Source organism: Archangium sp. (assembly GCF_045802675.1).
GTDB lineage: Bacteria > Myxococcota > Myxococcia > Myxococcales > Myxococcaceae > Archangium.
Window position 1 is genome coordinate 1 of sequence record NZ_JBJMQO010000023.1, and the last position, 57,144, is coordinate 57,144.

Here is a 57,144-nt window from a genome sequence, read left to right on the forward strand (position 1 = left end):
AGGGGCGATGACCCCTGAGCAGAGTAGCATCCGGCTGACCCCCAAGCAGCGGCTGGTACTACAGAGGGCCATGCGGCAGAGAGGCCAGGGGGGAGTGGCACTGCGGGCCAGCGTCGTCCTGCTGAGTGCGCAGGGGCAGAGTGCAGCCAGCATTGCAGCAACCCTGGGGCTGAGCGCGCGCACGGTGTACGAGTGTCGGCGACGGTGGCGGCAGCAGGGTCTGCGGGGGCTCTTCAGGGCCTCGGCGGCCCCGGTTCTCTTCGGCGGGTGGCACGTTCAGCACGGCTCTTTGACTCTAGAGGCTCGCCGCGCCCGCCGCACCGCCCCCCGCCCTCCCTCCTGGTCATTCCCCGACACCGCGTCCCCTCTCCCATCAGCCGGGCTTACGCTCCCCTCAGGACACCGCCCGCAGCCGCGGCCTCGGCGTCTCCGGCAGCTCCTCCCCACAGCTCCAACACAGCTCGAAGTTCCCCGGGTTCTCCTCCCGGCACCCCGGACACTCCACCGCCCTCTCCGCCTTCTCCCCGTCCGCTTCCAGCTCCGCCTGTAGCTCCCTCGCCCTCTCCACCTCCTCCTCCGGCAGCCACAGCTCCACCCACGTCTCCGTGATCGGTAGCTCCCCACTCAACGGCGCCAGGGCCTCTCCTCTCACCTCCACCGACAGCCCCGAGCCCATCAACAGCCCCGCCTGGAGCCTCGCCTCTCCCACCGTCCGGTGCACCGAGAACCGCACTCGCTTCATCCTCCCTCTGTAAACCTACCCCCTCCCGGCCCGCAACCCGGCCCCGGCCCCCTCCTCGCGCCGCTCCCTCCCTGGTTCGGCGCTCGACCCTGTGGCTAGAGTGTCCAGGTTCAGGGGGGTGGAGTGCTCGGTTTCGAACTCACACGGGAAGGGGATTCCTCGTCCCCCGTTCCATCGCGGCGGTCCTCCGTCTATCCGTGGCCGGAGCTCCTCTCCCCACTGTCTCCAGGTCCAGGGTCCCCCGTGACCTTCCTCCCCAGCACCTCCGGTCCGTACCGCACGCCCCCCTGGGCCCGCTACGGACTCGCCCTGCTGGCCACCGCCCTGGCCTTCTCCCTCCAGTGGCTCCTCTGGCGCTGGCTCGCCCCCTCTCCCTACTTCCTCTTCCTCGCCGCCATCATCCTCTCCGCCTGGCTGGGCGGACACGGCCCCGGGGCGCTCTCCATCACCGCCTCCCTCGTCCTCACCCGCTTCTTCTTCCGCGAGGACTTCCCCGCCGCCTCCGCCGACGCCCACCACTCCGTCACCCAGGCCCTCTTCACCGGCATCGCCGCCTTGATGATCCTCGTGGCCGCCCGCGTCCGCACCACCCTCCACGAGGCCGAGCTCGCCCGCGCCTCCGCCCAGGCCAATGGCCACGTGCTCGCCATCACCCTGCGCAGCATCGGCGACGCCGTCCTCACCACCGACGCCCACGGCCTCGTGCGCTTCATCAACCCCGTCGCCTCCTACTTCACCGGCTGGCGCGAAGCCGACGCCATCGGCCAGCCCCTCGAGCGCGTCCTGCGCCTCGTCGATCCCTCCACCCGCGAGCCCCTCGCTCCCAGCGTCCCCGCTCCCGACACCGAGCGGCCCGTCCAGCTCGGCCACCCGGCCCTCCTGCTCTCCAGGAACGGCACCGAGCTGCCCATCGAGCACACCGCCGCGCCCCTCTCCGATCCCCACGGCCAACGGCTCGGCTCCGTCATCGTCTTCCGCGACATCTCCGCCCGCTTCCGCGAGGACCACGAGCGCGCCCAGCTCCTCGCCCGCGAGCACGACGCCCACCTCGAGGCCGAGGCCCAGCGCGAACGGCTCGAGACCCTCTTCATGCAGGCCCCCGTCGCCATCTGCCTCACCCGCGGGCCCGACCACGTCGTCGAGCTCGTCAACCCGCTCGGGCATACCCTCGTCGGCGAGCGCCTCGCCCTCGGCCGCTCCGTCCGGGAGACGTTCTCCGGCTTGGACCCCAACCTCCTGCACCTGCTCGACGAGGTCTACCGCAAGGGCACCCCCATCGCCGGCCATGAGGTGCCTTTGCATGCCGACTTCTCCGGCACCGGCCAGGAAGAGGTGAAGTACTTCGACCTCACCTGGCAGCCCTGGCGCGGCGTCGATGGCGAGATTCTCGGCACCATGGGCCTGTGCGCCGAAGTGACTGAACAGGTGCTCGCCCGCCGTGAGGTGGAGGCGCTCGCCGCCGATCTGCAGAAGGCCCTGCAAATCCGCGACGACTTCCTCTCCGTCGCCTCCCACGAGCTCAAGACGCCCCTCACCTCGCTGCAACTGCAATTGCAGATTCTCTGGCGCTCGCTCCCCGCCACCGACGCCGACGGCCAGCCGCACCCGGCTCGCAAGCGCATCGAGGCCACCCGCCGCCCCGCCGAGCGCCTCCACCAGCTCGTCAACAACCTGCTCGATGTGTCGCGCATCCGCGCCGGCCGCCTCGCCCTCGAGCACGAGAGCGTCGACTTCGCCGCCCTCCTCCAGGACGTCGTCGCCCGCGCCGAGGCCGATGCCGCCGGCGCCGGCTGCACGCTCGTCCTCGAGGCGGGAGCGCCCGTCATCGGCCGGTGGGATCGGCTGCGGCTCGAGCAGGTCGTCACCAACCTGCTCTCCAACGCCATCAAGTACGGCGCCTCCCACCCCGTCGAGCTCTCCGTCGCCCAGGACGGCGACCTCGCCCGCCTCACCGTGCGCGACCACGGCATCGGCATCGCCCCCGAACACCAGGCCCGCATCTTCCAGCGCTTCGAGCGCGCCGTCTCCGAACGCCACTACGGCGGCTTCGGCCTCGGCTTGTGGATCTGCCGGCAGATCGTCGAGTCGCTCGGCGGCGACATCCGCGTCGAGAGCCTGCCCGGCCGGGGCGCCACCTTCACCGTGGCCCTTCCCCTCGAGCCTCCTCCCAGCGGCCGCTCCGACTCCGGCTCCGCACAGATGGTTGGCTGAGACGCTCGCGCGGCTCTTGGGCTCGCGCGGCTCCCGGGCTACTCCTCCTGACGCAGCTCGTGCGGCAACACCGCGTGCGCGTGTCTCGGCGCCCGCTCGTGCAACTCCTCCGTCAGCAGCTCGTCCAGCTCCTTCAACAGCTCGTCGTACGGCGTCCCGTCTCCGACGGCCGCCTGGCCCGCGTGCGCCGCGAGCCGCACCCGCGGCGTCTCCTCATCCTCGAACGCCAGGCTCACCGCCATCCCCCTCGGGCCCCCCGCCGCCGGCTCCAACGCCGCCGGCGCCGGCCGCCGCTCCGCTTCCTCCACCAGCGGCCCCAGGCGCTCGATTTCCTCCTCCGTCAGCTCCCGCTCCACCACCGTCTCGCCCTGCTCCAGCACCCGCAGGCGCCTCATCCCCTCCACCCGCACCGCCTGCGCCCCCGTGTTCGTTCTCCCGCTGCGCTCGTACATCACCGTCTTCACGCGCTACCTCCCGGTCCGGGCTCTCGTGGAGGTATGCATGCCCCCGCTTTCCCGCAGCACTCCCGGCTTCTTCCCGACACTGCCCCCTCCCCGCGGCCTCGCTGTCCCCCCAAGCGGCCCTCCCTACCTTCCTCCTCCCCGGGCATCCCGCCCGGTTGCTTCTCCTCCGGAGGTAGTTCCATGCCCACCAACCCCAACGACCAGCGCTCCGACGTCAAGAACCCCAACAACGACTCCTTCAAGCAGGACCGCGACAACCGCTCCAATCAGAAGAACCCCAACAACAGCGCCAACCCCTCTCGCCAGGCCGACAGTGGCTCCGGCTCGTCGTCCGGGGGCTCCATGCCCGGTTCTTCCCCCGGCCAGACCAAGAAGTAGCTGAGGTGTTCCCCGGGGTCCTCGAAGGGGTGGGGGCCTCGGGTGGGGACTCGAGTGTTCGGTGTGCTCCAACGGCCCGGGTCTCCACCGTCCCCCGCTTGACGCGCCGCGTTCGGTTCCTGCTGCCGTCCTCGTCACCCCCCATTACACTCCCCCCCGTGCGTCCTGAATCCGCCGCCCCTTCCGCCCCCGCTCCCGCCCGCCGCGGTGGCTCCGGCGCTGTCGCCCTGTTGCCTCCCTCTCCTCCCCAGCCTCCCGCCCTCCGCTCCGAGCGTCTGCTCGCTCTCTCCTCCCAGGAGTTCGACGTCCTCGTCATCGGCGGCGGCGTCACGGGCTCCGGCGTCGCCCGCGATGCCGCCCTCCGCGGCCTGCGCGTCGCCCTCATCGAGCGCGAGGACTTCGCCTCCGGCACCTCCAGCCGCTCCTCCCGCCTCATCCACGGCGGCGTGCGCTACCTCGAGCACGGCCACCTCGGCCTCGTCTTCGAGTCCAGCATCGAGCGCGCCCGTCTCCTCCGGCTCGCGCCCCACCTCGTGCGGCCCCTCTCCTTCGTCTGGCCCGTCTACCAGGGCGCCCGCATCCCCCGCTGGAAGCTCGCCGCCGGCCTCAAGCTCTATGACGCCCTCGCGCTCTTCCGGAATGTGAAGAGCTCGCGCGGCCTCAACGTCCGTGACGTTTCCCAGGCCGTCCCTGGCATCCGCACCGAGGGCCTCACCGGCGGCGCCCGCTACTACGACGCCGCCACCGACGACGCCCGCCTCACCCTCGCCAACGCCATTGGCGCCTCCGAGGCCGGTGCCGTCGTCCTCAACCACGCCTCCGTCCGGGGCCTCGTGCTCGAGGAGGGAAGGGCCCGCGGCGCCACCGTCGTCGACTCGCTCACCGGCCAGCGGCTCACCGTGCGCGCCCGCGTGCTCGTCAACGCCACCGGGCCCTGGAGCGATGAAATCCGCAAGCTCGACGCCAACGGCAACGTCCCCGCCGTGCGCGGCTCCAAGGGCGTCCACCTCTCCGTGCCCCGCGAGCGCCTGGCCACCGACACCGCCCTCACCCTCCTGTCCTCCGTCGACGGCCGGGTGATGTTCATCCTCCCCGCGGGCACCCACACCATCATCGGCACCACCGAGACGGCCACCCACGCCCACCCCACCGAGGTGCGCGCCAGCCTCTCCGACGTGGACTACCTGCTCGCCTCCGCCAACGCCTTCTTCCCCCAGGCCCAGCTCGTCCGCGAGGACGTCGTCAGCGCCTGGGCCGGCATCCGCCCCCTCGTCGCCAGCGGCTACGGCCACGGCGATGCCAACAGCGCCAGCCGCGAGCACGCCATCCACACCAGCCCCACCGGCGTGCTCACCATCTCCGGCGGCAAGCTCACCACCTTCCGCATCATGGCCCGCGACACCGTGGACGCCGTGGAGAAGGCGCTCGGCATCCCCCACCGCAAGTCGCCCACCGACGCGCTGCCCCTGCCCGGCGGGGACATTCCCTCCTTCGACGCCGAGCTCGCCGCCGCCCGCGCCGAGGTGGGCCGCGAGGACACCGCCGTCCACCTCGTGCGCGCCCAGGGCTCGCGCTGGCGCCGGGTGTGGGGCCTCACCCGTGAGCGCCCCGAGCTCGCCGAGCCGCTCGTCCCCGGCCTGCCCTACCTGCGCGCCGAGGCCGTCCACGGCGTCACCCACGAGCTCGTCCTCACCTTGTCCGACCTGCTCGTGCGCCGCCTCAAGGTGGCCTTCGAGACGCGCGACCTCGGCCGGGCCGCCGCCCGGGTGGCCGCCTCCGACATGGCCCCCTTGCTGGGTTGGAATTCCGACACCGTGGAGCGCCAGCTCGCCGACTACTCGCGCGACGTGGAGCGGCTCTTCGGCATCGACCCCGCCGAGCGTTGACCTTCCCCCGCATCCGTCCGCTGGACGTCCGCTGAGAACACGGTTGGCGGGAACACGCTCGCCCTCCCTACCGTCGAGCAAGCGGACGACCTACCGTGGTTCAATGGGAATGGGCCCTCCGGCCAGTCGTTGGCCCGGGTTCCTGTTCCGCCCCCCGGTACGTCACCGGCGGTGCATCCCCCACGGCTGTGGTGTGCAAGGAGACGTTCACATGAGGCGATTGGTGCTGTTGGGCCTGTTGGGGCTGGGCGCGACCGCGTGCAACATGGACCCGGTTCCGATCGACCCCGAGCCGCAGGAGCAGCCGCCCTGTCCGGAGCTCGTCGTCCAGGACCTCAGCCGCACCGGTGAGCGCACGCCCCAGGCCCTGGGCACGGCCTCCCCGGCGCTGAGCACCCCCCTTCCCACCACCGCCTCCTCCGACGGCGGCGAGCGGGTGCTGGTGCGCTTCCGCAAGCAGAGCGGCGTGCACTCCGCGGCCCTGTCGCGCTCGCGCGAGGACAAGGTGCGCAAGCTGGGCGCGCAGCTGAAGTACCACTGGCCCGCGCTCGACACCCTGGCCCTCACCGTCACCCCCGAGGAGAAGGCCCGCCTCGCGAAGGATCCCGAGGTGCTCTCCATCTCCGAGGACCGCAAGGTGCACGCGCTCGGCCTGACGCCGGGGAGCCTGGTGCCCGCGCTGCTCGCCGCGCCCGCCATCTCCGGCAGCACCACGGAGTACACCTGGGGCGTGCGCGCCACGCAGGCCAACCTGGTCTGGGACGCCAACAACGACGGCGTGCTCGACACCGGAGCGCCCACGGGCGAGGGCATCACCGTGTGCGTCATCGACAGCGGCATCGACCCGCAGCACCCCGAGCTCAAGCCGGCGTACGCCGGGGGCAAGGACTTCGTCGACGGCGACGACATCCCCGAGGACAAGGACGCCACGGGCGCGTGGGGCGGCGGCCATGGCACCCACGTGGCGGGCACCATCGCGGCGCAGCTGGGCCTGGCCGGCCAGGTCAACCCCAATGACTCCTCGCTGAGCCCCTACGGCGTGGTGGGCGTGGCCCCCGGCGTCAAGCTGCTCGCGGCGCGCGTGCTCGACGAGAACGGCGATGGGCGCACCTCGGACGTCATCGCGGCGCTCAACTGGTGCGTGACGCAGAAGGCGAACATCGCCTCGCTCTCGCTGGGCTCGCCCTCGCGCGACGACGCGGAGGAGGCGGCGTTCCAGGCGGCCTATGACGCGGGCATGCTCACCTTCGCGGCCAGCGGCAACAGCGGGGATATCGCCACCCCCGAGTCCAGAATCTACCCGGCCGCCTACCCGAGCGTCGTCGCGGTGGGCGCCACGGACGCAGACAACAAGCACCCCAAGTTCTCCCAGGGCGGCCCGCACCTGAGCCTCGTGGCCCCCGGCGTGAACGTGTACTCGTCCTTCCCCCGGGGCCGCTCGCCCTACGCGGACCTGAGGGCCGGTAGCTCCTTCTTCGTCTCGGCCGCCCTGGACTTCGTGCCCTACGAGGAGTTCGAGGGACAGCTCGTCGACTGCGGCCTGGGCGACAGCATGCACTCGTGCTCGACCTCGAGCTGCACGGATGGCTTCGTGGCGTACGTGGACCGCGGCACCATCAAGTTCGGCGACAAGGTGCGCAACGTGCGCGCCCAGGGCGCTCGCGCCGTCATCATCGGCAACAACGACCCCGAGGATGACAAGGCGCTGGGCTTCACGCTGGGCAGCGCCGCCACCTGGCCGCCCGTGACGGCCATCCCCACCACCAGCGTGGGGGACATCAAGGCGCAGCTGGGCAAGCCGGTGAAGGTGGGCATCCACGGCAGCGACTACGCCTACAGCTCCGGCACCTCCATGGCCACGCCCCACGCCTCCGCCGTGGCCGCGCTGGTGTGGAGCGCCAACCGCAAGCTCACCAACGCGCAGGTGCGCGAGATTCTGGAGACCACCGCGATGGACCTGCAGGACGGCGACTTCCCGGACTCCGGCCCGGGCTATGACATCGTCTTCGGCCACGGCCTGGTGCAGGCCAAGGCGGCCGTGGACAAGGCGCGCAGCTCCGCCTATCCGCAGCCGTAAGCGGCCCCGGCCACCGCGAGCGCTCCCGTCCCGCACGGGAGCGCTCCGGGTCGAGCGCCTTCCGGATTTCCCGAAGCATTTCTCAGCGCAGCGGCCGCGCGGGCGACGCCAGCAGGCACGCGCCGAAGCTCGCCTCGACCCGCGCCACCTCCTCGACGCTCGGGTCCATGCACGCGGGCACCGTCGCCACCGACACGAGCCCGTCCGCCCACGGATCCTCGGAGGAGAGCGACTCGAGGGACGTGGGGCCCACCCGCGGCACCAGGCTCAGCACCACGAAGGCCACCGCGACCGCCGCCCCCAGGGCCATCCGCCCCGCATGCTCCCAGTGGGCCCTCCGGGGCACGGACGCCGGACGCAGCCGGGCCTCCAGCGCTCCGAAGCTCAGCGCCGGACGCGACGGCGTGCGACGGGCCCGCTGCGCCATCCACCCGCGCTCCAGCCGCAGCCACGCCAGCGTCTTCGCGCACGTGCCACACGCGGCGGCATGGGCGCCCACCCGCGCGGCCTCCTCCGCGGAGAGCTCTCCGGCCAGCAGCGCGTCCAACTCCGATTCGCGGCAGGGGGTGCTCATCGAGTGCCTCCGTTTCCGACGTGCCCGGCGAGCCGCTCGCGCAACTGCAGCCGCGCCCGGTGGATTTCGTTCTTCACCTTGGGAAGGGACCAGCCCATCACCTGGGCGATGTCCTCGTACGCCAGCCCATGGTCGATGCGCAGCAGCAGCGCCGCCCGCCGCTCCTCGCGCAGCTCCCCGAGCGCCTCCGCCAACAGCCCCTCCAGCTCCCGGTCCAACAACAGGTCCTCCGGCGTGGGCGAGGGCAGCGCCGACTCCAGCAGGGCCTCGTTCTCCTCGGAGGCGAGGTCCAGGTGCGTGCCACGCGTGCGGCGCGACTCGAGCCAGACGTGGCGGGCAATCCCCAGCAGCCACGAGGCCAGACGCGCCTCGTCGCGCAGCGCCCCGAGCCGCCCATGCGCCCGCACGAAGGTCTCCTGGGTGGCCTCGTCCGCGGCGGCCTCGTCCCGGAAGAGGTCGCGCAGGAAGCGCCACACGGCGGGCGAGTGCTGCTCGAAGAGCGAGCGGAAGGCGGCGGGGTCTCCCTTGCGGGCGCGTGCCAGCAGCCGGCGCTCGGCGTCCCGTTCCGGGGACGCGTCGCCGACGAGGGTCATTCTGACCGCGAAGAGGTGGGCCACGCGCCGTGGTGACATGGAGCCGCCGGGAGTTTCACCGCTTGTTCTCTTTCATGCTGGCAGGGCGCGTCAAATCCGGGCCGCCCGCCCGGAGGGCCGCCGAGGAGGTAGGGGGCGCCCGGGGCCGGGTGTGTCCCTTCACGAACAATTCCCACCTTTGCGCCACGGGAGTGCACGACAGGAGGACTGCAATGCGGAGAGCCATCTGGATGGCGCTGGCCTTCATGGGGACTGCCCCGCTGGTGGCCCTGGCGCAGCAGAACGCGGGGGGCCAGCAAACCGGGACGGGCCTCGCGCCGCCCGCGGCGAGCCCCTCGGGGACGGCGAGCGTGCAGCGGGGGCAGGACACGGCGGGGACGGACGTGCCAGGGGCCCCGGGCCAGCAATCGGCGGGGAGCCTCGGCACGGCCACGGGCGAGCCCGCCACGGGCGGCTCGGGCACCGCGGGCACGGGGACGCAGGGCGGTACGGCGACCCAGAGCACGGGCAACCCGGTGGGCCTGGACAGCGTGCCCCTGCAGCGCACCGGGCCCCAGGGAGAGCAGGGGCTGACCGGGAGCGGAACCGGCACGGGCGGCGGCGGTGTGGCGGGCTCGGGGCCCACGTATCAGGGAACCAGCCAGGAGGAGCCGCCCTCGGCGACGCCTCCGTTGGACGTGGGGACCCGGGTCGGACCCGAGCCGGATGAGCGCGCGGGAACGGCGGGCACGGGCACGGCGGCACAGGCTCCGATGCCCAAGGGTCCCGAGGCGATGCGGCGCGAAGTGCTCAACCTGCGCCAGCGCGTGAGCCGTCTGGAGAACGAGCTGGAGGCGCTGCGCGGAACGGGCGGCGGCGGCACGGCCGGGACGGGGGACACGGGCACCACGGGCACTACCGGCACGTCGAATGTGCAGGTCCAGGGCCCCGTCACGCTGGCCATCACCACGTTCGACGGCCGGGTGGTCGACGTCAAGAGCCGGCACATCGACATCGTGGACACGTCGGATGGGAGCTTCTACCGGCTCTCGCTCAATGACCAGACGAAGGCCTTCGTGGGGCCACGGCTCAACCGCATCCCCGTGCAGCGGCTCTCCGAGGGAATGCCGGTGCGCACCTCGTTCGCGTTCACCTCCACGGGCGAGCAGCGGGCGCTCAACATCGTCGCGCAGCCCCAGCGGCCGCGGCAGGGGCAGCCGAGCCAGGAGCGGACGGGGCCAGGGCAACAGGGAGCGGTGCCGGTGCCACCTGGCCCCTCGCGGTGAGCTTCAGTCGAGCTCGACGAGCTCCAGCGGACTGTGGAGAAGGGGCTGTGGCATCCCCCCGGGAGGGCGGAGAGCCCGGAGCCTCCTTGGTGGCCCGGAGAGCGGACGGAGAGCCGCCCTGTATGTCCCCACGTCCCCGGCGCCCGTGCCGGTTGCTCGTGGGCGTTCGCCGCCCAACGTTGTACCGGAAGAAGGGAGCGCGGCCCAATGCGGAAGCCGAACTGGCTGGATCTCGGAATCGCGGTGCTCGGCCTGTTCCTCGTGTGCGGTGCCGCGCAAGGAATGGCGCAGACGGCGCAGTACGGGGGCACCTCCGGGGGCACGGGGACGCCAGCTCCCTCCCCGGAGGACTCCTCGGTGGGCGACGTCACGCAGGACTCCCGCATCACGGGGACGTCGGATGGGATGGGCTCGAGCTCGGGGCTGGTGACCGACGACACGCCGCAGGAGACGGGCACGGGCGGCGCGGGGACGGCGGGGCAGGCGGCCGGCGGGCCGGAAACGGCGGGGGAGACGGAGCAGGGGCCGGACACGGAGACGGACTCGCAGCCGGCGTCGGTGGACGGGGCCCAGCAGCGGTTGCAGGTGGCCCGGTTGCGTACGGAGGTCGCGCGGCTGGAGCAGCAACTCGCGCAGATGCGGGCGCAGCTCTCCGCGGCGGAGTCCGGCGTGGGCGGCAGTGGCGTGGGCGGAAGCGGCTCCGCGGGCCTGGGTGACGCCAACGCCGAGGCTCCCCCCGGAGCGGCCAGGGGTATCGGGGACACGTCGGCCGAGGGCGTGGGAGGTGGCGGCGGCACGGGCACGAGTTCGGGCAGGGGCACGAGCTCGGGCAGCACCGCGAGCCGGGCCCCGGACAACCGGCCGGACACGAGCAACCAGGGTTATGCCGAGGCGGTCGTCATCTACACGGGCCGCATCCGCTCGGTGACCGCGCAGCGGCTGGTGCTCGAGGACAGCGGCCTCCTCAACACGATGCCGGTGGCGTCCAACGTGCGCGTCCTCAATGGCGGCAAGCAGGTGTCGCTGCAGAGCCTGCGCGACGGCACGTCCGTGCGTGTCTCCGCGGACATGTACGCCAAGGGCAACCCGGTGACGGAAATCCAGGTGCTGCCGCCCACCGCGCGCTGAGCGGGCCCCGATAAAGACAGACGCCCAAGACAGACGCCCAAGACAAACGCCCCCTCCCGGGAATCAGGAGGGGGCGGAGTGCTTCACCGCTTGGAGCGTGCGTCAGCGCTCACGGGCAGAGGAAGCGCACCTGGTAGTCGAGGCAGGAGCCATCGGACTGCTGCGAGTTGATGCAGACGCCGCCCGTGGGGAGCGAGCAGCTGTAGACCTCGCCCGAGCTGCTGGAGCTCACGCCGCTGGTGGTCTGGCACTCGATGGCGACGGGGTTGGCGCAGACCGGGTAGCCCTCGTTGAGGAAGTCGGAGAGCGTCTCGTAGTCCCCCACGCCGCCCGGCGCGTCGCGGTTGAGCCACGACGTCCAGGTGGGGACGGTGACGTTGACGGTGCGCGACTGGGTGGCGTTGAGCTGGCGGCCGTGCGAGTCGCTCAGCGCGGTGAGCGACACCGTCTTCGGGCCCGTGGTGCTCCAGCTCTTGCTCTTGGGCGTGAGGGTGGCGGGGAGGGCGCTGAAGCCGGTGGAGGTGCTGTCACCCCAGGCGAGCTGGTAGCTCATGGTGTCGCCGTAGGGCCAGCAGGTGCGCATCCGCGAGTTGTAGGTGGCCGGGTAGTTCACCGCGGCGCTGCCGGGGCCCGTCAGCATGGGGCTCAGGGCGCTCGAGCGGGCCAGGTCCCAGAACTTGATGTGCTTGCGCGAGGTGCTCCACAGGTTGTTCCACTGGGTGGGGCTGCCACCGAAGGCCGCCGCCTGCGCGGTGATGAAGAGCTGCCAGTCGAGGTCGAACGTCAGCGCGCCCACCGTCTCGTTGATGCCGTTGCCGTCCGCGTCACCGCAGGTGTTGCCGTAGTAGCCCCACAGGTCCCCGTACAGGTACGGCCGCACGCCCACCTGCGCGTAGGCGAGCCACTCGCTGTAGAGGTAGGCGCGCACCGCGACCTGCGCCCACACCGTCGGGTAGATGCGGCCCGAGATGCTGCTCGTCACCGGCTGCGGCGAGTTGAAGCCGCTCAGGTTGTAGCTGGACCAGCCGCTGCAACTGCTGAGCGTGCAGGTGTAGTCGAAGGCGCCCGTGGCATCCTGGGTGCCATTGTACTGGACCGTGCCGGTGACGGTCGCGTTCAAGCCCAGGCCCAGGTTGATGGGCAGGTTGAAGCCGATGTGCACCGGAATGGGGCCGATGAAGAAGTTCAGCGAGCCCAGGTACGGCTTGGCGAGCTGGGTGCTCCAGTTGAAGGCGTAGCTGACGGAGCCGTTCACCGTGGCGCCGTAGCCCACCGTCGCGTTGCCCCAGGCGCGCGCGTGGCCGAACTTCACCGAGTAGGGAATGCACACCCAGAAAATCTTGTGGCGCTTGAGCCGCAGCTCCACCTCACCGGTGGCGCTGCCCGTGATGTTGCCCGTCGTGCTCAGCGAGCCCGAGAAGCCCGCGCCGAAGTTGGTGGACGACGAGATGGGCGCGTTGAGGTTGAAGCCCTTGCTCTTGCTGATGACATGGTCCGAGCACGAGCCGAACGGGCCCGCCTTCTGCATTCCCGTCTCCTCGTCGAGCGGCTCGGCGATGGCCTTCAGCGCCTCGGTGAGCTCGCCCTTCTCCTCGGAGATGCGGATTTCGTCGGCGATGAACCTGTCGATGATGAAGACCGAGTCGCCCTCGGTGGCGGCGGCGTCCGCGGCCAGCTCCTCCTGGAGGCTGGGCACCACCGGCAGCTTGTAGGCCGAGTCCTTGCCGCCCTTCAGGGTGTAGACGTCCTGGGAGTAGTAATCCCCCTTGTCGTCCAGCGCGTAGCCGCTGATGTTCTTGAGCTGCCAGCCCTCGCCCTCCTCGAGCACCTTCTCCGCGTAGACCTTCTCCTCGGGAATGGGCTCCTCGTCCTGCGCGAGCGCGCTGCCTCCCGCGAGGAGCGTCAGGCCCACCAGACACCGGGCAAAAGTCTTCCATCCACGGCTCGCGGCCGTGGCTCCAGAGAATCGTCGCATCATGGGTTTCTCCCCTCGGAACAGACAGGCGCCCCCGTCCCCCTGGACGGAAGAGTCACGGACCGCGGGTGGCCGCGTCCGGCGAGCGCGAGGAATGATGTCTCACAAATTTCTGTCTGCTTCAAGAGTTCCGGAGAATTCCTGAATTGTTGCTTCCGAGGCAACAGGTGTATCCCGGTGACGGTTGTCTCGGGAGCAACGTTGCCTCTCGGGCTACAGGGGAGAGGGGGAGTTTCTCGGGAGGAGAGAATCCCTCTCGTGTCTGGGATTGGAGCGCTTTCTCAATCCGGCAGCTTGATGCCCGAGAGCCGCTGGTACAGCTCCACCGCGAAGCCGTCCGTCATCCCCGACACGTAGTCCGTCACGCACAACAGCCGCTCGTAGGGCCTCAGCCGGAGGATGGCCTCGTCCCGGTCCTCCAGGTAGGGCCCTGGCCTCTGGAAGAACTCCAGCGGCAGCAGCTGCCGCAGCTTCTTCTGCTCGCGGTTGGGTGTGTCCGCCAGCACCGCCGGCGCGAACATGTCCAACAGTCCGCCCAGCGTCCGGAAGCCCGCGGCCTCGATTTGCAGCACCCGCTCGCTCTCGTAGCCCTTCTTGCGCGTGAGCTCGGTGATGTTTTTCACCTTCCGGTGCGCGTCCGGCCGCACCGACACCAGCGGTGCCTCGAAGCGGCCCTCCTCCATGTCCGCCACGTGCTCCTCGAACGCCGCCACGCACTCCTGGATGAGTGCGAAGACGGCTCCCGCGCGCGCGCGCCCCAGCCGCGACTCCCAATCCACCTTGTCCTTCAAGGGCTGGAAGCCGCGCTGCAGCGCGGCCACGTCCTCCAGCAGCGTGCAGGCCTCCTCCATCGGGATGAGGCCCAGCTTCGCCGAGTCCTCCAGGTCGATCAGCGCGTAGCAGATGTCATCCGCCGCCTCGACGAGGAAGGCCAGCGGGTGACGGCTGAACACGTCCGGCTCGCGCTGCTTCAACCCCAGCGTGCGGAACACCTCGCGCGCCAGCTGGGCGTCCTCCTGGAAGAACCCGAACTTCTTCTCCGAGACAGGCCCTCCCTTCTTGCGCTCGCGCCGGTTCGGCAGCACCGCGGGGCACGGGTACTTGCTCATCGCCCCCACGGTCGCCACGGTGTAGCGCAACCCGCCGTCCCGGTTGCGCGCCTGCAGCCGCGTGAGGATGCGGAAGCCCTGGGCGTTGCCCTCGAAGCCCGCCAGGTCCCTCCACTCCGCTTCCGTGGCGAACGGGTGGCGCGCACTCGTCTCCTCCACCGGCTCGAAGCCCGGGAAGTGCTTCTCCACCCAGTGCTGGATGGCGGCCTCTCCCGAATGCCCGAAGGGCGGGTTGCCGATGTCGTGCGCCAGGCACGCCGCCGCCACGATGGTGCCCAGGTGCGGCGGTTCCACCCTCACGTCCTGCGCCCTCAGGCTCCGCCCCGCGAGCTGACCCAGCGAGCGCCCCACGCTCGAGGCCTCGATGCTGTGCGTGAGCCGCGTGCGCGTGTAGTCGCTCGTCGACAGCGGGAAGACCTGCGTCTTGTCGTGCAGGCTGCGGAAGGCGCTCGAGAAGACGATGCGGTCGTAGTCGATGTCGTACGCCGTCCGCTCGTCCCGCGTCTGCGGCAGGGGCGGCCGGTCCTTCTTGTCTCCCACGCGGTGCGGGGAGAGAAGCTGATGCCACCGTTCGGTTCGTTGGGTGCTCACGGATGCCTCGCGTGCTGGGCGGTGGAGGGACACGCCATGGTGCGGCCGGAGCACCCCGGGGCAAGTTTCCCGGCGGCCCGGTGGCGGCCCTCGCGAGGGGACAGAATGCCTCACGCCTCCCACGCCACACGGGCGGTGACGCCCCAGCACGCGCAGTGGCCCCCGGACCCCCTGACTCGCGAATCGAGCACGCCTTCGTGCCGCTTCCGTGAAACCGTACGGTTTGTTTGAGTGTTTATTGAAATCCGAGAAAGTAGGTGCTTCCCTGGCTGCTCCCCCCCCATGCCGAGGAGGCATCCATGAAGTCCCTGTTCCGTTCCCTCCTGTTCGCCCTGCCCGCGCTCGGGCTGATGGCGCCCGTCCAGGCGTATGCCCAGTCGAAGGTGCTCTTCGAGGCCATGCACGCGCAGACCGCGGGCAACGCGGACTGGGTGTTGGACGAGGACTCGTGCGGCACCGCGCAGCGCTTCCCCACGCCCGCGCAGAGCGGCATCACCGCCTCCACCCCCGAGACGTACTGGGGCGGCGCCTTCTCCTCCTTCGGCGTGGCCCTGGTGAAGAAGGGCTTCTCGGTGGAGAGCCTGCCCACCGGCAGCCGCATCACCTACGGTGACACCACCAACGCGCAGGACCTGAAGAACTACAAGGTCTTCATCATCGCCGAGCCCAACACCCGCTTCACCACCGCCGAGCGCACGGCCATCCAGGGCTTCGTGAAGGGCGGCGGCGGCCTGTTCCTCATCTCCGACCACTGGAACTCGGACCGCAACAACGACACCTGGGACTCGCCCGAAATCATGAACGACCTGATGGTGGGCGTCTCCTGGGGCGTCCACTACCAGGTGAGCCCCGAGGCGGACAACTGGTTCGACGACGCCCCGGACTCGAAGTTCACCACGGACACCACCTCGCCCATCGTCTACACGGGCCCCTATGGCACGCCCACGGCGGGCAAGGGCCTGGGCCTGTTCGGCGCCACGTCGCTGACGCTCAACCCCACGGCCAACCCCAACGCGAAGGGCCACGTGTGGATGACCACCGGCACCGTGGGTGCCAACACCCGGGTGACGTTCGCCACCTCCACCGATGGCACGGGGCGCATCGCCTTCATCGGTGACTCCTCGCCCGCCGAGGACGCCACCAACGGCTGCGGCCACACCACCTACAACGGCTGGAACGAGACGCTGTACGACAACGCGCTCATCCACCTCAACGCCGTGGCGTGGCTGGCGGGCGCGGGCGGCGGCACCTCCGATACCACCGCCCCCACCGCTCCGAGCAGCCTGAGCGCCAGCGCGGCCTCGAGCAGTCAAATCAACCTGTCGTGGACGGCCTCCACCGACAACGTGGGCGTGGCCAGCTACAACGTGTACCGCAGCACCGACAACGCCACCTTCGGCGCCGTGGCGAGCATCAGCGGCACCAGCCACTCGGACACGGGCCTCGCGGCGAGCACCACGTACTACTACCGCGTGACGGCCGATGACGCGGCCAACAACGAGTCCGCCAACAGCAACACCGCCTCGGCCACCACGTCGGCCGGCGGCACCCCGGCCAACGTCATCATCAACGAGATTCTCGCCAACGAGCCCGGCTCGGACACCACCAAGGAGTTCGTCGAGCTGGTGAACGTGGGCGGCACCTCGATGGATCTCAGTGGCTGGAGCCTGTGGGACTCGGCGGCCAAGGTGCACACGTTCGCCACGGGCACCACGCTGGCGGCGGGCAAGGCCATCGTCGTGTTCGGCTCGTCGGCGGGCATCCCCGCGGGGCTCACCAACGCGGTGGGCTCCTCCACGGGCGCGCTCAACCTGGGCAACAGCGGCGACACCGTCACCGTGAAGAACGCGGGCAGCACCACGGTGAACACGTACACCTATACGAGCACCCTGTCCGGCACCGACGGCGTGTCCATGAACCGCAGCCCGGACACGAGCGCCACCGGCTCCTTCGTGCTGCACACGTCCGTCTCGACGCTGGGCTCGTCGCCGGGCACGCGCGCCAGCGGCTCGGCGTTCTGAGCCCTTCCGCGCACGGGAGCTCCTGAAGTGGATGAACGGGCCGCGCTTCCCCCGAGGAGGCGCGGCCTTTTCCTTTCACGCGGTGGCCCCGTGCCGCGCCGCTCGCGCGCTCGTGTTCCGGGGCGGCGGGCTGGCGCGAGCCCCCAGGCCTTCGTTCCTATCTTTGCCAATGGGGGGCGGCTCGGGAGGGGGCTGGCCCCGAGGAGGAATGCCATGGCCAACCTCAAGCATGCAGCCCGGCTCATCATCGAGGAGGTCTACGGCCAGGGGAGGGTGGAGGTGCTCGATGCGCTGTGCCATCCCGCCTACGTGAGCCATGATCCGCTGGTGGGCGACGCGGACCTCGCGGGCGTGAAGGCATACGTGCGGCTGCTGCGCGCCTGCTTCCCCAACCTGGAGCCGCGAATCCTCGGTCTCTACGTCGATGGGGACACGGCCATCGCCTGGTGGCGCTTGCAGGGGAATCTCTTGCGGCGGCTGCTGGACGTGGAGCCGCACGGCCAGCACATCACCCTGGAGGGAATGACCCTCTTCCAGTTCGAGGACGGGAAGCTCATCGAGGACTCGAGCCACTGGGACACGTTCGGCTACCTGCGGCAGCTCGGCGTGGTCCGGCCCCTGGAGGAGCCCACGGCCCGCGGCTCCGGCGCGAGCGATATGCCCGAGACCTCCCAGTCCTGAGTGGCGTCGGCAGCAACCTTCGAATGGGGCGCTGCCTCGCTGCCCTTATGGTCCAACGCGTCACTCCAAGTTACTGAAATTGTTCGCGGTGCCCAGCCGTTCGCTGTTCTAGAGTTGACTCACCATGGCCCTTATCCGCCCACGCCTGACCGACGCCCACGGCATTTCCGCTGCTCAGGCGGAACTCGACTTCGCCATCCCGTTTTTAGAGGAGGACATCCCGCTCTATGTGGACCCGTTTCTCCTTTGGCGGTCGCCATCGCAGCAAGACCAATCGCTGCACACCGCGATGGTGAACTCGTTCAATCGTCAGAACTGGCTCATGCGGAAAGGTAAGGAGGACGAGGCCCTGAATAACTTGATCCTCGCCTCCGAGTGCGACGAGGTTGGCCTCGGTGTGTCGGCCAACCGCAAAGGCAAGCGGATTGGCGAGGGTACGGCTCGCGAGATCCTTGACCTGTTCCGTCGTGTTCCCGATTACGGGCAATTCGGCTTCACGCACTTCGAGGAGATTCAGCTCTATGTTGAGGGCATCTCGAAGGACCGCGTTAGCGATATTGCCTGTAATTTTTTGAAGTCCTTCTTGATCGACTACACAATCGATCAGTGCAATTCGAACGGCATCCCGCTGACGAAGGTTCGATTGAAATCGCTATATGATTATAAGGAACAGCGTTTTCTTCCTGACGTCGATGTGAATCTACCTGTCAATCCTGGAAACGGTGCCCCGCTTCTACTCGTGCCGAAGCGCTGGTTGCGGCACGTTCCCTGGATCAATTTCGATGACTACTTTGTGACGTCCTGCCCGAAAGACGATGTTGTCAACAAGCAGGGCTCGGATGAGCACGTCAAGGTCCTCGTGTACAACCGCGATAACTACGGCATGGTCGCGGAGTATGTGAAGCTGAAGGAGCGCACTGCCGCCAATTGTCAGAACGATCCACTGTTCAAGCAGATTCCGGTGCTCTCCGCCCGGCGTAAGCTCGCTGAAATCAAAGCGCTTCCAACTGGGATCGGTGATATGGCGGACAAGAAGTACGAGGACGCCGCAGCGCAACTTCTCGCTTCTCTGCTCTACCCGCACCTTGACTTCGCCGCCACGCAGAGCCGATCGGAAGGGGGCTCTACAATCCGCGATCTAGTCTTCTACAACAACCGCTCAGTCGATTTTCTGCAAGAAGTTCTTGAGGACTATCGCAGTCGTCAGCTTGTCATGGAGTTGAAGAACGTGCGTGCGATCGAACGCGATCACATCAACCAGCTTAATCGCTATCTGACTAATGAATTTGGTGCCTTCGGAGTGCTCGTGACACGCAATCCAATTCCGAAGGCAATGTTCAAGAACACCATTGAACTCTGGTCGGGGCAGCGGCGTTGTATCATTGCCCTGACTGATGCCGACCTTGAGTTGATGGTAGAGGTATTCGACAGCAAGCAGCGGTTGCCTATAGAAGTGTTGAAGAAAAAGTACCTTGAGTTCCGAAGGGCCTGCCCATCGTAGGGTGATTCATGACACGTGCCGACGTAGATAAATTCGAGAAGCTGAAGGCGCAGCTTGATGGCCTGTACCAAGAAATGTCACTGCTTGCGAGAAAGTCTCCAAACGACGCGGTGAATGAATTTAAAATTAAGCTCGTGAATGCGACGCTTGTTGGGTGTAATGCCTTGTTCGGTTCCCAGTACCGTCCGTACCCTGAGTTCGAGGCTTTCTCGACGGACGACATGCCCTCGAACAGTGATGTGACGGTCATCTTGTCGCAATACATTGAATGTGCGGAGAAGTTCAGGGCAGACAGCATTGATGACAGCTTCGATGTTTGGTACTGGCGAGTAGACGGTGAGGAGGAGTCAGTGCGGACTGCGCCTCCCAAGAAACTGACTAATAAATAGGATATTATATGCCACGAGATAGTGATAGAAGTACTGACTATACAACCATTGAGAAGGGCGTGAAGCACGACGAATTGATGCCTTTGCTCAGTGCAATGTTTCGCGATTTCCAGGAGTTGGCGAAGAAGAAGCCCGAGGGTGCCCTGAACAAGAGGAAGGTCGAGATTGTCAATCGGCTGCTTCGTGACGTCTATCATATTATTGAAGGCGAGACTGCCCACGCCTATCTGGATCTACTGGATGAGGACGACCTCCCGCAGAACAGCGATGTGGTCTTGATCCTTGGTCAAGCTGTCGCCGCGATGGAGGCATTCAAAGATAAATACCATGGCTGGATTGATTCCGACGCCGGCCAAGGCTGGGCTACAGCGGAAAGCTTGGGTATCAAGGCGCGCTGAAGAACATCTCGGAGATGGCGGTTGGTACCTTTGTGAGTGCTTGATTGCGCCTTGATGAATTCGACCCGGACTCCCGCCGAGGTTTTGATGTTGCCGGTGAATGAGGAATGCTGCCTGCTACCTACGCAGGAACTGGCGCAAGAGGAGCCTGAGATCGAAAATTACGGTGGTGCGGCCCCTGGAGGAGCCCGCGGCTCCGGCGCGAGCGATATGCCCGAGACCTCCCAGTCCTGATCGGCCAGCCGCGTCGTGACATCACAATCTTTCCCTGCTGAACTCCCCCCGTCGTCGAAACTCACGGGGGGAGAACATGCGGAATATCGGAGTCATTGGCTCGGGAATCATCGGACTGCTGGCCGCGCACGGCCTGCGCAAGGCGGGCCACCAGGTCACGCTCTACTCGGACAAGACGCCCGAGCAGTGGCTCCAGGGCCGGCCCACCGGCACGGCGGCCCGCTTCGACCTGTCCCTGCAGCTCGAGCGCGAGCTCGGCCTCAACCACTGGGATGACCAGGTGCCCTGGTGCGAGGGCGCCCACTTCACCGTCTGCCCCGAGCCGCGCAACCGCCTGCTCACGCTCACCGGACGCCTGCGCCGCCCCGGCCAGGCCATCGACGTGCGCCTGCAGAGCCACCGCTGGATGAACGATCTGGTGGCGCGCGGCGGGCGCGTCGAAATCGAGTCCGTGACGCTGGAGCGCCTGGAGCAGATCGCCGCCTCGCACGACCTGACCCTGGTGGCCGCGGGCCGCATGGAGCTGTGCCAGCTCTTCGCGCGTGACGCGGCCCGGAGTGTCTACGACGCCCCCCAGCGCCAGCTCGCGTGGATGTGCATCAAGGGCCTGAAGATGCGCCATGACAACCTGCCGCTCGTCCCGGTGCGCTTCAACGCGCTCCCCACCGCGGGCGAGGTCTTCTACATGCCCTTCCTCCACAAGGACGTGGGCCCCAGCTGGAACTGCCTCTTCGAGGCGAAGCCGGGTGGCCCGCTGGACCAGTTCCGCGGGGCGACGAGCGGCGAGCAGGTGGTGGAGATCGCCAAGGGGCTCTTCCGCGAGCTGTTCCCCTGGGACGCGGACTGGTTCCAGGACGCGCAGCTGTCGGACCCGAACGGGTGGCTGGTGGGCGCGGTGACGCCCACGGTGCGCAACCCCGTGGGGCGGCTGCCCTCGGGGCGCGAGGTGATGGCGCTGGGCGATACGGTGATGTCCCTGGACCCCATTGGCGGGCAGGGCGCCAACAACGGCAGCAAGCAGGTGCGCAACCTGCTCGAGTGCGTGGCCGGGCACGGGGACCGGCCCTTCGACGCCGCGTGGATGCACGCCACCTTCGAGCGCTTCTTCGCCCGGCACGGCCTGCCGACGTACACCTTCAACAACCTCCTGCTCGAGCCCATCGGCCCCGCCGCGCGCGAGCTGCTGATGGCCCAGTACGGCAGTGACGGCCGGGCGGACAACCAGAGCGCGGTGCAGCGGCTCGCCAACGCCTTCACCGAGAACTTCAACGACCCGGCCGCGCTCACCTCCGTGGTGCAGGATCAGCGCCAGACCCGGGAGTTGATTGCCCAGACGACCGGCTCCCCGTGGTTCGCCGCGCTGGCCCGGGGCGGACTGGGCGTGGCCCGGGGTCAGCTGCGCCAGAAGCTCGGCCTGGACCCGAAGCCCCCGCCCCTGGCCGCCTGACGCGGGGCGCCAGAGGCCGTACCCCCCGTGCATGGTTTCCCACGGGGGGAGAAGGTGACAATGAAGGCCCCGGGGGACGCAACTCCCGCCCCCCTGATCGCGATAATCCCTCAACGGATTTTCCCGAAACCTTCGCCGGAGCCCCCCATGAATCCCATCGAGCGCGGCCGCAACCTCCTCAACACCGTGCGCACGGGCACGCAGCACGCCGTCGAGAAGACGCAGCAGACCGTGAGCAACGCCACCCACGCCGTCGCCGACGGCGCGCACAAGGCCGCCCAGTTCGTCGACGGCTTCGAGAACAAGGCCGTCAGCAAGGCGAAGTCGCTCGGCGGCATCTTCGGCGGCTCCAAGCCGGACAAGGTGTTCGACGGCGCCCTGGTGGGCGCGGGCGGCCAGACGTACCCCCCGGGCACCCCGCTGAGCCAGATTCCGGGCGTCACCCCGCGCAACAACCCCAACCCCACCGAGACGTTCATCTACGTCAACGGCATCTCCAACACGAAGGACCAGCAGGCCAACAGCATGCAGGCGATCGCCGACAAGACCGGAGCCAAGGTCGTCGGCGTGCACAACGCCACCGAGGGCATGGTGGCCGACCTCGCCCAGTGCGTGAAGGACAAGCTGGACAAGGGCACCAACCCCGCCGTGGACACCATGGCGGACACCGTCTACGCCGAGCTGAAGGCGGGACACTCGGTGCACCTGTTCGCCCACAGCCAGGGCGCGCTCGTCACCAGCCGCGCCCTCAATGACGTGGCCAACCGGCTGCGCATCGAGGACGGCATGTCCAAGGCCGACGTCGAGAAGGCCATGAGCAAGCTCCAGGTGGAGACCTTCGGCGGCGCGGCGGCGCACTTCCCGGACGGCCCCCAGTACGTGCACTACGTCAACAACAAGGACCTCGTCCCCACGCTGTTCGGCCAGGGCAACGGCAAGGGCGCGGACGAGTGGGCGCGCAATGGCGGCAAGGGCGCCGTCATCCACCGCTTCGAGCAGGGCTCGGGCATCTCGGGCACGCACAGCCTGAACGAGGTGTACCTGCAGAACCGCGTGCCCTTCGACCAGGCGCGCGCCGGCAAGTTCTAGTGACGGAGAAGCGCACCATGCTCCAGTGGATGCTGTCGGCGGTGGGCCTCGCGCTGTCCTCGCCGCCGGCGGCGAGCGCCATGTCGCGCGAGTCGGCGAAAGAGCTGGTGCGCTGGTACCTGCGCACCCAGGGCGCCGTGCAGAGCGAGGGCCTCAACGCCCAGGGCTTCGGCGGCGTCGCCGTGGGCGACTCCCAGCTGTACTTCGAGTTCCACGAGGACTCGGGCTCGCTGGAGTGCAGCGCGCTCGTCTACCGCTTCAAGGAGCCGCCCAAGCCGGGCGTCATCGAGGGCTTCGAGGCCGAGGCCCGTGAGGGCACGGACACCGGCGGCGGCACCGTGGACTACGAGCGGGAGAACCGCGGCCTCTTCCTGAGCCGCACGTATACGCAGCTGCCCGACGGGAAGACGTTCTCCAAGGACATGCAGAAGCTGTCCAAGGCGAGCGTCGTGTGGCGCGACGAGGTGCTCGACCGCGTCGCCTCGCGCGTCTTCCACCCCGAGGAGCTCGAGCAGAAGCGCTGAGCCGGCCTCACGCCGCGGTGCGCCGTCCGGCTCCCGCGGCGGCCGGCTCGTCCTCGTGCTCCTCCAGCGTGAGGGGCTCCGGCTTGCGCGCGAGCGCCTCCATCCAGCGCTCCAGCATGTCGAGCAGCGCGCTCCGGTCCTCGCCTTCCATGGGAAGCAGCAGACGGGCCAGCCGCTCCTGCACCACCGCGTCGGCCGCGTCCCCCGCCTCGCGGCCCTTGTCGGTGAGGAGCACCCGCACCTGCCGCTTGTCCGCGCGCGTGCCGCGGTGCCTCGCGACGAGCTCCAGCTCCTCCAACCTGTCGAGCAGCCGCGTCGTGGGCGGCATGGCCATGCCCATGCGGGTGGCGAGGGCGTTGACGGTGAGCAGCCCCTCGGCGCGCAGCCACCAGAGGGCCTGGAGCTGCCGGGGCTCGAGTGTGTCGTGGGGAATCTCGTCCAGCGGGTTGGCGAAGGCGCCCTGACGCGCCATGTCGATGAACAGATTCCGCAACCGCGCCACCACCACTCGCACCTCGGACGCCAGCTCCGCCATGAGTCTGTCTCCTTGAATTCCCGAACGAACGGGGAGCACGGGACATATCGGCGGGAACCTTCCTTCCGGCCCGCGGAGCGCGAGGGCTCCTACTTCGGCGTGCGCGCCGGCCGGGCCCCGGGTGCCGCGCGCTGGAGCGCCTCGTCGAAGGCCTCCGGGTCGAGATAGACGCGGATGAGCTCGCCGGTGCGCGAGAAGAGCTTCACCACCTCGGCGGTGAAGTGCATGAACTTGCTGTGCGTGAGGATGCTCACGCTCTTGAGCTCCGAGCGGTGGCCGCTGAACCACTCGGTCCAGGCGTCCTGCACGGGCACGGCGGCGCCTGAAGACTCATCCATCTCCACGAACAGCTCGACGGGCGCGTAGCGGCGGAGGTCCTCGCGCAGTTCGTCCATGGGCGCGGTGCCGAACTCGCCCCGGTCCTGCCCGATGATGCGCATGTACACCACCCCCGGACGGGGCCGGCGGTAGATGAAGCTGCAGCGCTCGCTCGACAGCCGGACCGAACCGTCCTCCATCCCCTCGCGTTTGAATGACACCGCGTCTCCTCCTGGTCCCCTGGAGAGCGAGGGCGCGTGCGTCCCACCTGGCCGCCCCCGGGGGTGTTCCTCGAAACAGAGCAATCCCCGGGCCATTTCCAGCGCCCCCTGAGCTCGTGGGGTTGGAAGAGGCCGAGGATGGCGGGCCGGTCGAAACGAATTACCCTTCGTTCAAAATGAAAGGGTCGGCCATGCGAGCCAGGGACCTGCGCATCGAGGACTTGCTGGAGGTGGACGCGCGCGAGGGTGTCCGCTTCGCGGGCGAGCGGGCACTCATCCTGGACGCGGTGGCGATGGGGCTGCTGCGCAAGCAGCTGGTGGAGACGCTGGGCCTGACGGGGGCGCGGGCGGTGCTCACGCGCTTCGCCTTCGCGCACGGCTGGCGCATGGCCGAGGCCCTGCGCACCGGCTTCCGTTGGGAGAGCGAGGCCGAGTGGCAGACGGCCGGAGCGCTCATCCACACCCTGCAGGGCCTGGTGCACATCCGGCTGGAGGACAGCAATCCGCTCTCGCCCCAGGGCGTCACCCTGGAGAACTCGTACGAGGCGGAGCAGCACCTGCTGCACCTGGGGCGAGCGGAGGCGCCCGTGTGCTGGACGCTGTGCGGCTTCGCCAGTGGCTACATGAGCCGAGCGGCGGGCCGGCCGCTCTACATCCTGGAGGACCGGTGCGTGGCGAAGGGGGACGCCGCGTGCCACTTCGCGGGGCGGACGCTGGAGGAGTGGGGAAGCCAACTCGAGGAGCACCTGCCGTACTTCCAGGGCGAGGCGTTGGATGCCTCGCTGCACCAGGTGGCGAGCGCGCTCAAGCGCACGGAGCGCAAGCTGCGCGAGCGGGCGAGGGCGCTGGAGCAGGCGGTGGGCGAGCCGGAGGGCCCGGGAGGGCTGGTGGTGCGCAGCCCGGGGATGCGGCGCGTGGTGGACCTGGCGATGCGGGCGGCGAGGAGCGAGGCGACGGTGCTGGTGATTGGAGAGAGCGGCACGGGCAAGGAGCGCGTGGCGAGGCTGGTGCACGAGGAGTCGGCGCGGGCGGCGGGGCCACTGGTGGCCATCAGCTGCGCGGCGCTCACGGAGTCGCTGCTGGAGGCGGAGCTGTTTGGCCATTCGCGCGGGGCCTTCACGGGGGCGACGCACGAGCGCGTGGGGCTCTTGGAGGCGGCGGCGGGCGGGACGCTCTTCCTGGACGAGATTGGCGAGATGCCGCTGGGCATGCAGGCGAAGCTGCTGCGGGCACTGCAGGAGCGCGAGGTGCGGCGGGTGGGGGAGAACCAGCACCGGCCCATCGACGTGCGCGTGGTGGCGGCGACGAACCGGCCCCTCGCGGAGGAAGTGGCGGCGGGGCGCTTCCGCAAGGATTTGTATTACCGGCTGCGGGTGGTGGAACTGACGGTGCCGCCCCTGCGCGAGCGGCGCGAGGACATCCTCCCCCTGGCGCGCGTGTTCCTGGTGGACGCGGCGAGGCAGCTGGGACGGGCGGCACCGGGCCTGGAGGCGGAGGCGGCGGACCAGTTGCAGCGTCACGACTGGCCGGGCAACGTGCGCGAGTTGCGCAACGCGATGGAGCGAGCGGTGGCGCTCTCGCGAGGGCCGCGTGTGGAATTGGAGGACCTGCCCGAGGACGTGAGGACCGCGCTGCCCACGCCCGCGCTGACGGGGGAGGTGCGCACGCTGGAGGAGTTGGAGCGCGAGTACATCCTCGCGGTGCTCGCGCGCAACGGGGGGAACCGGACGCGCACTGCGCAGGAACTGGCGATTGGCGCGACCACGCTCTACCGCAAGCTCAAGAGCTACGAGCGCGAGACGCGCCGCCGCAAGCGGTGAGCCCGCTTCGCGCCTCGCTCAGGGACAGAAGCGGTGAATCCAGCGGTGCATGTCCTCGGGGTCCTGCTTGAGGAAGAGGAACCAGTTCGAGCGTTCTTCGTGGAGGAAGCGCTCGAGCAGCTGGCCAAGGGCGAGCAATTGGGGAGAAGGGCGCTCCTGCTGCTGGGTATCGATGGCCTCGGGCCACTCGCCGAGGGTGATGAGCACGCGCTCCCCTTCGAGTGGAGGCAAGGTCTCCAAGGACACGTCTGGAAAGGGCAGATGCCGCCGCAGGTTCTCGGGTCCTCCGAGCCGGCCCAGCAGCGGTAAGCCCAGGAAGGTGAGCCAGTAGGCGCCACGGGCCTGGGTGCCAATGTGCTTGCTGGTCTCCGCGAGTTTGTAGATATCCAGGCCTGGATAGCGATCCCGCAGCTCGCGCACTGTTTTGCGAGCCGAGTACCACTGCCCATCGGGGGCGACGAGCGCGAAGCTGGCATAGCCGAAGTTGAAGGGGAGCTCGCTCGCGAGCTCGAGGGCGAGGGCGCGCACGCGGGCGGGGCCGTGCTCCACGAGGTACTCGGTGGGAAGGGTGAAGCTCACTGCACAGGTCGCATCCCGGTCGTAGAGAAACGCCGAGTCGAGCCAGCGCCCTTCGTATTCGAAGTTGTAGCCGCCCGTCGTGTCGCAGTGCTCTTCCAGGAGAACCCCGCAAGCCACGGGCCAGTCACGTTCGAGCATCTTCTCGCGGATATGCTTCCAGCCCTTGTCGTCGAGAGGTTGCCAGTCTCCGTTGTGATTGGGGTACCAGCCCAGCGCCCCGGGTGGAATAGCACGGCGATACGTTTGCAGGGCTCGCCACACCGCATGTGCCACCGCTCCATGAGAGCGGCGCATGAAGAAGCAGATGACGACGCCGTCACGAGCCACCAGCTTGTCGTACTTCGTCTGAACTCGAAGGGAGGGAAGGCGCTCGCTCATTTGATCTCTTGTGGCGTGAGTAGCAGCGTCTCGCCACCCAGTGCCTTCTTGTAGATCTGTCCTTGGTTTTTGCCGGGAAAGGCGCTCTTCGCGCCATACTGTGTCCACGTTGGCGGGTTGGATGGGGGGCAAGGGAACTTGAAGTCGAGAACGAGCACGGCCTGGAGGAGATTGTAGTCTGCGTGGAGGACGATGTCGGGCTTGATGGTGCCCCACAGCTCCCCGGTACAACGGTCCTTGATGAGCTGCTGCTCTTTTTCTCGAGGGATGGTCTCGAGGATCCCGCTGGCCTCATGGAAGCGGTAGCGCTGCTCGATGCTGAAGGGCGCGGGCCAGTGCTCGGTGAGAACCTCGCGAGCGCAGGCGAGGGCGAGGTCGTGCTTCTGCCGACCCAGGAGCATGGCCCGGGTGATGGGCTCGCTGCAGCCGTCCACGATCAGTTCCTCGCCGCATTCCTGGCGGGAGGGATCGCGGTCGCCGAAGAGCGGAGCGTTGACCTGACGCTCGGCCCGCTGGGCGCACTCCTGGAGGCGCTCCTCCAATTCATCCACCTTGTCCTCACTGCGGAGCACGAGGAGGAGCGCGGGAGCAATCCGGGCCAACGTGGAGGCCAGGGTCACCTGGGCCGCGGAGGTCCCCGTGGTGCCCAGCATGCTCGCGTGGCGAACGCGAGCCACGGACTCCGTGTCGAGACGCAAGTCGCCACGCGGCGGAGCATCGAAGCGTTGGGGGCCGGTGGCGCACGCGCCGAGCAGCAGGCTGGTGAGGAGGAGACTCGCAAGGCGCCAGCACGCGCTCCGGCAAGGGCACAGCCTGTCTGCATTCAGGGGCATGGGAGGGGCACTCTAACCCCCATCCCGTCTACATCCCGTCCAGCAGGCCCATCCGGTCCTTGATGCGCAGCACCCGCCGCACCGCCGCGTCCAATTGCCCGGCCATCTTCGGCTCCGACTCCGCCAGCTTCGTCAGGATGCCGAAGTAGTCCAGCCCTCCCGACCAGTCCGGCGGCTCGGTGGTGAGGATGAGATCGTTCCCCGCGAGGAATGCCCGGCGCACCACTTCCTCGCGCTCGGTGCCGAGGTGCTCGGCCAGCGCGCGGATGGCCACGTCGTCCGTCACCGAAATCCATCCGCCCTCGTGCGCCATCGCCACCAGCGAGGGCTCCAGAATCGCGGGTGCCGCGCCGAACTTCTCGTAGACGATGTTCGACATCATCACCCCGCCCAGGAATCGCTCCGCCGCCCGGAACGCCGAGGCCTCCTGCCGCACGCGCTCCACCGTCCAGTCCGCGATGGCTCGCACGTGGTCCGAGTCCGCGTCCAGGTCCCCATACCCCGGGAAGTGTTTGCCAATGGAGACCACCCCCGCCTTCGCCAGCCCGCGCGCGAAGGCCGTGGCCTTCTGCTTCACCACCTCGGGGTCTCCGGAGAACGCGCGCCCGTTGCGCGACATGTGCCCCGCGGGCGCCACGTCGAACACGGGCGCCAGGTTCATGTTCAACCCCACCTCGCGCATCGCCTTGCCCACGCGCACGCCCCACGCCTCCACCTCGGCGTCCTCCAGCAGGGCCATGTCCTTCGCCAGCGGGAGCTCCTTGAGGGCCGGGTGCCGGCTCAGCCGGTTGAAGCCGCCTCCCTCGATGTCCACCGCGAAGAAGGGCGGAATCCGGGCGCGCTCGCGCGACGAGCGGATGCGCTCCTTCGCCGCATCCAGCTTCTTCAGCGTCCCGCCCACGAACAGCACCCCGCCCACCTCCACCGGGTTCTCCTTGCCCACCTGCGGATAGGCGAGCAGCAATTGCCCCACCTTCTCGCGCAGCGTCAGCGATTGGAGCACGCGCTCCACGCGGGCCTCGTCGGGCACGCGGTCATGGAAGCCCCGAGTCTTGCCCGCGGCGGAGGACTCGCCCGCCACGGCGCACAGCACGAGCATCAGGAAGATGAGCGATGAACGAAGCACGCCTCGCATGGCCGCGCAGTCTTCCACGGTGGCGCCCCGAGGGCCCGGCGGATTCACCGTCACCCCGTGGCATGTCCGTCCGGGAGGACAGCGGGCGGCCGGGTTCGGTTCAGGAGCCGACGACCTCGTCGTAACCCCGGCCCCGGAACTCGAGCAGGCAGAAGCCATGGCCGAAGGGGTCGGCCATGTTGGCCATGCGGCCCCACTCGCGCTCCTGGATGTCTCTGTCGAGCGTGGCGCCCGCGGCCCGCGCCCGCTCGACGACGGCGTCGAGGCCGGTGACGGTGAAGTCCAGGTGCACCGGCGTCCAGTGCCGGCGGTAGTCGCGCACCGCGGACGTGGCCGCGCTGGCCGGGCTCCCCGCCGGCCGGGCGAGCAGGTCGATGGGCGATGAGGCCCCGAGCAACTCGGCCCACTCGGAGCCCTGCCGGCGCCCGAGCTTCAACCCGAAGACGCCAGTGTAGAAGGCGATGGCCTTCTCCAGGTCGTCGACATCAACGCAGGCGCGCAGCTCGAGCATGGTCCCGGAGGGCGAGGGGGATTAGCGGCCCACGGCACTCGCGGCCAACGGCTTGAAGCGCACCACGAGGAACGGGGGTTGGACCGTGCTGTTGTTCTGGTTCAGCATCCCGTGCCGGTTCAGTTGGTTCACCGTCACGTAGAAGTACCCGTCCGGCCCGTAGCTCAGCCCGTCCGGCCAGTGCAGCAGCTCGTCCTGGATGTAGATTTCGTAGGGGTCGTCCGGCCTCGTCACGCCGATGGCCCCCGCCCCCAGGTCGGTGATGTACAGGTTGCCCGCCGAGTCGATGTTCATGCCATCGCTCACCGCCTTCTGTCCGTAGGCCTTCACCCGTTTGCCGAGCTCCTCCGTGGACAGCTTCGGGTCCAGCACGTCCTCCATCCGCACGCGCCACACCGTGCGCCCGTTCATCGAGCCGAAGTAGAGCCACTCGCCTTTCGGGTCGAGCGCGATGGGATTGAGACCCAGCCGGGGTTCCTCCTGCTTGCCCTGCTTGCCGGCCACGGTGATGTGGCGGCCCTCCACCACCAGCGGCACGTCCTCGGGCTGGAGGACAGGATGGCCCTCGAGCACGCGCCGGCCCTGGAGCGTCTTCAAATCCACCACCACCAGCGCGGGCATGCTCTCTCCCACCAGGTCTCCCCGGCCCATGTCCGCGAGCACCGCCACGCCCCGGTCCGGATCCACCACCAGGTCCTGCAGGAATGAGTTGGACGCCGCCACCGGAGGCCGCAGTGGAACCGTCTTCTCGAGCCGCTCGCCGCGCGTGTTCCAGCCCACCAGCTGCGCGCCCTCGCCGCCGCCCTTGCCGTTGTCCAGAATCCACAGCACCCCGTTCTTGTCCGCCTCAATGCCAATCACCGTCTGGAGCCCCACGCCGTCCGGGCCGGGCGCTCGGGCCCATTGCTCGGTGGGGTAGGGGCGCGTCGTGCCTCCCGGCAGCAGCTCCACCACCGCGTACTTCGGCGCGCCGAAGGGGTGCTCGCTCAGGAAGATGCGGCCCTCGGGGGTGATGGCGATGTTGCCCGGCGTCTGCTCCAGGCGCGCCACCACCTCCAGCCCCGAGGGACGCTTCTCCAACGCGGGGAAGCGCTCGTGCATGGCCGCCGCTCCGCGCTCGTCCTCGATTCCCTGCCGGGCCGTCTGGGATGCGGACTCCGCGCCGGAGGACGTCTTACCGCTCGTGGCACAGCCCGCGGCGAGGAGCCCCACGAGCAGCAGCGCCCGGGGCCAGCAGGATTTCGACATGGTTCGAACCTCCGAGAGGGAACGGAGGCGCACCTTACGCGCGGGCGTCTGTCCGAGGGCATGGGACAGACAGGCAATGTCCGCTCGGAGGCTCCGGTCTGGTTTCCCGCGAACTGGTCCGATGGTCGTACCAGTCCGTGAAGAATGCGACCGGGAGGCTCAGCCCCCCTGGTCCGCGGCGCGCTCCTGGGGACGCTGCGCGGGAGGGCGGGCCGTGGGCATCAGTCCGGCGTCGTCGGGCACCGGGCTGCTTCCATCCGTCGTCCGGCGGGGCGCGGCGGCGGCGGGGGACTCGGGCTCCTGTGTCTGCGTCTGCGGCCCCTTCAGCTTCGCGAGCGCCTGGTGGGCCTCGTCCGAGCGCGGGTGCAGGGCCACGGCGCGCTCCAGCCAGCGCAGCTGCTCCTCGGGCCTGCCGCGCTTGCCGGCATGGGCCGCCACGCGGAGCAACTCCTCCACGTAGTCCGGGTGCAGCGCCGCGCTCGTGGTGCCCGCCTCCAGCGCCGGCCAGAGCGCCTCGGGGTCCTTCACCTCGTCCAGCCGGACGCGCCGCAGCTCGGACACCTCCGAGCGCCGCCACACCTCGTCGAAGTGCTTCACGTCCTCTTGCAGGGACTGGCTGAAGCGCAGCGCGGCGGGGCAGGGCACCTGCTCGCACGCGGCGAGGTAGTCGGTGAAGAAGGCGAGCGCGCCTCGCGCGGGGTACTCGCTCAGCTTCCCGGCGCCGAGTGTCTTCTCCAGCGTCCGCGCCATGCTCGCGCCCACGCGGATGAAGAGCGAGCCCGCGCTCGGCTGGTGCGCGCCCTTCACGCGCTCCAGCGCGGCCTTGGGGTCCTGTGCAATCGCGCTCCGGTCGAGCAGCGCGGACACCTGGGTGAAGGCCTCGGCCTCGTCGCCCGGCTCGGGGAGCGCGCCCGGCCCCCGGGTGGCCCACTGGTGGTACGCGAGCCCGTAGGTGAAGAGGCGCGCGAGGCCCTCGTGCACCACCGCGTCCACCGGGTCCACCACGTGCGTGTCCCGGCGTACCTGCCCGTCCTCCAGCAGCACCTCGAGGATGCGCGTGGACACGCGCCGCAGCCGCTTCGCGTCCCCCTCCAGGTTGGTGGCCAGCGCGATGACGGTGTCCTCCGCCGGCAGCATCACCAGCAGCGTCGTCGTCTCGGGCTGGCCTCCGGCGTGCGCCACCATGTAGTGGCCTCGCAGCGGGTACGTCGCGAAGCCCATGCCGTAGTCGGTGAGCTGGCCCTCGCGGGTGCTCATCGAGCTCTCCATCATCCGCGCCGTCTCCGCCGGCACCAGCCGGTGCTGGAGCATGGCCTGCCCGAAGGCGAGCAGGTCCTCCACCGAGGCGCGCGTGCCTCCGCCGCCGAAGCGGCTGGAGACGTCGAGGTAATGCGAGGGGACGAGCTGTCCCTTGTGGATGCGGTAGCCGAGCGCGTGCTGCTTGTCCCGGGTGCGGTAGTCATCCAGCGCCGCGTGGCGCATGCCGGCCGGGCCGAAGACGTGCTCCTTCAGGTAGGCGCCGTAGCTCTGGCCCGAGGCCGTCTCCACGGCGGCGCCCAGCAGGTTGTAGCCCCACGTGGTGTAGACGAACTTCGTGCCGGGCTCGGAGACGAGCGGCTTGTCCGCGAAGAGGGCGAGCGCGCCCGCGGTGTCCAGGTGGCGCGTGTTCTCCGAGGCCTCGGGGCCGTCGTAGTGCGACACGCCGCCCAGGTGGCCGAGCAGCTGGCGCACGGTGATGGGCCACTGTTTCTCGGGCCAGGCGGGCACCCGCGTGCGGATGTCCGCGTCGAGGTCCAGCTTGCCCTCGCGCACCAGTTGCAGCACGGCCACGGCGGTGAAGGACTTGGTGATGGATGCCATCCGGTACGTCGTCCGGGGCGTGGCGGGCAACTTGTGGGCAAGGTCTCTCAGCCCATAGCCGGCCACCCAGCGCATGCCGCCGTGCACCACGCCCACCGACAGCCCCGCCTGCGTTCCCTTGGCAAGCTCGGCGCGCATGAGGGCCTCCAGCGCGCGTTGCGTCTCCGCGGGGAAGGGCGCTTCCTGGCTCTTCGCCGCGGTGGCGGGGGTGGCGCGCGTGCGGGCCTGCGCGGGGCGGGCCGCGGCCGGCGCGTTGCTTCCGAGGACGAGGAGCGCGACGAGGAGCGCCCTCACCGGGTGTCCTCCGAGGCCTGGAGCGGCGCCGAGAGGGCGGCCTGCCGCCGCGGATCCCCGGCGTCCACCCACGCGCGCAGCAGCGCGTCGGTGAGCAGCTGGCCGAGCAAATCCAGCCCCTGGCCACGCGGGTGCACCAGGTCCTCGTGGACGAGCCCCGCCTGGACGAAGCGCGCCAGCGAGCCGGAGCCGCCCATGGCGGAGAAGATGTCGAAGAAGGCGCAGCCCTCGTTCAGGGCGATCTGCCGCTCGATGGCGAGCACCTCGTCGAGGTACGGGCGCTGGGTGAGCTTGTTCGGCCCGTTGCCTCCGCGCACCGCGTCGATGGGGCCCACCACGAGGCACGCGCTGCCCGGTGCCGCGGCGCGCGAGCGGCGCACGAAGGAGCGCAGGCCTTCCTCCACCTCGGCGAGCTTCGAGCGGCCCCACTCGAGCCGCTTGGCCTCGTTGCCCCCGAGGATGAACAGGAGCAGGCGCGGCGAGCGCTCGGCGAGCTGGGCGCGGAAGATGTCCTCGCGCGCGCGCAGGAAGAGGTTCGCATCCGAGGAGGGCACGCCCAGCGTGTCGAGCACGATGCCGGGTTTGTGGTGCTGCAGCACCACGCCGAGCACCACCGCGCCCTTGCCCTCGGCCACCACGTCCAGCGTGTGCGCGCCCTCGGGCAGGTCGAAGGAGAGCGTCTGCGCCTGGCCGCTGCCGTGGGGCTCGGCGCGGGCCAGTTCCTTGCCATCGACCTGGATGGACAACCGGCCGGCGCGGGGCACGTCGAGCCACCACAGCGTGCCGTGCGGCTCGCCCTGGAGCGTGAAGCGGCTGCTGGCCCTCGGGGCGGTGGTCTGGTGGTAGATGCCGGTGACGCCGAAGGGCAGCTCGGCCAGTTTCAACTCGCCGAGGGTACGCGCCTCCCAGCCGCCGCGCGCGAAGCCAGCGCGCACGCGGGGCCCATACGGCGCGAGCCGGTCCACGTAGAGCACGCCGCGCCCGCCGTTCCCGAAGGTGGCCCCGAGCTCCTCGCGGACGACGTCCACGATGCGATCTCCGGCGATCAGCGAATTGCCGAACGCGGAGATGACGGCGGGCGAGGAGGCCGTGCCGGAGGAGAGGGCGTCGAGGGACTCGAAGAAGGGGGTGAGCGCGGTGCGCGAGCAGGAGGCGCCGGACTGAGCGACGCAGGGGTTCTCCAGGCGGGGCTCACGGGCGCCGAGCTTCTTGCCGAGCTGGTACAGCCTCTGGGCGCGGGCCGAGGGCCTGGGCAACGCACGGCTGACGGCGGGCGCGGGGGTGGGGAGCGGGGGCGTGGCAGCCGGAGCCTGGGCGGACGCGAGGGCCGGAGCCTGCGCGGGGGCCGGAGCCTGCGCGGCCGTGGGGGCCTGGGCGAGCCGGAGCTGACGGCTCCGCGTCGAGCGCGCGGACCGCGTGGGGCGGGCCGCCGCGACATCACCCAGCAGCAACGGAAGGACGAAGAGCACCCACCGCCAGCCCCGTGCAGCGACGGGCCGGTGACATGGAGAGGCCGGCTGATTCATGCGGCTCGCAACTCTAGACGAAGTCTCCGGACCCCGACAGGAACCGGCCAGCCCGAGGAGCCGAGGGCCCGTCCGGCGCTCGCCTGCCCGCCCGTGCCGTCCGTTTTTTCCATGCGCACTGAAGGAGAAGTCGCGTTCCCTCACAGCGGAGGCACCATGCGAATCGTCGTCATCGGCGCAACGGGCACCATCGGCCGCGAGGTCGTGCGGGCCCTGTCCGGCAGGCACGAGGTCCTCGAGGTCTCGCGGAAGGGCGGGAGCTACCAGGCGGACATCACCTCGAAGGAGTCGCTGGAGCGGCTCTTCAAGGCGGTGGCCCCGTTCGACGCGCTCGTCTCCGCGACGCCCAGGAGCCGATGCAGGGCTCGGCGGCCGTCAGCCTGGTGAACGCGGTTGAAGGCTTTCAACATGAAAGGCATTGCCGGCATGCCCGCCACCGGCCACGTCATCGACGCCCGGAAGCTCGCCGGGCCGGGCGCGTGAGGGCGTTGCGAGCAGGGCGGCTCGACGCTTGCCCGGAGCGCGGCTTCACGTAGCGTGGGGCGGAGGTGGGCACGTGCCCCCTCGACACCTCGCACCAGGAGCGGACCATGACGCCAGAAGAGGAAGTGCTGCTGCGCACCGACCGGGAATTCAACGCGGCCACGCAGGCGCGCGGCGGCGAGGGCTGGGCCGCCTACTTCTCCCCCACCGGCGTCATGCTGCGCGCCACGGGCCACATCATCGGCCCCGAGGCCATCCGCGCCACCATGACGCCCGTGTTCGCCACCCCGGGCTTCTCCCTCACCTGGGAGCCCCAGCGCGCCGAGCTCTCCGCTGGCGGGCGGCTCGGCTTCACCACCGGCCGCTACCTGCGCCGGAGCCGGGACGCCTCGGGCGCCGTCGTGGAGTCCCGAGGCACGTACATGAACTTCTGGGAGAAGCAGCCGGACGGCTCGTGGAAGGTGAGCGCCGATGTCGGCGACCCGGACGGCGCCTGAGTCACCCGGCCTTCTCGCGCACGGCCTCGAGTCCGCGCGGCGGTGACTCCAGCACGCGCGCCAGCGTCCGGGCCAACGTCGCGACATGCGGGGCCCGCAGCGCCGAGTAGTGATCTCCGGGCACCTGCGTCATGTCCACGCGCTCCACCAGCGCCGCCCAGCCCCGGTCCGGGGCCTCGGGCTCTCCCACCTCGGCCTCCTGGCCCCGCAGCAGCGTGAGGGGCAGCGGCAACGGGCGCAGCGCGTGCTGGTAGAGGGCGCGCGCGTTGCCGGTGAAGACGCGCTGGAGCCGCCGCAGCTCTTCCGCCGGCAGCGCCTCGGGCGGCCCCACCGTCTGCGCGAGGTTCGCCGTGAAGAGGGCCTCGAGCACCGCATCGTCCTCGATGCGCGTGCCCTGCGCGTAGGACGTGGGGCTGGGCTCGATGAAGACGAGCTGCTCCACCTCCTCGCCCTGCTGCCGCAGCACGCGCGCCATCTCGAAGGCCACCACCGCGCCCATGGACCAGCCTCCCAGCCGGTAGGGCCCCCGGGGCTGCACCGTGCGCAGCGCCTCCACGTAGAGCGCCGCCATCTCCTCGAGCGACTCCAGCGGCGGTTGCGCTCCCTCCAGCCCGCGCGACTGCAGGCCGTAGAAGGGCTGCTCGGCGTCCAGGTGGCGCGCCAGCTCGGCGTAGCACAGCACGTTGCCGCCAATGGGGTGCACGCAGAAGAAGGGCCGCCGCGAGCCTCCCGCGCGCAGCGGCACCAGCACGTCCCCGCTCGCCAGCGCCAGGCGCAGCCGCGACATCGGCTCCTCCGGGTGCCCCACCGCCCACGTCAGCAGCGCCCGCAGGTGCTCGGCCATCCGCGCCGCCGTGAAGGACTCGAAGAGGTCGCCGCTGTACTCCAGCACTCCGCCCAGGCCCTGCTCGTCCTCCCACAGCGCCAGCGTCAGGTCGAACCTCGACGAGTGCCGCTCCACGTCCACGAAGCGCATCGACAGCCCCGGCCCCATGGGCTGTGACGTGGGCGCGTTCTCCAGAACGAACATCACCTGGAAGAGCGGCGAGCGGCTCGCGTCGCGCGTGGGCAGCACCGCCTCCACCACGCGCTCGAAGGGCACGTCCTGGTGCGCGTACGCCCCCAGCGTCACCTCGCGCACCCGGCCCAGCAGCTCGCGGAAGCTCGGGTCCCCGTGCAGCCGCGTGCGCAGCACCAGCGTGTTGACGAAGCAGCCCAGCAGTCCCTCCAGCTCCGGCTGCGCCCGGCCGGCGATGGGCGAGCCCACCGACACGTCCAACTGCCCCGAGCTCGCCGACAGCAGCGTCTGGAAGCCCGCCAGCAGCGCCATGAAGAGCGTCACGCCCTCGCGCTGGCACAGGGCCTGGAGGGACCCGGACAGCTCGCGGCCGAGCCGCACGGGCACGCGGCCACCCCGGAACGAGGGCACTGGCGGACGCGGCTTGTCCGTGGGCAGCTCCAGCGCGGCCGGCGCTCCCGCCAGTTGCTCGCGCCAGTACGCCAGCTGCGACTCCAGCACCTCTCCCTTCATCCACTGGCGCTGCCACACCGCGTAGTCCGCGTACTGCACCGGCAGCGGCGCCAGGCGCGCCGGCTCGCCCGTGGAGAAGGCCTCGTAGAGCGCCGACAGCTCGCGGATGAGGATGCCCGAGGACCAGCCATCCGAGATGATGTGGTGCATCGTCACCACCAGCAGGTGGTGGCGCTCGGCGAGCTTCACCAGCAGCGCGCGCAGGAGCGGCGCCCGCGTCAGCTCGAAGGGGTGCTCGGCTTCCTCCTCCGCCAGCATGAGGGCCTCGCGCTCCCGCTCGGACTCGGGCAGGCCGCGCAGGTCCACCCGCCCCAGCGCCGGCTCCACATCCGAGAGGAGCGTCTGCCTCGGGCCCTGCTCGTCCTCGGTGAAGGTGGTGCGCAGGCCCTCGTGGCGCCGCATCAGCGCCTGCATGGCGAGCACCAGCGCGCGCGTGTTCAACCGGCCCTCCAGCCGCAGCGCCGCGAGGATGGTGTACGCCGTGCTGTTGGGCTCGAAGCGGTCGAGCACCCACAGCCGCTGCTGCGCGAAGGACAGGGGCAGGCGCTCCGTCCTCGGCACGGGCAGCAGCGGCGGGATGACGGACAGGGCGCCGCCGCTCTCCCGCGCCTCGTCCACCCGGCGGGCGAGGGCCTCCAGGGTCGGGGCCTCGAAGAAGGCGGCGAGCGGCAGCTCGAGCTTCAGCGCCGAGCGCAGCCGCGACACCACCTGCGTCGCCAGCAGCGAGTGGCCTCCCAGCTCCAGGAAGTGGTCCTTCGCGCCCACCTGCTCCACGCCGAGCACCTGCCGCCACAGCCCGGCGAGAAGCTCCTCGGTGGGCGTGCGCGGCGCCTCGTAGGGCCGCGGGCTGGTGCGCCCGGCGGCGGGGGCGGGCAGGGCCTTGCGGTCCACCTTGCCGTTGGCGTTGCGCGGCAGGGCCTCGAGTTGCACGAAGGCCGCGGGCACCATGTACTCGGGCAGCGTGCGGCGCATCCAGTCGCGCAGCGCCTCGGGGGACAACCCGGGGGACGCGCTCCCCTCACCCCGTCCCTCTCCCGGAGGGCGAGGGGTGCCGGGCACCGTGTAGGCCACGAGCCGCTTGTCTCCGGGCACGTCCTCGCGCACCACGACGACGGCCTCGCGCACTCCCGGGTGCCGCTGCAGGCAGCTCTCCACCTCGCCCAGCTCGATGCGAAAGCCTCGCACCTTCACCTGGTTGTCATTGCGGCCCAGGTACTCCAGCTCCCCGTCTGGCCGGTAGCGCACCCGGTCTCCCGTCCGGTACATCCGCGTCCCCTCCGCCCCGAAGGGACACGGCAGGAAGCGCTCGGCCGTGAGCTCCGGCCGGTGCAGGTAGCCCCGCGCCAGTCCGTCCCCCGCGAGGTACAGCTCTCCGGCCACGCCCACCGGCACCGGCTCCAGGTGCTCGTCCAGCACGTAGGCCTGGGTGTTGGAGAGGGGCCGGCCAATGGTGATGGGCTCTGCCGGCCGCACGCGCACCCACGTGGAATACGTCGTGTCCTCCGAGGGCCCGTAGAGGTTGTACAGGTCCTTCACCGTCGGCACCGCGTACACCTGGCGCGCGAGCGGCTCGGGCAGGGGCTCTCCGGCGAGGTTCACCGTGCGCACCGAGCCCGGTAGGGCCCCCAGCCGCAGCAGTTGCGCCAGGGCCGAGGGCACCGTGTTCACCAGCGTCACCTCCGAGGCCTGGGGCAGCTCGGCCAGGTGCAGCGCGTTGCGGGCGACGAGGACGGTGCCTCCACAGCTCAACGGGGCGAACACCTCGAATACCGAGAGGTCGAAGTTGAGCGAGGTACAGGCCAGCACGCCGCGCAGCGACTCGGGCGGGAAGGTGGCCAGGGCCCACGAGAGGAAGGCCACCGCGCTGCGGTGCGTAATCGCCACGCCCTTGGGCCGTCCGGTGCTGCCCGAGGTGTAGATGAGGTAGGCGAGGTTCTCCGGGTGGAGCGCGCCGGGCGGAGGCGAGTCGGGCAGCTGCGCCAGGGACTCGGGCAGGGCGTCCAGGCACACCACCTCGGCCTCATGCGGAGGCAGCACCTCGCGCAGGTGCGAGTGCGCCAGCAGCGCGGGGCCCCGGGCGTCCTCGAGCAGGAAGGCGAGCCGCTCGCGCGGGTACGTGGGATCGAGCGGCACGTAGGCGCCGCCGGCCTTGAGGATGGCGAGCATGCCCACCACCATGTCGGCGGAGCGCTCGACACACAGGCCGACGCGCACCTCGGGGCCCACGCCCAGCGAGCGCAGGTGCCGGGCGAGCCGGTTGGCGCGCGCGTCCAGCTCCCGGTAGGTGAGGCGCACCGGGCCCGCGCTCACCGCCACGGCCTCGGGGGTGCGGCGGGCCTGCGCCTCGATGAGGTGGGGGATGCTGGCCTCGCGCTGGAAGTCCGCGGCCGTGGCGTTCCACTCCACCAGCACGCGCTGGCGCTCCGCGGCGGTGAGGCGGGGCCGCTCCGGCTCACCCCTCTCCCCGGTGTCGAGCGTGGCGTCCTCCGCGCGCAGGGGGAGGACGGGCAGTCGCTCGCGGCGCTTCGCCCCGGGTGCGCGCTCCGGCTTCCTCGCGCCGCCGGAGCGCAGCTCGTCCACCCGCCGCGCCACCTGCTGCACGGTGGAGTGTTGGAAGAGCTCGCGCACGGGCAGCTCCACGCCGAAGCGGGCGCGCAGCCGCGCGACGATCCGCGTGGCCATCAGCGAGTTGCCACCCAGCTTGAACAGGTCGTCCCGCGCGCCCACCTGCTCCACGTGCAGCAGCTCCGAGAAGAGCGCGGCGACCTCGGCCTCGGTGGGCGTGCCCGGGGCGAGCGGCACCTCGTCCGGGCGCTCGAGCCTCGGCGCGGGCAGGGCCTTGCGGTCCACCTTGCCGTTGGGGTTGAGCGGCAGGGTTTCCAGCACCACGAGCGCCGAGGGCACCATGTACTCGGGCAGCTTCTCGCGCAGGCGGCGGGTGAGCGCGCCCGGGTCCACCGCCGCCGCGCCGCCGCGTCCCACCACGTAGGCCACCAGCCGCTTGTCGCCGGGCACGTCCTCGCGCGCCACCACCACGGCCTGCTGCACGCCCGGGTGCTGCTCCAGCGCGGACTCGATTTCCCCCAGCTCGATGCGCAGGCCACGAATCTTCACCTGGAAGTCGGCGCGGCCGAGGTACTCGACGTTCCCATCCGGCAGCCAGCGCGCCACGTCGCCCGTGCGGTACAGGCGCGCTCCCGGCGCGTCGCTGAAGGGGTCCGGAATGAAGCGCTCGGCGGTGAGCCCGGGGCGGGAGAGGTAGCCACGGCCCACCTGCATGCCGCCGATGAACAGCTCGCCGGGCACGCCCACGGGCACCGGCCGCAGCGTCGCGTCCAGCAGCCGGATGGACGTGTTGGCCACCGCGCGGCCGATGGGCACCGAGCGCCGCGTCTCCCCGCGCACGCAGGCGTAGTACGTGACGTCCACGGCGGCCTCGGTGGGGCCGTACAGGTTGTGCAGCCCGGCCTGGGGCAGCCGTTGCAGACAGCGCTCGGCGAGCTCCAGCGGGAGGGCCTCGCCACTGCACACCACGCGCCGCAGCGAGGCGCAGCGCTCGAGCCCCGGCTCCTCCAGGAACACCTGGAGCATGGAGGGCACGAAGTGCAGGGTGGTGACGCGCGCCTCGGCGATGAGCCGCGCGAGGTAGGCCGGCTCCTGGTGTCCACCGGGCCGGGCCACCACCAGCCGCGCGCCCACCATCAACGGCCAGAAGAACTCCCAGACGGACACGTCGAAGCTGAAGGGCGTCTTCTGCAGCACCACGTCCTGGGGGCCCAGCGCGTACTCGCGCTGCATCCACAGCAGGCGGTTGCACACGGGGGCATGGGCATTCATCGCCCCCTTGGGCCTTCCCGTGGAGCCCGAGGTGAAGATGACGTAGGCGAGCGCGTCCGGCGAGGCGAGCGGAGGCGGCGCGTGCGCCGGGTGCGCGGCCACCTCGTCCCACTCAGAGTCCAGGCACAGCACCCGGGCCTCGTGCGGAGGCAGGCGCGGGAGCAGCCGCTGCTGGACGAGCAGCACGGCGGGACGCGCGTCCTCGAGCATCCACACCAGCCGCTGCGAGGGGTAGTCCGGATCCAACGGCACGTACGCGCCGCCGGCCTTCAGCGTGGCGAGCAGGGCCACCACCATCTCCAACGAGCGCTCCAGGCACAGGCCGACGCGCACCTCGGGGCCCACGCCCAGCGAGCGCAGGTGCCAGGCGAGCTGGTTGGCGCGCGCGTCCAGCTCCCGGTAGGTGAGCGCCTGTCCCTCGAAGACGAGCGCCACGGCGTCGGGTGTGCGCTCCACCTGGGCCTCGATGAGGGAGTGGAGGCACGCGCCGGCCGGCACGTCGGCCTTCTCCCCGTTCCACGCGTGCAGCACCTGCTGGCGCTCCTGGGCCGTGAGCAGGGGCAGCTCGGAGATGCGCTGGCCGGGGTCCTCGACGATGGCGGTGAGCAGCGTCCGCAGGTGCCCCACCAGCCGGGCCATCGTCGGGGCCTCGAAGAGGTCCGTGCTGTACTCGGCGCTGAGCCGCAGGCCCTCGGGCAGCTCGGTGACGTACAGCGTCAGGTCGTGCTTCGTCGTCCCGCTGTGCACGAGCAGCACCTGCATGCGCAGGCCGGCCACATCGAGCGGCGGCAGGGGCGCGTTCTGCAGGTTGAGCATCACCTGGAAGAGCGGCAGGTGGCGCGAGCTGCGCTCGGGTTTGAGCGCTTCCACCAGCTTCTCGAAGGGCACGTCCTGGTGGGATTGGGCCTCGCGTGCCGTCTCGAAGACGCGGCCGAGCAGCTCGCGGAACGTGGGATTTCCCGCCAGGCTGGTGCGCAGCGCGAGCGCGTTGATGAACAGGCCGATGAGGCCCTCCAGCTCGGCGCGCTCGCGGCCGGCCACCAGCGTGCCCACCGTCAGGTCCGTCTGTCCGGTGTAGCGGTGGAGCAGCACCTCGAAGGCGGCCATCAGCACGGAGAAGAGCGTGCGGCCCTCGCGCTGGGCGAGCGCCTTGAGGGCCTGGGTGAGCTCCGGCGAGAGCACCAGCGACTGGCGCAGGCCCTGGGAGCTGAGCGCGGGCGGGCGCGGCTTGTCCCCCGGCAGCTCCAGCACGGCGTTCGGGTCCAGCCGCGAGCGCCAGAAGGCGAGCTGGGACTCCAGCACCTCGCCGCGCAGGTACTGGCGCTGCCACCCGGCGTACTCGGCGTATTGCAGGGGCAGGGGGGGCAGGGGCGAGGGCCGTCCCTCGAGGAAGGCCGGGTAGAGGGCGGCCAGCTCCCGCACCAGCACGCCCATGGACCAGCCGTCGCCGATGGCGTGGTGCATGTTGAGCAGCAGCAGGTGCTCGCCCGGGCCCAGCCGGTACAGCACGGTGCGCACCAGCGGGCCCCGGCTCAGCTCGAAGGGCCGCCGGCCCTCGGCGGAGATGTGCTCCCAGGCCCGGGCCTCGCGCTCGGCCTCGGGGTGCTCCTGGAGGTCCACCAGGGACAGGGGCACCTCGACGCTCGGGGCGATGAGCTGTACGGGGGTGCCCTCCTGCTCCACCAGCGTGGTGCGCAGCGACTCGTGCCGGTTCACCAGCTCGCGCAGGGCGCGCTCGAGCGCCTCCAGGTTCAGCTCCCCGGTGAGCCGCACCGCCACGGGCATGTTGAAGAGGGGGCTGTCGGGGTTCCACTGGTCGAGGAACCACATCCGCTCCTGGGAAAAGGACGCGGGGGCCTGCCGGGCCTTGCGGGCCGCCTTGTCGCGCAGCAGCCGGGCCAGCTGTGCCCGCTTCTCTTCAGCAGTGGGAGCCATGTGTCTTCGATACCTCGTGGTGCTGACGTGCCGGCCGGACCGGTGACGGCAATGTGTGGGCTTGACGCCGGAGGACGCGCGGGCTGCTCAGCGCAGGTGTTCCTGGAGGAACTTGCGCGCCGCGTCGGGCACGGCGGAGATGCCCGCGGGGTGGGAGCCTTCCGCCCAGGCCAGCTCCGGTCCTCCCGCCTCGTTGCCCGCGGCGACCACCGAGGCGACGTGCTTGAGCAACTGGCCCGCGTCCACGCCGCGCTGGAGCACCTCCTGCGCCGCCGCGGTGACGACGACGACCGAGTCCCCCTGCGTGGCGGTGAGCACCACCGCGGCCCGGGCGTCCGCCTTGCGCAGCCCCTCGGCGAGCGTGCGCAGGTTCTGCGACGAGTCCTCCCCCAGGTGGCTGGCCACCAACAGGGTCTCGCCCAGCTTCGAGGCGCCCTCGAGCAGCTGACGGGCCTGCTGGGCCCGCTGGGCCCGGGCGGACACGCGCTTGTTGCGCTTCTCCTCGTGCACCTGCTGCTCCATCTGCCCGAGCCGCTCCCGCAGCTCGGTCAGCCGGCGCGGGGGAGAAGGCCAGTCCTCCAGCTTCTTCGCGAGCTCGGGAATGCGGGAGGCCCACTCCCTGGGCTCCAGCTGGGAGAGCGCCTCCAGCTCGGCGCGCAGCGACGCGAGCACTTCGTCGAGCTGGGCCACCGACTCGCGCGGGCTGAGGAAGGGCGGGGCGAAGGGCTCGGGGATGCCGTCGAAGCCCGCCACGTCCTCTCCGTCGATCTGCCGCAGGCGCGAGCGGACGACGGGCAGCAGGTTGTCGTTGGCCAGCTTGTGCACCAGCCGCCACCCCGCCCGGCGGTACGAGGGCAGGTGGGCGTCGTAGATGGCGTTGTAGCGGGGCACCGGCCTGTCCCCGCGCAGGCTCTTGAAGGGGTCCGCGCCGCCGCCCGTCTCGATGGCGATGCCCCGGTCGAACGCCTCCTGCATGAGCAGGTTGTTGAGCATGCGGTAGAGGCCGAGCTCCTGGGGAAGGGCCAGGTCGTAGCCGGCGGCGGGCGAGTAGAGGACGTCCCCCTTCACGTGGAAGCCGTAGAAGGCGTCGATGCGTCCATCCTTCACGAACAGGCGCCACTCAATCATCTCCCCGCGCAGGCTGGTCTCGAAGAAGGCGGGGGTGATGGGCGGGTTGGTCGAGTACTTCTCCCGGTTGAGCAGCCGGTACAGCTCGGCGAGCCGGGGCGCGCAGCCCGGCATCTCCCGGGCGTCCACGAGCCGGTAGCCGCTGGCCTCCAGCAGGCGCGAGTCCCGGCGCCGGTTCTCGCGCACCTTGCGGCCCGGCTCGATGCCGTGGGGCAGCATCACGCGGGTGTGCGTCATGAAGGCGAACGCATAGCCGTGCTGCTTCAGGTGGTTGCACAGCGGCGAGTGGGTGGCCGGGCTCAGCGCCGGGAAGACGAGGGCGTGCTGGGGGTAGCGCTCGGTGAGGAACGCGGTGAGCCGCTGTACCTGCTCGGCCGTGAGCGGGGCGCCCATGTTGCGCAGCGTGGGCCAGTTGTCGACGTGGACGACCTTGTTGATGCGCGAGGCCTGGAGCAACGCGCCCAGGCCCCACAGCGCGCTGCCCATGGTGAAGCGGGCCATGGGCTTCCAGTTGCCCGTCTTCAGGGCGGCGCGCTGGCTGCTGATGTAGCGGGCGAAGACGGAGAAGAAATACGAGTTGCCGTACTCGCCGTCGTTGATGGACAGCGGGAGGAGCAGGTCATCCAGCGCGAGCAGGCGCAGGCGGGTGCGGTCCTCGAAGAACGCGTGGGCGCCCTGCTGGAAGAGCGGCACGAGGAAGTCGCGGGCCTTGCGTCCCTCCTCGGTGTCGGGCCACGGGGCATCCGCGAGGGTCTTCTCGTCGTAGAGGTTCATGGGGGTTGGGTGGGTGTGCCGTTACGCGTTGCCGCCGAGGCGCGCCTGGAGGAAGTCGCGGGCCGCCGCGAGCGCCGCGTCGATGCCCTCGGGGCGCGAGCCGCCACCCCAGGCGATCTCCGGCGCGCCGCCGCCCTTGCCCTCGACGGCAGGGACGACGGAGGCCATGAGCTGGCCGGCGTCCACGCCGCGCTGCACCAGGGCGGGCGTGGCCGCGGTGACGAGCACCACCTTGCCCCCGCGCGTGGCCGTCAGCACCACCGCGGTGGCGCCGGCCGACTGCCGCAGGCTGTCCGCCAGGGCGCGCAGCTGCTGCGCGGACGCCTCGCCCTGGTGACTGGCCACGAGCAGCGCCTCGCCCAGCTTCGTGGCGCCCTCGAGCAGCTGCCGGGCCAGGTCGGCCGCGGGCGGGCCCTTGTCCGTCCGCGCCCGGGCGCTGGCCCCGCGCCGCTGGCTCTGCTCGAGCTTCTCCAGCCGCTCGCGCAGCTCCACCACGCGCCGGGTGGGTTGCTGCCAGTTGTGGAGCTTCTCCGCGAGCGGGGCGAGGGCGTGCGCCAGGGCCTCTCCCTCCAGCCGCGAGGCCTCCTCCAGCGCCCGCTCCAGCGAGCCCAGCTCCTGGCGCAGCAGCTCCACGGCCTCGCGCGGGCCGGGGAAGGGCGGGGCGAAGGTCTCGGGCACGTCGTCGAAGCCCACCACGTTGTCGCCGTCGACCTGCTTCAGCACGCCCTTGTTGGCCGACAGCATGGTGCCGTTGGCGAAGCGTTGCAGCATCCGCCACCCCGACTGGCGCCAGCCCGGCAGGTGCCGCGTGTAGGCGGAGCTGTAGCGGGGCATGGGCCTGTCGCCGCGCATGCTCTTGAACTGGTCGGCGCCCCCGCCCAGCTCCACGGCGATGCCGCGCTCCATCGCCTCCTGGATGAGCTGGTGCACCAGCCCCCGGTACAGCCCGAGCTCCTGCGGCAGGTTCACGTCGTAGCCGAACACGGGGGCGAAGAGCACGTCGTGGCTCACCGCGTAGGCGAAGAACCCGTCGATGCGTCCGTCCTTCACCGCGAGCCGGAACTCCAGCGTCCCGTCGCGCAGGGCCGTCTCGAAGAAGGCCGTCTCCATCCGCTGGTTCGTCGAGTACTTCTCCTCGTTGAGCGCCCGGTACAGCTCGGTCAGCCGGGGCGCGCAGCCGGGCATCTGCTTGCCGTCCACGAGCTGGTAGCCGCTGGCCTCGAGCATCCGCGCGTCGCGGCGCCGGTTCTCCCGCACCTGCCGGCTCACCTCGGCCTTGTAGGGCAGCAGCAGGCGGGTGTGGAAGGCATAGACGCTCTCGTAGCCGCACGCCTTCAGCGTGTTGAGCAGCGGCGAGTGCGTGGCCAGGCTCAGCGCGGAGAAGACGATGGCGTGCTCGGGGAAGCGCTCGGTGAGGAACGCGGTGAGCCGCCGCGCCTGGTCCTCGGTGAGCAGCCGGCCCATGTTGCGCAGCACCAGCCAGTGGTCCACGTACACGCACTTGTCGACGCGCACCGTCTTGAGCATCGCGCCCACGCCGTGCAGGAAGCCCCGCACCAGCCGCCCATACACCGGGCCCCAGTTGCCTCGCGCGACGGCGGCCACCTGCAGCGTCACGTAGCGCGAGAAGTTGGAGAGCATCGGCGAGTTGCCGTACTCGGCGTCGTTGATGGCCAGCGGGATGAGGTGCCCATCCAGCTCCACGAGCCGCAGCGTGGTCCTGTCCGACAGGAAGGCCGTGCTGCCCCGCTGCATCAGCGGCGTGAGGTAGGCGCGCGCGAAGCGCCCCTCCTCCGTGTCCGGCCAGGGCACCTGCGCCAGAGTGCTTGCGTCGTAGAGGACCATGAGAAAGTGAGGATCCCGCGATGGATGAGGATAAATCAACCCGGCACGGCCGGACCCGCCTCGGCGAGGGATTCCGGGGCCGCGTCCCGCTCGGGGAGGGCATCGGGGAGCTCGTCCTCCACGTTCCGGATGCGGGGGGAGAGATAGGACACGACGGTGTGCGTCACGATGACGGCGCCGATCACGACGAGCAGCAGCGCGAGGCCTCGCCCGGGGCCGGTGCCAATCACCCGCCCGACGGAGCCCGCCAGCGCGCCACCGGGGGCCATGACGGGCTCGAAGACGTAGTCGGACAGGGGCCCGGACAGCAGCGCGGCCAGTGGGGGAGCGGCCAGGCTGAGCATCCGCCGCACGGAGAAGACGCGCCCCTGCAGGCCGGCCGGCACCTTGCTCTGCCAGAGGGCCTGCATCGAGCTGAGGATGACGGGCGAGCACATCAGGTAGACGAACGCTCCGCCCGCCACCACCGCCGCCGAGGGAGGCAGCGCCGCCGCGAACAGCGCGAACGCCGACAGCAGGTAGAAGCCGAGCACGCCGTGGATGCGCCGCCGTGGTCCGCCCCACACCGTCATCAGCACGCCGCCCACCACCACGCCCACGCCGGCGAAGGACATGACCATGCCCAGCGTCGCCACGTTGGAGAAGCTCAGCACCAGCGGGGTGATGAGCACGATGACCAGGCCCGTGGTCAGGTTGAGCACCCCGATGAACAGCATGAGCTGGAACAGCCCGGGCCGGGTGCGGATGAAGCCCCAGCCCTCGGCGATGTCCTGCCGCAAGGACTTGCGCTCGGCCCGCTGCTCGGCGGGGGGCGGGGGGAAGCGCACGAACAGCAGCAGCGCGATGGACAGCGCGAAGGAGGCCACGTCCATCAGCACCACGCCGTGCAGCCCGATGCGTCCCAGCAGCTGTCCGGCCGTCAGGGGCGCGAGGATCTGCCCGGCGCCGTAGGCCAGCTCAATCATGCCGTTGGCGCGGCCCAGGTGCTGCTTGGGGACGAGCAGCGACGTGGCGGCGTAGCAGGCCGGCAGGTGGAACGCGCCAAAGCACGAGCCCAGGGCAATCAGTCCGTACAGGTGCCAGAGTTCCAGCTGCCACAGGCCCTTGTCACTGCCGAGCAGCAGCAGCCAGATGAGGGCCGCGGCGACGCCCGAGCCGCTCTCGGCGAACAGCATGGCGCGGCGGCGATCCCACCGGTCGATGAGCGCGCCGGCCACCGGGGCCAGCAGCATCATCGGCATGAAGTAGAAGAACTGGAAGAGCGAGTACTGGGTGATGGACCCGCTGCGCTGGTACATGAACGTACCGATGGCGAAGGTCGTCAGCCCCGAGCCGAACCAGGTGACCGCCAGCCCGAGCCAGGTCGCCAGGAAGGCCCGGGTGGGGCTCGTGACGGCGGGCAGCCTCATGGGCGCACCACCACCAGCGGCGTCATGCAGCCGCCCTGGGCCACGTTCACGATGGCGCCCCGCGAGAGGCGGGTGAAGAAGCCCTCCTGCCGGTCCCCGTTCCACACGAACGGGTTGAGGTCCGAGTACAGCTCCTCGTAGCGCACCTGCCCCGCGTCGTGGACGGGATAGCGCTCCAGCGAGAGCGGGGCGCGCTCCTGGACGATCCACCGCTCCTCCAGGGCCGCCTTCAACGTGGCGCTCCACGTCGCGTCATCCGTCTGCCAGCCCAGCGTCACGCCCGTGCCGCCGAACTCGGTGGCCGGCTTGAGCACGAGCTGCTCGCGGTGCTCGGCGATGAAGGGGACCAGGTCCACCTCCCGGCCGCCGTATGCCGTCTTTCCCTCGCGCACCACGCGCGTCCAGGGGATGTGGCGCACGAGCGCCTCGCGGATGTCCGGCTCGAACTGCCCGGTGTGCGCCAGCTCGCTCAGCGTGGCGAAGAGCACCTTGCTGCGCAGGAAGCAGGCGCGGAACAGCCCATTCAGGAAGTGCGCCGCGCCATCGGCGAGCGCCCGCATGACGGGGTGCTCGCGATCGCACCCCACGATGAGGCCGGCGAACCCGGCGGCCGAGATGAACGTGACGACGTCCACCCGGAAGTCCTCCACGTACAGCCGCCCGTCCCGGTACGACCACGCGTCCTCGGAGGTGACGATGCGGATGGGCAGGCCCGCGTCCCGGATGAAGTTCCGGTGCAGCTCCTCCTCGTCGGAGTCGTCCTCGCTGGGAGGCCCGAAGAAGGCGAGCTGCGGCACGTCGCTCCGTCCCCCGCGCGCGTGCTGGGCCTTGAGCGTCTCGGGGAGGCAGGGCGCCGTGCGCGGCAGCGAAATCTCATAGCGGCGCGCGAAGGCTTGCAGCACGGGCGTGGCGGCGAACACCTCGCCGAGGTTGTGCATGTAGACGTGGCCGCCCGGGTCGACGTTGTACTCGATGAACCGGATGACGCCGTCCGGACCGACCAGGCCGTCCAGGCGTCCGATGACGTTGGGCCGCGCGATGGCCGCGTCCACCGGCATCAGCAGCTCCTCCCACTCCTGGATGCCCAGCTCGCGGCGGAAGGGCTCGTCCACGCAGGCGCGCCGGTACAGCGTCTCCAGCGCCCGGGCCACCGCCACCGACGCGCGCTGGAGGTCCGCGTGCTGCTCCGGCGTGATGAAGCGCGGACGCAGCACCCGGTACAGCGGGCGCCCGTCGTAGATGAGCGTCCGCTCCTCGATGCTCCGGTGGAGCTGCTCGTGCGTGCGCTCGAGCACCTCGCCCCGCAGCAGTCCGTCGTAGAAGGAGACCGCTTCGGCCAGCGCGTTGCGTGACATGGAATTCCCGCTCAGAACGAGACGCCGGCCTCGAGCAGGCCGACCGAGTAGTGGAGGCCCAGCCCGGGGAAGTCCGACCCCGCGCCGATGCCGAGCTGGAGCACGGAGATCTGCACCTCTCGCAGGTCGAAGCGCACCGGCGCGAGCGTGACGCCCAGGGACACGGCGGGACCGGGGACGGGCTCGCGGTGCTCGGGCGTGAGGAAGCTGAGGTGCTCGCCGAACAGGCTCGTCACGGTGACCAGGGCCGCGGGGGCCCACGTGCCCCGGCGCTGCACGCCCGCGCCCACGCGCACCGAGGCCGCGTTCCCCAGCAGCGACAGGAAGCTGACGTCCGCCTGGAGGATGAAGCGGTCGTCCAGGGTGTCGCGCACGCCGAGCCCTCCGCCGACGCCGCCGATCGTCCGGGTGTCGGAGAGGTACGCCTGCGCGCCCGCCGTGGTGTAGAGCGAGAAGCGGTGGCCGGTGGCCACGGGCTCCTCGGCCCGGGCGAGGGTGGGGAGGGCCACGAGCCCGAGTCCCAGCGCGAGGAATGTCTTCGAAGAGCGCTTCACGGTGTCGGTCCCCCTGCCCAGTAGGAGATGGCGGCGGCGGCCACGCGGACGGCCTGGCCCAGCCGCACCGGATCCAACGTGTCCGGCGTGTCGGTCTCCGTGTGGTAGTTCGGGTTGCGGAACGGGGCGGTGTCGGTGAGGAAGACGGCCTTCTGGTGGTTGAACCAGAAGGGCAGGTGGTCGCTGAGCGTCAGGGCGAAGCCCATGGTGGCGGTGCCATTGGCCGGCGAGATGAGCGGCACCGTGTGCATGAGCTTCAGCGAGTCGCTGAGCGAGTAGGCCTGCGCGGCCTCGTGGCTGGAGTCGTCGTTGCCGATGATGGCCAGGAAGTCGCCCTGGCTGGGCGAGGGCAGGCCGGGCATGGACTGCTGCGAGCCCTCGGCGTCCGAGTAGTAGCCGATGCTGTCGAAGACGAGCGCGGTGACGACCTGGGTGCTCTTGCCCTCCTTCACGTACCGGTGGCTGCCGGAGATGCCGTACTCCTCCATGTCGAAGCCGACGAAGCGGATGGTGCGCTCGAAGCGGTGGCGCGAGAGCACGCGCGCCAGCTCCAGCAGGGCCACCACGCCACTGCTGTTGTCATCCGCGCCCTGCCAGAAGGCATCGAAGTGGGCGCCCACGAGGATGACCTCGTCGGGCTTCGTGGTGCCCGGCAGCTCCGCGACGATGTTGCTCGTGCGCATGCCGTTCTCGCCGAGCGACACGTCATCGGTGACGCGCAGCCCGTCCACGCCCACCAGCTGCGAGCGCACCCAGTTGCCCGACAGCGAGTTGGAGAGGTGGCACAGCTCGGGCCACTTCTCGCGCGTCTCCACGGGCGCGAGCGGCTCGCAGTCGATGGACTGGTCCGCGCCGTGCTTCCGCGCGAGCGTGAGCAGATCATTCCAGACGCGCTCGGGCTGGACCTCGTCGGTCACCGCCTGGAGGCGGGGGAGGTCGGCGCCTTCCAGCAGCTCGGTCGGAGCGCACGCGGTGCCGCCGAGGCCGAGGCCCGCGGCGAGCAGGAAGAGGGACGAGCGGAAGGGCGCGCTCACAGCTGCACCTCCACGCGAGCCAGTCCGAGGTTGAACCGCTGGGCGGTGCGGAAGGGCGGGCCAACGGGGCCCCATTGCACCTCGGGGCCGCCGAGCACGAAGCGGCCGAGGTGGAAGCGCAGGGGCGCGGCGTGGAAGGCGAAGTACAGGGGGCCGGAGACCAGCGCGTCGTTCTGCTCGTACAGCTCGACGCCCATGGGGATGCGGACGGCCTGGCGGGGCAGCGCGACGCGGCTGAAGCCCAGCTCCAGGCCTCCGGCGGGCTCCCAGACGCCCACGCGCGTGCGCAGCTCGCCCCGGGCGTAGAGCTCGAGCGGGAAGGTCGTATTGCGGGAGGGCAGGGCGTAGCGCAGCCCGCCTCCGACGAACAGGTGGCCGAGGAAGCGCTCGGTGCCGAGCGCCCGCAGGTACGCGGCGTCGAGCGTCATGGCGGGCTCGGAGTTCCGCCACAGGCCGAGCTGCTGGAAGCTGGAGACGCCGGCCGAGACACCCTGGGCCACGGGCGCGGCGGGCTCGGCCATGGCCGCCGAGGCGCACAGCAGGGCGCCCGCGAGGAGCCCTCTTGAATGGTGTACGTGCATGCGGGGAGGGGCGCTGCTTCGGAAAGGGGGGGCCCCTAGCCTGACCCATACGCCGGGCTCCACGCAATGGCGCGTCGGGTAGGGTCAGTCGCGTGCCTGGCGCTTGCGCGGGGAAGCGGCCGGGACGAGCGCGGCCTCGGGCGGGGCATCCGCGCGGCGCAGCACCTCGCCCTCCACCACGGTGGTGCCATCCGGTGACACGGGGTGCCCGAGCGTGGCGACGAGCTGGCGGTGCGTCTCCTCCAGCCGGCGGTGCATCGTGTTGAAGGTCTGCTGCGCGGTGCTGGGCATGTCCTCGGTATAGGTGAAGTACCAGCGCAGCGCGTCCAGGCACTCGTAGAACTGGTCCACCACGGACTGCTCGTGCACGGGCAGGTGCACCAGCTCCTGGAAGGTGGCCGTGCTGTAGCGGGTGGAGATGGTGCTGAGCATGGGCTCGCGGCTGCGCAGCCGGGAGAAGAGGGCGAACATCTCGCCCCGGCGCGCCTCGAGCCGCCGCATGATGTTGGCGGCATCGAGTGCAATCAGGTTGCGGACGCGGACGGTGGCCTCAGTGGCCTGTTTGCGGCGAGCCATGGTGCGCGAAGTCTACTTCTCCCCATTGCCGCTCATGCAACGCCCCGCCGCGGTTGATTCACGCGTGGCGCCGGGCGGAGAAAACGCGTCCATGGCCCAGCCGACCCGTACGCCGCCCAATGACCCTTCGTACGACCTGCTGCACCAGCGGGGACGCCATCCGCTCGATGCCCTCTTCAATCCGCGCGGCGTGGCGGTGGTGGGCGCGAGCGAGCGGGCCGGGAGCGTGGGGCGCACCGTCCTCCGGAACCTCATCCGCAACCCGTTCGGCGGCACCGTCTACCCCATCAATCCCAAGCGCTCGAACGTGCTCGGCATCCACGCCTGGCCGTCGCTCGAGTCGCTGCCCGAGCCGGTGGACCTCGCCGTCATCGTGACGCCCTCCACCACGGTGCCGGGAGTCATGCGCGAGTGCGCGAAGGTGGGGGTGAAGGGCGTCATCATCATCTCCGCGGGCTTCAAGGAGATTGGCCCCGAGGGCGTGAAGCTGGAGCAGGAGGTGCTTCGAATCGCGCGCGAGGCGGGCATCCGCATCATCGGCCCCAACTGCCTGGGCGTCATGAGGCCGACCACGGGCCTCAACGCCACCTTCGCCGGAGACATGGCGCGGCCGGGCAACGTGGCCTTCGTCAGCCAGAGCGGCGCGCTGCTCACCGCCATCCTCGACTGGAGCCTGCGCGAGGCGGTGGGCTTCAGCGCCTTCGTGTCCATGGGCTCCATGCTGGACGTGGGGTGGGGCGACGTCATCGACTACCTCGGGGACGACCCGCGCACGCGCAGCATCCTGCTCTACATGGAGTCCATCGGGGACGCGCGGGCCTTCCTGTCGGCGGCGCGCGAGGTGGCGCTGCACAAGCCCATCATCGTCATCAAGGCGGGACGCACGGCGCAGGCGGCGGCCGCGGCGGCCTCGCACACGGGCACGCTCACGGGCAGCGACGAGGTGCTCAGCGCCGCCTTCCGGCGCACCGGCGTGCTGCGCGTGGACTCCATCGCGGACCTCTTCTACATGGCCGAGGTGCTCGCGAAGCAGCCGCGCCCCGACGGCCGGCGGCTCACCCTCGTCACCAACGCGGGAGGCCCCGGCGTGCTCGCCACCGACGCGCTGGTCATGGGCGGCGGCGAGCTGGCCAGGCTGTCGGACTCGACGGTGGCGGAGCTCGATTCCTTCCTGCCCCCGGCGTGGAGCCACGGCAACCCGGTGGATGTCCTCGGCGATGCGGACCCCGAGCGCTACGCCAAGGCCCTGGGCGTGGCGGCCGCGGACGAGAACAGCGATGGCCTGCTCGTCATCCTCACACCCCAGGACATGACCGAGCCCACGCAGACGGCGGAGCGGCTCAAGCCCTACGCGAGGATTGGCAAGCCCGTGATCGCGAGCTGGATGGGAGGCTCGGAGGTGGCGGCGGGTGAGCGCATCCTCAACGACGCGGGCATTCCGACGTTCGGCTATCCGGACACGGCGGCGCGCATCTTCAATTACATGTGGCGCTACAGCTACAACCTGGCGGGCCTGTACGAGACGCCGGTGCTCACGGAGGAGGCCGAGCGGCGCGAGGAGGCCGAGGCGCTCATCCGCGAGGCGCGCGCGGCGGGCCGCCTGCTGCTCTCCGAGTACGAGTCCAAGAAGCTGCTCGCGGCGTATGGCATTGCCACGGTGGAGACGCGGCGCGCGGCCACCGGGGACGAGGCGGTGCGCGAGGCCGGGTCGCTGGGCTACCCGGTGGTGCTCAAGCTGAACTCGCAGCGCATCACGCACAAGTCGGACGTGGGCGGGGTGCGGTTGAACCTGGGCTCGGCGGCGGAGGTGCGCGAGGCCTTCGACGGCATCCGCCGCGAGCTGGACGAGCGGGGCCAGGCGGACGCGTTCGACGGGGTGACGGTGCAGCCCATGGTGCGGCTGGACGGCTACGAGCTCATCGTGGGCAGCGGCCTGGACGCGCAATTCGGGCCGGTGCTGCTGTTCGGCGCGGGCGGCACGCTGGTGGAGGTGTTCAAGGACCGGGCGCTCGCCCTGCCGCCGCTGAACACCACGCTGGCGCGGCGGATGATGGAGCAGACGCGCATCCACGAGGCGCTGCGGGGCGTGCGCGGGCGCAAGCCGGTGGCGCTGGGCGAGCTGGAGAAGCTGCTGGTGCGCTTCAGCCAGCTCGTGGTGGAGCAGCGCTTCATCAAGGAGGTGGACATCAACCCGTTGCTGGCTTCGGCGGAGCGGCTGGTGGCGCTGGATGCGCGCGTGGTGCTGCACGGCCCCGAGGTGACGGAGGAGCAGCTGCCCCGGCTCGCCATCCTGCCCTACCCGGTGAAGTACGTGGGGCGGTGCAAGCTGAAGGACGGGCAGGCCGTCATCGTCCGGCCCATCCGCCCCGAGGACGAGCCGCGCATGGTGGAGTTCCACAAGACACTCTCGGAGCAGACGGTGTTCCTGCGTTACGCGGGGATGATGAAGCTGGACCAGCGCGTGGCGCACGAGCGGCTGGCGCGCATCTGCTTCAACGACTACGCGCGCGAGCTGGCACTGGTGGTGGAGCGGGCCGAGGGCGTGAACCGCGGCGAGCTGCTCGCGGTGGGCCGGCTGACGCGGCTGCCGGGCACCGGGGACGCCGAGTTCGCCATGCTCATCAGCGACCCCGTGCAGCGCCAGGGCCTGGGCTCGGAGCTGCTCGGACGCCTGGTGCAGGTGGGGCGCGACTGGGGGCTGCGGCGGATTGTCGCGGACATCCTCATGGGCAACGGGGCGATGCAGCACGTGAGCCGCAAGCTGGGCTTCGACATCGTCCAGCCCGGCGGCTTCGGCGAGAGCGTGGTGAAGGCGGTGAAGGTGCTCTGACGGTGTGCTTCAGTCCGCGCTCAGGGGCGTCAGGTGCTCCTCGGCCGGGGCGGGTTGCAGCGGCAGCTCGACGGTGAAGGTGGCGCCCTCGCCCAGGCGGCTGTCCACGCGCACGCGGCCGCCCATGGCCTCCACCAACTGGCGCGAGATGTAGAGGCCCAGTCCAAGGCCCCCGTACTGCCGGTCGCTCACCGCGCGCTCGAAGCGGCCGAAGAGGCGTGGCAGGGCCTCGGGCGCGATGCCAATTCCCTCGTCCCGCACGGTGAGCCGCGCGAAGGCTTCCGTCTCCTCCACCCGCACGTGCACGGGACGGCCCGCCCCGTACTTCGCCGCGTTGGTGAGGAGGTTCACCAGTACCTGGTCCAAGCGCTGCGCGTCCCAGCGGCCGTGCACCGGCTCCTCGGCCGCCTGCAAGCCGCGGTACTCCTGAACGACGTGGCGGAGCAAGACGAGGTAGGCGAGCAGGCGGACCACATGGAAGAACCACCAGATGGACCCCCACAGGTGGCTCAGCCCGAAGAGCAGGCCCGCGACGCCAAAGAGGAGGCCGAGGTTGGCGAAGGCGAGGTCCTCGGCGCTCTCCTCCCGCCGGTAGCGCCTCAGGAAGAAGGCCGCCGAGGCGAGGAAGCCCAGGCCGCCCACCATGTTGATGAGCCGGGCCCACGGCAGATAGCCGCCGTCCTCGGAGAAGGCGCGGGGCCACGCCCAGGGCAGGAGGACGAAGAGCACGCACAGGGGCAGGGTGAGCAGGCCGACGGCGAGCGGAAGGTGCCGCGCGGCGCGGCCCCGGGTCCACCGCTCGGGCAGCCAGACGAGGGCGATGAGCAGGCCCCCGAGGAGGGAGGGCAGGGCACGGGACCAGAAGAAGCCGGGGCTGACGCGGATCCACGCGTGGGTAAGGTCCTGCATCCCCATGCATACCAGCGCCAGGAGCACCCATTGGAGATGCGCCCCCTGGACGCGGTAGCGGTGCCGCCAGAGCATCACCGAGGCCACCGCGAGGGCGATGGTTCGTGCACCCACGTGGCCTCGCCCGCCAGGAGTCGGAGGAGCAGCGTGACCAGCGCGGGCATCACGACGGAGAGGGCGATGGAGAGGGAAAGGGGGCGGGGGAGAGACACGCGGGGGACGTTCCCGGGAGAAGAGGGCGGCCCGCCCTGAATACCGCGCTTCACTCGCATGGATCTCCCAGGACCTCGCGGCAGTCCGGAGGCGAACTCGGACACGTCAACACGAAGACGGTGGCGGGACTTTCACGAGGGGAGACAGGCGGCCAGTGGCTCGGGATGTGGGCCGCGTGCATCCCGCCCCCGCTGCGCCGAGGCCCCCGGTCCCTGACCAGGCATGTGGGAGGCCATGGCTTCCGCCGGCCCGGTGTAGAAGGGGTGGACGCGGAGGCTGCTCATGGCGGACACGGGTTTCTTCAAGGGGTGGCTGGGGCCGTTCAAGCTCGTCAAGCGGTACACGCACCGGAGGCTGGTGCCGGGCATCCCCGAGGTGGGCCGCGTCTACGAGGCTCGCCATGTCCTCACGGAGAACCCGGCCCTGGTGGTGATACCGGGCGAGCGCGCTCCCGTGGAGCCCCTGGAGGAGTGGCGGGTGCGGCTGCGCGCCCAGGCCTTTCCTCCCTATTTCTCGCTGGAGGTGGAGCAAGCACCGGAATCCGGCCGGCTGTACCAGTTGCGCGGGATGCTCGAACTGCTCGGCTCGGCGATCGCCGGGCTGGTGTACCAGGACGAGGACGAGGCGCGCGCCCACCTCACGAGTCGGCCCATGGGATTCCTGGAGGCCATACGCAGGGACAGACGGTTTCGCCTCGCCGTGATTGGCTACGTCGTCTTGGTGGTGTGCGGGGTGTCCGTGCACCTGTTCTTCCGCTTCCACGTGGCGGAGCGGGCGGGGGACATTCCAGACGTGGGAAATGAAAAGCTCGTGCACGAGGCCGCCGAGAGCTCCGCGTCCGTGCTGGCCAACGAGGCCGCGGTGGATCCGGGACCCATCGCCTATCCCCTGCCCCAGAAGCCGTTCTCCAACCAGGCGAAGGCGCCCTGTGTACCCAACGAGGGCGAGGTGGAAATCAACGGCGGCTGCTGGATAGCACTCGAGAAGCGCCCGCCTTGTCACGACAAACAGGCCGAATACCGGGGCAAGTGCTACCTGCCGGTCGCGGCCAGCTCCCGGAACACGCGCGAGCCCCGATCCTTACGCCGGTAAACGATTCGTGGGTATCAGCGCTTGTT

General features: G+C 70.4%; 44 protein-coding genes and 2 pseudogenes (1 of these 46 only partly in view). 20 read left to right on the plus strand and 26 right to left on the minus strand.

All coding sequences use genetic code 11. The annotated features are described in order from the left end of the window. Positions 1–70 precede the first annotated feature (70 nt). Positions 71–235: pseudogene (locus ACJ8AN_RS06455) on the plus strand (helix-turn-helix domain-containing protein); the annotation flags it as partial. A gap of 159 nt (positions 236–394) precedes the next feature. On the opposite strand, the gene ACJ8AN_RS06460 reads toward ACJ8AN_RS06455, so the two are convergent. Continuing rightward, positions 395–742: a hypothetical protein gene (locus ACJ8AN_RS06460; RefSeq protein WP_407754358.1), complete on the minus strand. Its 348-nt coding sequence runs from the start codon at positions 740–742 to the stop codon at positions 395–397. Between the two features lie 243 nt (positions 743–985). On the opposite strand from ACJ8AN_RS06460, the gene ACJ8AN_RS06465 reads away from it, so the two are divergent. Then, the gene (locus tag ACJ8AN_RS06465) at positions 986–2,953 is read left to right on the plus strand and encodes an ATP-binding protein (protein ID WP_407754359.1); all 1,968 of its coding nucleotides are present in this window, start codon (positions 986–988) and stop codon (positions 2,951–2,953) included. 38 nt (positions 2,954–2,991) lie between these two features. On the opposite strand, the gene ACJ8AN_RS06470 is transcribed toward ACJ8AN_RS06465, so the two are convergent. Next, the gene (locus ACJ8AN_RS06470) at positions 2,992–3,417 is read right to left on the minus strand and encodes a hypothetical protein (protein WP_407754360.1); all 426 of its coding nucleotides are present in this window, start codon (positions 3,415–3,417) and stop codon (positions 2,992–2,994) included. A gap of 180 nt (positions 3,418–3,597) precedes the next feature. Between ACJ8AN_RS06470 and ACJ8AN_RS06475 the strand changes: the two genes are divergently transcribed. From ACJ8AN_RS06475 to ACJ8AN_RS06485, 3 genes are all read left to right on the plus strand, one after another. Next, positions 3,598–3,795: a hypothetical protein gene (locus ACJ8AN_RS06475; protein WP_407754361.1), complete on the plus strand. Its 198-nt coding sequence runs from the start codon at positions 3,598–3,600 to the stop codon at positions 3,793–3,795. 230 nt (positions 3,796–4,025) lie between these two features. Next, complete coding sequence (locus ACJ8AN_RS06480) at positions 4,026–5,681, plus strand: FAD-dependent oxidoreductase (RefSeq protein ID WP_407754414.1); 1,656 nt, start codon at positions 4,026–4,028, stop codon at positions 5,679–5,681. Between the two features lie 211 nt (positions 5,682–5,892). Further along, positions 5,893–7,758, plus strand: coding sequence for a S8 family serine peptidase (locus ACJ8AN_RS06485; RefSeq protein ID WP_407754362.1), 1,866 nt, complete (start codon positions 5,893–5,895; stop codon positions 7,756–7,758). A gap of 82 nt (positions 7,759–7,840) precedes the next feature. On the opposite strand, the gene ACJ8AN_RS06490 is transcribed toward ACJ8AN_RS06485, so the two are convergent. Both ACJ8AN_RS06490 and ACJ8AN_RS06495 read right to left on the minus strand, forming a co-directional pair. Continuing rightward, positions 7,841–8,332, minus strand: a complete 492-nt coding sequence (locus ACJ8AN_RS06490) for a zf-HC2 domain-containing protein (protein ID WP_407754363.1) — start codon at positions 8,330–8,332, stop codon at positions 7,841–7,843. Next, the gene (locus ACJ8AN_RS06495; protein ID WP_407754364.1) at positions 8,329–8,925 is read right to left on the minus strand and encodes an RNA polymerase sigma factor; all 597 of its coding nucleotides are present in this window, start codon (positions 8,923–8,925) and stop codon (positions 8,329–8,331) included. Before ACJ8AN_RS06495 ends, ACJ8AN_RS06490 begins: the two co-directional genes overlap by 4 nt. A 212-nt stretch (positions 8,926–9,137) precedes the next feature. Between ACJ8AN_RS06495 and ACJ8AN_RS06500 the strand changes: the two genes are divergently transcribed. Beyond that, entirely contained in the window at positions 9,138–10,190 is a 1,053-nt protein-coding gene (locus ACJ8AN_RS06500) for a hypothetical protein (protein WP_407754365.1), read from the plus strand. Positions 10,191–10,397: 207 nt separating this feature from the next. After that, complete coding sequence (locus ACJ8AN_RS06505; protein WP_407754366.1) at positions 10,398–11,318, plus strand: hypothetical protein; 921 nt, start codon at positions 10,398–10,400, stop codon at positions 11,316–11,318. A 109-nt stretch (positions 11,319–11,427) separates the two neighbouring features. On the opposite strand, the gene ACJ8AN_RS06510 is transcribed toward ACJ8AN_RS06505, so the two are convergent. Further along, on the minus strand, positions 11,428–13,296 hold the full coding sequence (locus ACJ8AN_RS06510; protein ID WP_407754367.1) for a hypothetical protein: 1,869 nt from the start codon (positions 13,294–13,296) through the stop codon (positions 11,428–11,430). Between the two features lie 278 nt (positions 13,297–13,574). After that, complete coding sequence (gene dgt / locus ACJ8AN_RS06515; protein WP_407754368.1) at positions 13,575–14,993, minus strand: dGTP triphosphohydrolase; 1,419 nt, start codon at positions 14,991–14,993, stop codon at positions 13,575–13,577. A 299-nt stretch (positions 14,994–15,292) separates the two neighbouring features. Here dgt and ACJ8AN_RS06520 point away from each other — a divergent pair, with 299 nt between their 5' ends. From ACJ8AN_RS06520 to ACJ8AN_RS06555, 8 genes are all read left to right on the plus strand, one after another. Further along, complete coding sequence (locus tag ACJ8AN_RS06520) at positions 15,293–17,014, plus strand: lamin tail domain-containing protein (RefSeq protein ID WP_407754369.1); 1,722 nt, start codon at positions 15,293–15,295, stop codon at positions 17,012–17,014. A gap of 213 nt (positions 17,015–17,227) precedes the next feature. Beyond that, positions 17,228–17,695: an ester cyclase gene (locus ACJ8AN_RS06525; RefSeq protein ID WP_407754370.1), complete on the plus strand. Its 468-nt coding sequence runs from the start codon at positions 17,228–17,230 to the stop codon at positions 17,693–17,695. Between the two features lie 124 nt (positions 17,696–17,819). Then, positions 17,820–19,196 carry a hypothetical protein gene (locus tag ACJ8AN_RS06530; RefSeq protein ID WP_407754371.1) on the plus strand — a complete coding sequence of 459 codons (1,377 nt, stop codon included), beginning with the start codon at positions 17,820–17,822 and terminating at the stop codon, positions 19,194–19,196. Positions 19,197–19,204: 8 nt separating this feature from the next. Continuing rightward, entirely contained in the window at positions 19,205–19,585 is a 381-nt protein-coding gene (locus ACJ8AN_RS06535) for a hypothetical protein (RefSeq protein ID WP_407754372.1), read from the plus strand. A gap of 59 nt (positions 19,586–19,644) precedes the next feature. Next, a complete protein-coding gene (locus ACJ8AN_RS06540) occupies positions 19,645–19,983 on the plus strand; it encodes a hypothetical protein (RefSeq protein ID WP_407754373.1) in 339 nt (112 codons plus the stop codon). Between the two features lie 310 nt (positions 19,984–20,293). After that, positions 20,294–21,664 carry a styrene monooxygenase/indole monooxygenase family protein gene (locus tag ACJ8AN_RS06545; RefSeq protein ID WP_407754374.1) on the plus strand — a complete coding sequence of 457 codons (1,371 nt, stop codon included), beginning with the start codon at positions 20,294–20,296 and terminating at the stop codon, positions 21,662–21,664. Between the two features lie 147 nt (positions 21,665–21,811). Further along, a complete protein-coding gene (locus ACJ8AN_RS06550; protein WP_407754375.1) occupies positions 21,812–22,753 on the plus strand; it encodes a hypothetical protein in 942 nt (313 codons plus the stop codon). 80 nt (positions 22,754–22,833) lie between these two features. Further along, the gene (locus ACJ8AN_RS06555) at positions 22,834–23,277 is read left to right on the plus strand and encodes a hypothetical protein (RefSeq protein WP_407754415.1); all 444 of its coding nucleotides are present in this window, start codon (positions 22,834–22,836) and stop codon (positions 23,275–23,277) included. 7 nt (positions 23,278–23,284) lie between these two features. On the opposite strand, the gene ACJ8AN_RS06560 is transcribed toward ACJ8AN_RS06555, so the two are convergent. Next, complete coding sequence (locus tag ACJ8AN_RS06560; protein WP_407754376.1) at positions 23,285–23,812, minus strand: MarR family winged helix-turn-helix transcriptional regulator; 528 nt, start codon at positions 23,810–23,812, stop codon at positions 23,285–23,287. Positions 23,813–23,901: 89 nt separating this feature from the next. Continuing rightward, positions 23,902–24,351, minus strand: a complete 450-nt coding sequence (locus ACJ8AN_RS06565) for a hypothetical protein (protein WP_407754377.1) — start codon at positions 24,349–24,351, stop codon at positions 23,902–23,904. Positions 24,352–24,542: 191 nt separating this feature from the next. On the opposite strand from ACJ8AN_RS06565, the gene ACJ8AN_RS06570 reads away from it, so the two are divergent. Beyond that, positions 24,543–26,171, plus strand: coding sequence for a sigma 54-interacting transcriptional regulator (locus ACJ8AN_RS06570; RefSeq protein ID WP_407754378.1), 1,629 nt, complete (start codon positions 24,543–24,545; stop codon positions 26,169–26,171). Positions 26,172–26,189: 18 nt separating this feature from the next. On the opposite strand, the gene ACJ8AN_RS06575 is transcribed toward ACJ8AN_RS06570, so the two are convergent. From ACJ8AN_RS06575 to ACJ8AN_RS06605, 7 genes are all read right to left on the minus strand, one after another. Continuing rightward, positions 26,190–27,128 carry a type VI immunity family protein gene (locus tag ACJ8AN_RS06575; protein ID WP_407754379.1) on the minus strand — a complete coding sequence of 313 codons (939 nt, stop codon included), beginning with the start codon at positions 27,126–27,128 and terminating at the stop codon, positions 26,190–26,192. Continuing rightward, positions 27,125–27,748, minus strand: a complete 624-nt coding sequence (locus ACJ8AN_RS06580) for a hypothetical protein (RefSeq protein ID WP_407754380.1) — start codon at positions 27,746–27,748, stop codon at positions 27,125–27,127. Before ACJ8AN_RS06580 ends, ACJ8AN_RS06575 begins: the two co-directional genes overlap by 4 nt. Positions 27,749–27,989: 241 nt before the next feature. Then, positions 27,990–29,096: a glycoside hydrolase family 3 N-terminal domain-containing protein gene (locus ACJ8AN_RS06585; RefSeq protein WP_407754381.1), complete on the minus strand. Its 1,107-nt coding sequence runs from the start codon at positions 29,094–29,096 to the stop codon at positions 27,990–27,992. Between the two features lie 100 nt (positions 29,097–29,196). After that, entirely contained in the window at positions 29,197–29,607 is a 411-nt protein-coding gene (locus tag ACJ8AN_RS06590) for a VOC family protein (protein WP_407754382.1), read from the minus strand. A gap of 21 nt (positions 29,608–29,628) precedes the next feature. Then, positions 29,629–30,855: an L-dopachrome tautomerase-related protein gene (locus tag ACJ8AN_RS06595; protein ID WP_407754383.1), complete on the minus strand. Its 1,227-nt coding sequence runs from the start codon at positions 30,853–30,855 to the stop codon at positions 29,629–29,631. Positions 30,856–31,014: 159 nt separating this feature from the next. Continuing rightward, positions 31,015–33,009: a serine hydrolase gene (locus ACJ8AN_RS06600; RefSeq protein ID WP_407754384.1), complete on the minus strand. Its 1,995-nt coding sequence runs from the start codon at positions 33,007–33,009 to the stop codon at positions 31,015–31,017. Continuing rightward, complete coding sequence (locus ACJ8AN_RS06605; RefSeq protein WP_407754385.1) at positions 33,006–34,535, minus strand: GDSL-type esterase/lipase family protein; 1,530 nt, start codon at positions 34,533–34,535, stop codon at positions 33,006–33,008. Before ACJ8AN_RS06605 ends, ACJ8AN_RS06600 begins: the two co-directional genes overlap by 4 nt. Before the next feature lie 156 nt (positions 34,536–34,691). Here ACJ8AN_RS06605 and ACJ8AN_RS06610 point away from each other — a divergent pair, with 156 nt between their 5' ends. Continuing rightward, positions 34,692–34,922 (plus strand): NAD-dependent epimerase/dehydratase family protein, encoded by a 231-nt coding sequence (locus ACJ8AN_RS06610; protein ID WP_407754386.1) that lies wholly within the window; start codon positions 34,692–34,694, stop codon positions 34,920–34,922. Between the two features lie 203 nt (positions 34,923–35,125). Continuing rightward, positions 35,126–35,515 (plus strand): YybH family protein, encoded by a 390-nt coding sequence (locus ACJ8AN_RS06615; protein WP_407754387.1) that lies wholly within the window; start codon positions 35,126–35,128, stop codon positions 35,513–35,515. 1 nt (position 35,516) lies between these two features. Here ACJ8AN_RS06615 and ACJ8AN_RS06620 read toward each other — a convergent pair whose 3' ends face one another. The 9 genes from ACJ8AN_RS06620 to ACJ8AN_RS06660 all read right to left on the minus strand — a co-directional run bounded on the left by ACJ8AN_RS06620 (position 35,517) and on the right by ACJ8AN_RS06660 (position 52,074). Beyond that, positions 35,517–42,818 carry an amino acid adenylation domain-containing protein gene (locus ACJ8AN_RS06620; protein ID WP_407754388.1) on the minus strand — a complete coding sequence of 2,434 codons (7,302 nt, stop codon included), beginning with the start codon at positions 42,816–42,818 and terminating at the stop codon, positions 35,517–35,519. An 87-nt stretch (positions 42,819–42,905) separates the two neighbouring features. Beyond that, entirely contained in the window at positions 42,906–44,720 is a 1,815-nt protein-coding gene (locus ACJ8AN_RS06625; RefSeq protein WP_407754389.1) for a DHHA1 domain-containing protein, read from the minus strand. Between the two features lie 21 nt (positions 44,721–44,741). Continuing rightward, complete coding sequence (locus tag ACJ8AN_RS06630; RefSeq protein WP_407754390.1) at positions 44,742–46,565, minus strand: DHHA1 domain-containing protein; 1,824 nt, start codon at positions 46,563–46,565, stop codon at positions 44,742–44,744. A 35-nt stretch (positions 46,566–46,600) separates the two neighbouring features. Beyond that, on the minus strand, positions 46,601–47,974 hold the full coding sequence (locus ACJ8AN_RS06635) for an MFS transporter (RefSeq protein ID WP_407754391.1): 1,374 nt from the start codon (positions 47,972–47,974) through the stop codon (positions 46,601–46,603). After that, positions 47,971–49,329 carry a hypothetical protein gene (locus ACJ8AN_RS06640; RefSeq protein WP_407754392.1) on the minus strand — a complete coding sequence of 453 codons (1,359 nt, stop codon included), beginning with the start codon at positions 49,327–49,329 and terminating at the stop codon, positions 47,971–47,973. The genes ACJ8AN_RS06635 and ACJ8AN_RS06640 overlap by 4 nt, the downstream gene beginning before the upstream one ends. 11 nt (positions 49,330–49,340) lie before the next feature. Further along, positions 49,341–49,883: a hypothetical protein gene (locus tag ACJ8AN_RS06645; protein ID WP_407754393.1), complete on the minus strand. Its 543-nt coding sequence runs from the start codon at positions 49,881–49,883 to the stop codon at positions 49,341–49,343. Next, positions 49,880–50,917, minus strand: coding sequence for a M28 family peptidase (locus ACJ8AN_RS06650; RefSeq protein ID WP_407754394.1), 1,038 nt, complete (start codon positions 50,915–50,917; stop codon positions 49,880–49,882). The genes ACJ8AN_RS06645 and ACJ8AN_RS06650 overlap by 4 nt, the downstream gene beginning before the upstream one ends. Continuing rightward, positions 50,914–51,498 carry a hypothetical protein gene (locus ACJ8AN_RS06655; RefSeq protein WP_407754395.1) on the minus strand — a complete coding sequence of 195 codons (585 nt, stop codon included), beginning with the start codon at positions 51,496–51,498 and terminating at the stop codon, positions 50,914–50,916. Before ACJ8AN_RS06655 ends, ACJ8AN_RS06650 begins: the two co-directional genes overlap by 4 nt. Before the next feature lie 84 nt (positions 51,499–51,582). After that, the gene (locus ACJ8AN_RS06660; protein ID WP_407754396.1) at positions 51,583–52,074 is read right to left on the minus strand and encodes a hypothetical protein; all 492 of its coding nucleotides are present in this window, start codon (positions 52,072–52,074) and stop codon (positions 51,583–51,585) included. Between the two features lie 91 nt (positions 52,075–52,165). On the opposite strand from ACJ8AN_RS06660, the gene ACJ8AN_RS06665 reads away from it, so the two are divergent. Next, the gene (locus tag ACJ8AN_RS06665; protein ID WP_407754397.1) at positions 52,166–54,904 is read left to right on the plus strand and encodes a bifunctional acetate--CoA ligase family protein/GNAT family N-acetyltransferase; all 2,739 of its coding nucleotides are present in this window, start codon (positions 52,166–52,168) and stop codon (positions 54,902–54,904) included. Between the two features lie 9 nt (positions 54,905–54,913). Here ACJ8AN_RS06665 and ACJ8AN_RS06670 read toward each other — a convergent pair. After that, positions 54,914–55,300, minus strand: a pseudogene (locus ACJ8AN_RS06670) (sensor histidine kinase); the annotation flags it as partial. A 1,008-nt stretch (positions 55,301–56,308) separates the two neighbouring features. Here ACJ8AN_RS06670 and ACJ8AN_RS06675 point away from each other — a divergent pair. Beyond that, positions 56,309–57,118: a hypothetical protein gene (locus ACJ8AN_RS06675; RefSeq protein WP_407754398.1), complete on the plus strand. Its 810-nt coding sequence runs from the start codon at positions 56,309–56,311 to the stop codon at positions 57,116–57,118. Between the two features lie 14 nt (positions 57,119–57,132). Here the strand turns inward: ACJ8AN_RS06675 and ACJ8AN_RS06680 are convergent, their stop codons facing one another. Next, positions 57,133–57,144: the final stretch of a hypothetical protein gene (locus ACJ8AN_RS06680; RefSeq protein WP_407754399.1), read on the minus strand. The gene runs 423 nt beyond the window's last position; the window shows 12 of its 435 coding nt (coding positions 424–435); the start codon falls outside the window, past its right edge; the stop codon is at positions 57,133–57,135.

Excerpts from the sequence above, each read along its gene's own strand:
- ACJ8AN_RS06460 (WP_407754358.1), bottom strand. The coding sequence starts at position 742 with ATGAAGCGAGTGCGGTTCTCGGTGCACCGGACGGTGGGAGAGGCGAGG.
- ACJ8AN_RS06475 (WP_407754361.1), top strand. The coding sequence starts at position 3,598 with ATGCCCACCAACCCCAACGACCAGCGCTCCGACGTCAAGAACCCCAAC.
- ACJ8AN_RS06485 (WP_407754362.1), top strand. The coding sequence starts at position 5,893 with ATGAGGCGATTGGTGCTGTTGGGCCTGTTGGGGCTGGGCGCGACCGCG.
- ACJ8AN_RS06490 (WP_407754363.1), bottom strand. The coding sequence starts at position 8,332 with ATGAGCACCCCCTGCCGCGAATCGGAGTTGGACGCGCTGCTGGCCGGA.
- ACJ8AN_RS06495 (WP_407754364.1), bottom strand. The coding sequence starts at position 8,925 with ATGACCCTCGTCGGCGACGCGTCCCCGGAACGGGACGCCGAGCGCCGG.
- ACJ8AN_RS06500 (WP_407754365.1), top strand. The coding sequence starts at position 9,138 with ATGCGGAGAGCCATCTGGATGGCGCTGGCCTTCATGGGGACTGCCCCG.
- ACJ8AN_RS06505 (WP_407754366.1), top strand. The coding sequence starts at position 10,398 with ATGCGGAAGCCGAACTGGCTGGATCTCGGAATCGCGGTGCTCGGCCTG.
- ACJ8AN_RS06510 (WP_407754367.1), bottom strand. The coding sequence starts at position 13,296 with ATGATGCGACGATTCTCTGGAGCCACGGCCGCGAGCCGTGGATGGAAG.
- ACJ8AN_RS06520 (WP_407754369.1), top strand. The coding sequence starts at position 15,293 with ATGAAGTCCCTGTTCCGTTCCCTCCTGTTCGCCCTGCCCGCGCTCGGG.
- ACJ8AN_RS06525 (WP_407754370.1), top strand. The coding sequence starts at position 17,228 with ATGGCCAACCTCAAGCATGCAGCCCGGCTCATCATCGAGGAGGTCTAC.
- ACJ8AN_RS06530 (WP_407754371.1), top strand. The coding sequence starts at position 17,820 with ATGGCCCTTATCCGCCCACGCCTGACCGACGCCCACGGCATTTCCGCT.
- ACJ8AN_RS06535 (WP_407754372.1), top strand. The coding sequence starts at position 19,205 with ATGACACGTGCCGACGTAGATAAATTCGAGAAGCTGAAGGCGCAGCTT.
- ACJ8AN_RS06545 (WP_407754374.1), top strand. The coding sequence starts at position 20,294 with ATGCGGAATATCGGAGTCATTGGCTCGGGAATCATCGGACTGCTGGCC.
- ACJ8AN_RS06550 (WP_407754375.1), top strand. The coding sequence starts at position 21,812 with ATGAATCCCATCGAGCGCGGCCGCAACCTCCTCAACACCGTGCGCACG.
- ACJ8AN_RS06555 (WP_407754415.1), top strand. The coding sequence starts at position 22,834 with ATGTCGCGCGAGTCGGCGAAAGAGCTGGTGCGCTGGTACCTGCGCACC.
- ACJ8AN_RS06560 (WP_407754376.1), bottom strand. The coding sequence starts at position 23,812 with ATGGCGGAGCTGGCGTCCGAGGTGCGAGTGGTGGTGGCGCGGTTGCGG.
- ACJ8AN_RS06570 (WP_407754378.1), top strand. The coding sequence starts at position 24,543 with ATGCGAGCCAGGGACCTGCGCATCGAGGACTTGCTGGAGGTGGACGCG.
- ACJ8AN_RS06575 (WP_407754379.1), bottom strand. The coding sequence starts at position 27,128 with ATGAGCGAGCGCCTTCCCTCCCTTCGAGTTCAGACGAAGTACGACAAG.
- ACJ8AN_RS06585 (WP_407754381.1), bottom strand. The coding sequence starts at position 29,096 with ATGCGAGGCGTGCTTCGTTCATCGCTCATCTTCCTGATGCTCGTGCTG.
- ACJ8AN_RS06590 (WP_407754382.1), bottom strand. The coding sequence starts at position 29,607 with ATGCTCGAGCTGCGCGCCTGCGTTGATGTCGACGACCTGGAGAAGGCC.
- ACJ8AN_RS06595 (WP_407754383.1), bottom strand. The coding sequence starts at position 30,855 with ATGTCGAAATCCTGCTGGCCCCGGGCGCTGCTGCTCGTGGGGCTCCTC.
- ACJ8AN_RS06605 (WP_407754385.1), bottom strand. The coding sequence starts at position 34,535 with ATGAATCAGCCGGCCTCTCCATGTCACCGGCCCGTCGCTGCACGGGGC.
- ACJ8AN_RS06610 (WP_407754386.1), top strand. The coding sequence starts at position 34,692 with ATGCGAATCGTCGTCATCGGCGCAACGGGCACCATCGGCCGCGAGGTC.
- ACJ8AN_RS06615 (WP_407754387.1), top strand. The coding sequence starts at position 35,126 with ATGACGCCAGAAGAGGAAGTGCTGCTGCGCACCGACCGGGAATTCAAC.
- ACJ8AN_RS06620 (WP_407754388.1), bottom strand. The coding sequence starts at position 42,818 with ATGGCTCCCACTGCTGAAGAGAAGCGGGCACAGCTGGCCCGGCTGCTG.
- ACJ8AN_RS06625 (WP_407754389.1), bottom strand. The coding sequence starts at position 44,720 with ATGAACCTCTACGACGAGAAGACCCTCGCGGATGCCCCGTGGCCCGAC.
- ACJ8AN_RS06630 (WP_407754390.1), bottom strand. The coding sequence starts at position 46,565 with ATGGTCCTCTACGACGCAAGCACTCTGGCGCAGGTGCCCTGGCCGGAC.
- ACJ8AN_RS06635 (WP_407754391.1), bottom strand. The coding sequence starts at position 47,974 with ATGAGGCTGCCCGCCGTCACGAGCCCCACCCGGGCCTTCCTGGCGACC.
- ACJ8AN_RS06640 (WP_407754392.1), bottom strand. The coding sequence starts at position 49,329 with ATGTCACGCAACGCGCTGGCCGAAGCGGTCTCCTTCTACGACGGACTG.
- ACJ8AN_RS06655 (WP_407754395.1), bottom strand. The coding sequence starts at position 51,498 with ATGCACGTACACCATTCAAGAGGGCTCCTCGCGGGCGCCCTGCTGTGC.
- ACJ8AN_RS06660 (WP_407754396.1), bottom strand. The coding sequence starts at position 52,074 with ATGGCTCGCCGCAAACAGGCCACTGAGGCCACCGTCCGCGTCCGCAAC.
- ACJ8AN_RS06665 (WP_407754397.1), top strand. The coding sequence starts at position 52,166 with ATGGCCCAGCCGACCCGTACGCCGCCCAATGACCCTTCGTACGACCTG.
- ACJ8AN_RS06675 (WP_407754398.1), top strand. The coding sequence starts at position 56,309 with ATGGCGGACACGGGTTTCTTCAAGGGGTGGCTGGGGCCGTTCAAGCTC.